Raw genomic sequence first — 57,671 nt, 5'->3', positions numbered from 1 at the left:
AGATCCGATCGCCAATCCAGCACACTGATTTCGCTTTGGAAGCAAATAAAACTCAAGGATTATCAATGAACAAGACTCTCATTGCCGGCATGGTAGCCGGACTGTTTGCCCTTCCCGCCTGGGCTGCCCAGGTGCCTGCCGGTACCAAGCTGCTGCCGGATGCCCAACAAATCTACGTGACCAATATCGGCACCGAACCTACCACCATCGACCCCCAGCTGGTAGAAGAGACCGCCGGTAGTGCCATCGTCAACGATCTGTTTGAAGGGCTCTACGAGCTGGATAATACCGGCAAGATCAAGCCAGCAGGTGCCATCAGCTACGAGGTCGACAAGACAGGTACCGTCTACACCTTCAAACTGAGGCCCGAGGCCAAGTGGTCAAACGGTGAACCGGTCACCGCCGCCGATTATGTCTACGGCTGGCAACGGGCGGCCGATCCCAAGACTGCCTCCAACTACGCCTGGTTTATCGAGTTGACCGGTGTGGTCAATGCAAGGGAGGTGACCCAGGGCAAGAAGAGCCCGTCAGAGCTCGGGATCAAAGCGCTCGATGACCACACCCTGCAGGTCACCCTGAAAAATCCGGTCCCCTTCTTCCTGAAGACGCTGGCCCACTACACCACGTTCCCGGCCCCCAAAGACACCATTGAAAAATTCGGCAAGGATTGGGTCAAACCGGGCAATATCGTCTCCAACGGTGCCTTTGTACTCAAGGAGTGGACTCCCAACGAGCGGCTGAGTGCCGAGCGCAATACCCACTACTGGAACAACCAGCACACCGTCCTGAACAAGGTGATCTATCTGGAGATCGTCTCGGAAACCGCCGCCTACAACCGCTATCGCACCGGTGAACTGCACTACACCACTTATCCGCTGGAGCAGTACAAACAGCTCAAGAGCAAGAGTCCGGAAGAACTGGTCAGCGTCCCCACACTGGCCAGCTATTACTATGTCTTCAATACCCAGCGCAAACCGTTCGATGACCCGAAAGTACGCAAGGCGCTCTCGCTCGCCATCGACCGGGAGACCATCACCGACAAGATCCTGGGACAGGGACAAATTGCCGCATATAGCTTCACGCCCCCCATTGTGGACGGTTTTGAATTGAAAAAACCGGCCAGCCAGCTGCAGAGCAAAGAGGAACGGATCAAGCAAGCCAAAGCCCTGTTGGCCGAAGCGGGATATGGCCCGGACAAGCCACTCACAGTGGACATTCTCTACAACACCAACGAGAGCCACAAAAAGATTGCGCTGGCCGTCTCCTCCATGTGGAAACACAACCTGGGGGTCACTGCCACCCTCAACAACATGGAGTGGAAGACCATGGTCTCGGCACTCAACGAGGGGGATTTCGGGGTTAGCCGCTATGGCTGGAACGGGGATTATAACGATGCCTCCACCTTCCTCGACATCATGACCTCCAGCAGCAGTGCCAACAGCGGCAAGTGGTTCAACAAGGAGTACGACGCCCTGCTGGCCAAGGCCCACGACTCGCTGGATCCCGCTGAACGCAATGCCCTGTATCAGCAGGCAGAGGCTCTCATTGATGCGGATGCCCCCATCGCCCCCATCTATTTCTCGGTCAAATCAAGGTTGCTCAAACCTTTCGTGAAAGGCTATCCCCACCTTAACCCGCAGGATGTGGTCTACAGCAAGGAGCTCTATCTGGTTGCCCAGTAACCGGCTCGGCAAGATGTGACCATAAAAAAGCGCCTGCATTGCTGCAGGCGCTTTTCATTGGCGGCCAAGCGGGCCATTGGGCCCATCTACGCTTTCACGCAAGATTACTCTTCGGGACAAGGAGCCAACACCTCCCGGCGACGACCCATCACCACCGGACGCACCAGCAACTGAGCCAGCAAAACCCCCAGCAGAGTCAGACCGCCCCCGATCAGGTGATAGCTGGTCAGCCGCTCTCCCAGCAGGGTGATGGCAAGGCCAGCCGTCATCACTGGCAGCAGATTCATAAAGATGGCGGTACGATTGGCACCAAGCAGGGTGATCCCCTGCATCCAGAGCCAGGGACAGAGGGCCGACGCGGGGATCCCCGCATAGAAGATCAGCCAGATCGCACGCCCCTCTGGCAGCTGACCATCCACCAGCAGAAAGAAGGGGGTCAGGATCAGCACACTGCAGAGCACCTGACCGTAGAGCAGCGACCAGTTGTCGAGCCCCAAATCCCACTTCTTGAGCAGCACGCTATAAAGGGCATAAGTGCCCGCCGAGAGCAGCATGTAGACAGAGCCGATATGAATACCCTGGGTAAACAGTCGGGTCGGATCCCCCTGCCCCAGCAAGATAGACAAGCCAAAGATGGAGAGCAGCGCCCCCAGCACGGCGCCCCAGGTGGGCCGCTCACGCAGCAGCCAGATGCTGAGTAACACGGTCAACAGTGGCGTCAGCCCCATCATCAATCCCATCTCGGTGGCCCCCATGGTCTGTGCGGCGTAGTACCCAAAGGTCTGATTAAGCACCATGCCCAGCGAGGCCAGCATGGCGATCTGCCAAAGGCCGGCACGAATGCGGGCACGCGCACGCCATACTCGACGGGCCAGAAACGGGCTTAATACCAGCGCAGCCACCACCCAGCGCGACCAGGCCAAGGCTGCCGGGGACAACACACCAACCGCCAGTTTGCTGACGATGCCATTGCCAGCCCAGATGGCAATGCAGGAGAAAGGAAACAGAAAGGCAAAGGGCATGAGAGGATCCAGACCGAAGAGACAACAGCGGGCCAGTATAGGGGGCGATGGAAGATAAACAAAGGTGTGGGCCTGAACAGCCACATAGTGAACGCCAGTCGCCAGAAACAAATATGCCCGCAAAAGTGCGGGCATATCAGTGCAGAAACAGGTTCAGAAGCGCATCACGCGGCATCCATGTGCAGTCTGGAGATCAGCTCGTTGACCTCGGTGACTGTCTGGCGATGGGGAATATCCGCCGGATTCGGCATCAGCAACAAACCGGATTGGAAATCAAACCGCCCCCGACCATGAATGTAAATCCGACCTTTAAAGAAGGTTTTGACATGCTTTGCCACCATCAGTGGCAGGTACTTCTTGAACACTCTCATCGTTTGCAACCTCTTGCAGTTGTATCCGTATGACAGCAGCTTCTGCGAATTAATTCCGTAAAATATTTATAAAAATCCGGAAAACTCGCCCATCTCTTCCCAAAAAATTCAATCTATAACTTTTTATTAACTTTTAGCCTATTGTATGCGGCCCTTCGAGCCAGAGCAAGGCTCCTTTGCCATCGTGCCACTCGATACAGGCGATCCCCGAGGTGGCAAACATGGGTGCTCCTGCGGCCGGACAGAGGCTTTGCACCAGATAACCCACCAGCGGCAGATGGCTGACCATCAGGATCTGGTCATGTTGTTCAGCCAAAGTGGTAAGGTAGCTGGCCACGAAAGCGGGATCACCGTAAGGGGTAATGTCGCCACTCTCTTCAACGGCTGCTGCGTCAGGCAATTCACTGCATATGGCTTGCCAGGTCTGGCGTGCCCGCAGATAGTTGCTGTGGATCACCCGATCCAGCGGGCCAATCAGCTGAGGCGCCAGCCAGCGGGCCATCTGGATAGACTCTTCAATACCCTGCTCGGTCAATGGACGCTGTTCATCTGTTTTCGCATTCATGCCAGCCTGGCCATGACGCATGATATAGATCTTCATTACAACCTCGCCCAACGGGCCTGTTTTGATAGCCGGGGGATCTTACCCCGCCACGGGTGTGGAAACAATTGCGCTACCTCTCAGAAAAGGGTTTGCCTGACGGGATAGCGGGGTCGATAATCATGTTTAAATTCAAATAAATCCAACGTGAGTCACACACCAATGAGCCCATATGCCAGTCCCAATGACCATCGGCAATACCATTTTCTGGAGCTGGCCAACCGGCTCAGGGTCTTGTTGATTTGTGATCCCGACACCGACAAATCCGCCGCTTCTCTGGCGGTCAATACCGGCCATTTTGACGATCCCGCCGACCGGCAGGGAATGGCACATTTTCTGGAGCACATGCTGTTTCTCGGCACCTGCACCTACCCCAAGCCTGGTGAGTACCAGCAATTTATGAGCCGTCATGGCGGCAGCAACAACGCCTGGACTGGCACCGAATTCACCAACTTCTTCTTCGAGATCGACAACGGCTTCTTCGAAGCGGGGCTGGATCGCTTCTCCCAGTTCTTTATCTGCCCCACCTTTGATCCGGAGTGGGTGGACAAGGAGCGCAACGCGGTCGACTCCGAGTATCGCCTCAAACTGCAGGACGACATGCGCCGCAGCTATCAGGTGCATAAAGAGACGGTCAACCCGGCGCACCCCTTCTCCAAGTTCTCGGTGGGCAACCTCGATACCCTGGCCGATCTGCCGGGACGGGATCTGCGCTCCGATCTTATTCGTTTTTACGAAAGCCACTACAGCGCGGATCGCATGGCGTTGGTGATGATCTCGCCGGAATCCATCGATACCCAGTTGCAGTGGTGCTGTCGCTACTTTGCTCCCATTTTGAATCGCAATTTGGGAACCCCGACGCTCACCATGCCGCTTTACCGGCTCGATGATCTCGGCGTGCGCATCCACATCAATCCGGTCAAGGAGACCCGCAAGCTGTCGCTCAGCTTCCCCTTGCCCAATGTGGACGAGTTCTACGACAAAAAGCCCCTCACCTTCCTGAGCCATCTGATCGGTTATGAGGGGGATGGCAGCCTGCTCTCCCTGCTTAAAGCGAAAGGCTGGGTCAACCAGCTCTCGGCGGGCGGTGGCATCAGCGGCGCCAACTTCAAGGATTTTGGCGTCAACTTCGGCCTCACCCCGCTCGGCCTTGAACATGTGGACGACATCCTCGCCGCCCTGTTTGGCTATCTGAAACTGATTGGCCGCGAAGGGCTGCAGAGCTGGCGCTATGACGAAAAACGGACCGTGCTCGAATCGGCATTCCGTTTTCAGGAGCGCGGCCGCCCCCTCGATACGGTGTCGGGGTTGGTGCTCAACCTCTTTAGCTACCAGCCTGAGGATCTGCTCTACGGCGACTACATGATGCGCGAATATGACGAGGGGCTGATCCGCCGCTTCCTCGCCAAGCTCACCCCGCACAACCTGCGTATCACCATCACTGCGCCGGAAGTGGCGACCGATCGGCTGGCCCGCTGGTATCAGACCCCCTACAGCGTGACGACCATTACCGAGGCCGAGAAAATTCGCTGGCAGCAGAGCGAGCCGGATCCGGCGCTGGCGCTACCCAAGCCCAACCCCTTTATCAGCAGTAGGCTCGATCCGCGTACGCCCGAGCTTGCCGCCGACATGCCCGCCTGTCTTATCGATCGCCCCGGTTTTCGCCTCTGGCACCTCCATGAGCACCTGTTCAGCGTGCCCAAGGGCAATCTCTACATCTCCATCGACAGCGAACATGCGGTAAAAAATCCGCGCAATATCGCCATGGCGCGCCTCGCCGTGGAGCTGTTGGCCGACCACCTCAACGCCCTCACCTATCCTGCGGAGCTGGCGGGGCTGGGTTACCAGATCTATGCCCATCAGGGGGGCTTTACCATCAACCTGAGCGGCTTTGCCGACAAGCAGCCGCTGTTGCTCGACATGATCCTCGGCAACCGCACCCTGGGGTATCCGGATCCGGGTCGCTTCGCCGAGATCAAGGAGCAGCTCATTCGCAACTGGGACAACCAGTCCAAGGCGCGCCCCATCTCCCAGCTCTTTAACCAGCTCACCAGCCTGTTGCAACCCAACAACCCGCCGTTCGAGCAGTTGCTGCGTCACCTGCGCACCGTCGAGCTGGAAGAGATGCCCGGCTTCGTGGCCCAGCTGTTTGGCGAGGTGCATGTCGAAGCGCTGGTGCATGGCGACTGGACTGCCGCCGAAGCACTGGAGCTGGCCGCCCTGATGGAGCGCCACCTGAGCGATATCAATGGCACCAGCAGCAAGCCGAGCGGCGAGACCCGTCGTCCGCTCATCTCCATTCAGGACAGGGGCACCCTTATTCGCGAGCAGGGTTGCGATCACGAAGACTCGGCGCTCCTGGTCTACTACCAATCCCGCACCACCCGAGCGCGGGATCTCGCCTGCTTCACTCTGGCGAACCACATCATGTCCTCTACTTTCTTCCACGAGCTGCGCACCCGCCAACAACTGGGGTATGTGGTGGGTGCCGGCAACCTGCCCCTCAATCGCCACCCGGGGCTGATCTTCTATATCCAGTCGCCGGTGGCGGGGCCGCAGATCCTGCTCGATGCGGTGGAGGAGTTTATCGACCTCTTCCCGCTCGCCATGCTCGAATTTACCGAACAGCAGTGGCAGGAGAGCAAGGCGGGGCTGCAAGCCCAGCTGAGCGAGCGGGATGCCAACCTGCGCAGTCGCGGCCAGCGGCTGTGGGTCAGCATCGGCAACAAGGATCTGGGGTTCGATCAGCGGGAGCGGGTCTGCGACGAGGTGGGCAAGTTGAGCCGCGCCGATCTGGTGCGCTTTATCACCCAACTGCGTTCGCGCACCTCCGATCGGCTGATCCTCTGCAGCTATGGTCAGGGGCACGAACATGACGAGCGGATCACCGGCCAGTTTATCGACGATCCACGGGCATTTCGGCTCAATGCCGCCACCTTCGAAGCCTGATCAGGCCTCGACATCCCCCGTTTTTCCTTCCCACGGCAAATCGCAGGCAATAAAAAGCCGACCCATCAGGGTCGGCTGGAAAAACCATAACAATTGCGACCAAAGCCGCCAAAAGTGAACATGAGCGTGAAAATCAGACACTGAGTTGCTGATCAGCAAGCGGGAAAGACCCGACACTCGCTTTGCAATGCCAACAGTGATTGAGAAACAGCCTCATATTAGGCACTCCCCCCGCCAATCACGTTGATCTACGTCAAAGGAGGTAGCGAAGAGCGCGTAGCCCGATGATTTGTCGGCGCAGATCACTCTTTGGCCGCCCGTTAGCTGCCCGTTAACCCCGGCGAACCAGCCGGTAGGCCACCTCATCGAAGTAGGAGAGCTGGCCCGACAACACCCGCGGGTGATCCACCTCGGCAGCGCGCCCCAGCACCTCGATACGAAAATCGCGCTCAAACAGGGCCCGCACCTCCATCTCACCCACCGAGAAGGGGGGCTGACTCTGCTGCTCCGGCTGATATTCGAGGGTTACCAGCAGGATCTGGCCACCGGTCTCGACCAGCGAACTGATCAGGGCAGCATACTGGCGGCGCATCGCGGTCGGCAGGGCGATCAGCGCCGCGCGGTCATAGACCAGCCGGTAACGGCGACCCAGACTGGGGGCAGCGAAAAAATCTCCCTGAAAAATGCGCAGGCTGTCCACCTGATGGCACTGATAAGGGCCCACTTCGCTCACGGTCGCGGCGAGCTGGTTTTCACTGAAGAACTGGCTGACGGCAAGGCTCGATAACTCGAAACCGTCGACCGGATGGCCCTGAGCGCTCAGCCAGAGCATGTCGCGGGACTTGCCGCACAGGGGAACCAGTACCGGCTCGTCCGCTTGCTGGGCTGACCACCAGGATTGCAGCCAGTGGTTGAAGTCCGCCTGATGAAAGCCAATCCGGTTCTCTTCCCAACGCTGATGCCAAAACGCAGCTTCCATCGTTATTACCCTTCTGTACTAAAGATGCCTCAATATCACAACTTAACCGGCACCGCGCAACCCTCTGCTCTCCCCTTTTTGCCGCGCAGCCTCTGCGTATTATCGGGCGAATGGCGGGACGTCACCTTTCCGTGCGCCTCGCTGTCGCAATGATCGCTATTAGGTACGTTTATGACGGGCAGAGGCACACCAACCCCTGCAAAAACGTCATGGGTGTATGGCGATGAAGGAATAAAAGGAATGACGTTGGCAGGCCAACTCGTGCCTGCCAACGCCAGAAAGATCACGACAGCGTGGCGCGAGCAGCCGCCAGCTGGCCCTCGATATAAGCAAAATCGGGGCGCTCGGCGGGGAGTTCCGAGAGGCAGGCCGCTTTGAGCTGATGCAACCCATCAAGCGATGAGTCTTGCGTATCGCAATGGGCCAACAGCTCTTCAAGCAGACAACCAAAGGCGCGCACTTCCAACCGCTCAAGGCCCACGGCCCACTCGCGGTTGCTGCGGTCATATAAGGAAGCCGCACCAAAATCCCCCAGCAGGGCGCGAGCCGGGGCGTCAGGCCCGCGGGCAAACAGGATATTGTGACCGTAGAGATCCCCGTGCATGATGCCCGCGCGGTGCAGATGGCCCGCCACCGAGGCGATGCCGTGGGCCATCGCCAGCGCATCCGGCACACTCAGGTGCAGCCCCTCGGGATAGACATCCCGGGTGCAGGAGTCCAGGCTCGGCGGCCCGGCCAGATTGGCAAAGGCCGGATCGATCAGCTCCATTACCAGCGCCGGAATGCCGGAGGGGTGATCCGCCACCTTGCCTATCACCTTGATAAGGTTGGGATGAGTGCCCGCCGCCAGCGACGCCGCCATCTCGCAGCGGGGCAGCCCGTCGCTGGTCACCGCCCCCTTGAACAGCTTGACCGCCACCTGACAGCCATCACCTCTGTCGCTCGCCTGAGTCACTTCATCAGCAGGATTGCCCACAAGGGTGGCGCGATGGATAACGCCGGATGCTCCCTGCCCCAGCAACTCGCCCAGCGCCAGCGTCTCCCAGGAAAGGGGTTCTACATGGGCATCATCGATGGCCCGCGCCTCCTCCCCTTCACTAAAGGGGTTGCCGGAGTAGGCGAGCCATGAAAGGCGCGGCAGTGAGAGCAGCCACTCGGGGAAACGTTCGATGCGGTTGGCGGCGATGCGCAGGAGCTCCAGATTGCGGCAGTTGGCAAGACTTACGGGCAGCTCGCGCAGGCGGTTGCCCGCCAGCATCAACTTTTGCAGGGCGTCGCACTGACCCAGCTCATCAGGCAACTGTTCCACCGCGTTGTCGGTCAGGATCAGCCAGCGCAAACCGGCGGGCAGCGCCTTGGCCGAGACGGTAGCAATCTGGTTAGCCTTAAAGCCCACCATAGTAAGCGCCGGACAGCGCCCCAGCACCTCGGGCAGCTCGATAAAGCGGTTCTCGGAGCAGAAGATAATGCGCAGTTTGCCAAACCCGGCCAGCTCGCCAGGGAGCGTGCTCAGCTGGTTGCCGGTGAGATCCAGCACCTCCAGCGTCTCTTTCAGGCTCAAAATCTCGGTGGGGAACTCCGTCAGGTTTTCACAAAGCTTCAGATGGCGGGCACCGCACAGTTCACCCGCACGCAGCTGTTCCAGAGTATGCATAACCGTTTCTCAATCCTGATAATCTGCCTGATGACGTAGCCAGCCATCAGCGCGCGCCGAACCGGGGTCCGGCGGTTTTAAAGGGGGGCATTATAAAGAATCAGGGGGGCAGATCACCCCTTGTAGCTTGAAAGTATGCGGCTTATACGATCGCCAAGACAGCGGCATCTATTGCACGTTGGCAGCGCTTTGCTCGCGGCCAGCTTGCAATGCCGCTGTAGCATGACCTGAATGCACAGCGTAATGAATCCTTATTTCCGTCCGCTCCCCAGCGATTGAATAAATGCCAGCGTACGGCGATTAAACTGCTCCGGCTGCTCCACATTGCAGACATGGCCGCACTGTTCAATAACCGCCAGCGAAGAGCTGGCATCGCGGGCCACCTGTTCGCGTACCGGCGCCAGAAACATATGATCCTCCTCCCCCATCACATAAAGGGTGGGAATGGGCAGGGAGCGCTCGCGAAAATAACGCATCAGCGGGTTAACCTCGGTGGCGAGGCGAAACCAGCGTTTGAACTCTTTCTGGCAGAGCTTGCGGGCCTCGCGCACAAAGAGGTTGCGCGACTCCTGATGGTGCTGGCGCGGCATGATGATGAAAGCAAACAGCCGGTAGAGCCACATATAGGGCAGGAAGTGCTGGCCGAGTCGGCCCAGCTGCACCAGCACCCGCGAGCGGATATCGAGCCGCAGGATGGCGCCGCCCAGTACCATGCTCTTGACCCGCTCCGGGCAGAGCTCGGCCAGATGGCGAATAAGGATGGTGCCAAGGGAGATGCCGACAAAGTGGGCGCGGCGGATATCGAGATGATCGAGCAGCCGAACGATATCTTCGGTCACTTCCCGAAAGCTGTAGTGGCCCTTGACCACCTGTTGCAGCTGGTGGGACTGGCCGTGGCCGCGCAAGTCCAGCAGCAGCACGTTGAAGTGCTCGCGATAGGCGCGCAGCTGCTTGAACCAGATGGAGGAGCTGCCACCGGCGCCGTGGACAAACACCACCCAATCCCGCTCGGGACCCAGTTCGAAAGTCTTGTGATACAACATCCAATAGGCTCCCTTGGTGATGGGGGGTATACTCGGCAGCCCGCATATTAACAGAACAGGCCCGCCGATAGATATGCGCCTGACATGACCCGGATCACCCCTTGCGCGAGAACCCACTATGGATTTGACCCGTTTGCGCCACTTTCTGCTGACCCTGCCGGGCGCCACCGAAGATACCCCGTTTGGCCCGGAGATCCTGGTCTACCGCATCGCGGGCAAGATGTTCGCGCTGGTGGATTGGCAGGCCGAGCCGCTCACCATCAACCTCAAATGCGAGCCCGAGCTGGCGTTGCTGCTGCGCGAGATCCACCCCGAGGTCAAACCGGGTTGGCATATGAACAAGCAACACTGGAACACAGTGACCCTGAACAGCACCTTGCCAGATGATCTGTGGCAGGGCTGGGTGCACCACTCCTATGAGCGGGTTGTCGCGGGTCTGCCCAAAGCCAAGCGGCCACAGGCGCCGCGCCCCCTCCCCCCTACTGACGACCCAACCTTATGACGCCAGCACTTAGTTCAGCACTTTGTATTGTCCCCCTTGGTGAGGCACATATCCCCGCCCTCGTGAGCCTGTTTGAGCAGGCGGTGCGACGCAGCGGCCCCGAGCACTACAGCGCCGAACAGGTGGAGCAGTGGGCCCTCGGTTCACAGCATCCGGGCTTTGTCAGCCAGCTGCGTGAACACCACGGCTGGGTAGCGGAGCAGGCAAATGTGCCCCTCGGGTTTGTCACTCTGAGCCCCGATGGCCACCTCAGTCTGCTCTATGTGAGCGCCGACCATCAGCGCCAGGGACTGGGCAATTTGCTGCTCACCACGGCGCTCGCGGGGGCCAGAGGGCTCGGTCTGACCCTCATCACCACCGAGGCCAGCGCCTTCAGTTATGAGCTATTTTTACGACATGGCTTTACGTTGACCGGGCTGGAGTGCGTGGAGCGGGGCGGAGTCAGTTTTACTCGCCATCGCCTGCACTGCTGCTTGCCAAGCTAGGGCAAGCCACTAAAATACGCTTAATTTTCGTATTGTTACTGTATTGAGGCAGCAACCATGGTGGTAGAAAGTGAAGGCTATATCTCGCTGATCGAGTATCTGGTGGAGAGTTTGGGACTGTTTGAATCCCAGCAGCAGAACGATGGTGAAGAGACCATCGAAGATCTGGTCAGTGGCCGTGTTGCCAGTAACCTGATGGCCATTTGCGAGCAAAACCCCCAGCTCGATCCCAAGGTGCGTTTCGCCATCATGCAGGAGGCCGACGCCGTGGTCGCCGATCTGGAAGAGGTGCTCTCCGCCGTCTGGCTGCGCGCCCCGACCCCGGAACAGAAAACCTTCCTCATCGAGTTTATCGATCTCATCAAGAACCTGTTCGACAGCGCCATCGGCTGATCTGCCGTCCGGCTCTCCCACCCAACGCAAGATTTCAAAGCAGCAGATAAGGAAAAGGGCCGCCTTGGTGGGCAGCCCTGCTTGCTATCATTTTCAACCCGCCAGTGCGTTCATTCATCAGGCGGTTATCAAGGCAAGAAATGTGTCTGGACTTTGCATCCGATCCCTGGACGCTACCTAGTTAGTCCCGACTGGTCGCAATAAGTTCCCTCCTCCGACCATTTATTTTCACTTTTATTAAGAAATCGACTACAAACCTGTTCAGCGGTTCAGGCTGGGCGGCAAACAGACTCCAATGCCACCCAATCCACAGTAACCATCCGGGTTTTTCTCCAGATATTGCTGATGGTAATCCTCGGCATAGTAGAAGGGCGCCAGCGGCAGAATGCGGGTGGTGATGGTACGGCTGTCACCGCTCGCCGCCATCGCCTGCTGATAGGCCGCCATGCTCTGCTGGGCAATGATCTGCTGACTCTCGTCGCCATAGAAGATCACCGAGCGATACTGGGTGCCAATGTCCCCGCCCTGACGCATCCCCTGCGCCGGATCGTGCTGCTCCCAGAACAGTCTGAGCAGGTCGCCGTAGCTGATCACCGCCGGATCAAACACCACCTGCACCGTCTCGGCATGACCGGTCAGCCCGCTGCACACCTCTTTGTAGGTGGGATTCTGGGTCACGCCGCCCTGATAACCGGCCGCGGTGGAGTAGACGCCCGGCTGCTGCCAGAACAGGCGCTCCACGCCCCAGAAGCAACCCATGCCAAACCAGGCCACCGCCATCCCTTCCGGCCAGGGGCCCTGAGTGGGGTTGCCATTCACCGCATGCTGCTGACCAATCACCATCGCTTCGCGTCGTCCCGGCAGGGCATCTGCCGGTGAAATAATCTGTTCCATGAATTCTGTCCTTGTATAAAACCCTGTGACATCACACAGCTGACGAAAAGGAGCATCGAAGATAGCAGTTTATCGCGCCGGATCAACCGGCGGGCCCCTCCCCGCTCGCTCCGGCGGCCGTCTGCACCGTCCGTCCCTCTTTCCCGATCCGCACGGCCAAGCCGCCCCTCGTAGACCAGAAACGGCCAAAATCAATATTTAGTCTTGATTTGTGAATTAATTTTCATATATTGAGCCAATCGCTGTTTTTTTATGGAAGAAATATCAAGTGCGTGAACGCGAACCCAGTCTGGTTAATGCCTTCCGGCAATCCACCCCCTATGTCAATGTGCATCGGGGGGCCACCTTTGTGCTGATGATGGGGGGAGAAGCCATCTGCCACCCCAACTTCGCCAATATCGTCAGCGATATCGCTCTGCTGCAGACACTGGGCATACGCCTGGTGCTGGTGTTTGGTTCACGTCCGCAAAACGATGAAGCGCTGGCCCGCGCCGGTATCGAGGCCCAGTATCACAAGCGGATCCGGGTCACCGATGACGAGAGTTTTACCATCATCAAACAGGTGTGTGGCGGCCTGCAATACGACATCACCGCCCAGCTCTCCATGGGGCTCGCCAACACCCCGATGCAGGGGGCGCGGATCAGCGTGGTGAGCGGCAACTTCGTCACCGCCCAGCCGCTCGGTGTGGATGATGGCATCGACTTTTGCCACAGCGGCCGGGTGCGCCGCATCGACGTGGAGGGGATCACCCGCCAGCTCGATCAGAGGAGTCTGGTGCTCATCTCCCCCATCGGCTGCTCGGTCACCGGCGAGAGCTTTAACCTGAGCTCCGAAGAGGTGGCCCGCCGGGTGGCGGTCGACCTCAAGGCAGACAAGCTTATCTGTTTCAGCAGCACCCAGGGGGTAATGGACAGACGCGGCGAAGCCATCTCCGAGCTCTTCCCCGAGCAGGCCGAAGAGCTGCTGGTGGAGCTGGAACAAGCGGGCGAAGAGATGTCCGGCACTGCCCGCTACCTGCGTGCGGCCATTGCCTCCTGCCGTGGCGGGGTGCCCCGCTCCCATCTGGTCAGCTATCAGGATGATGGCGCCATGTTGCAGGAGCTGTTCAGCCGCGACGGCCTCGGCACCCAGATAGTGCGGGAAAGTGCCGAGCAGGCCCGCGCCGCCACCATCGAGGATATCGGTGGCATTCTGGATCTCATTCGCCCGCTGGAGGAGGAAGGCATTCTGGTGCGCCGCTCCCGCGAGCAGCTGGAGATGGAGATCGACAAGTTCACCATCATCGAGCGCGATGGTCTCATCATCGGCTGCGCGGCCCTCTACTGCTTTATGGAAGAGGCGATGGCGGAGATGGCCTGCGTCGCCATTCACCCCGACTATCGCAACTCCAACCGGGGGGATCAGCTGGTGGCCAAGGTGGCCGAGCGGGCCAAGCGGCTTGGCATTCGCCGTCTGTTCGTGCTCACCACACGCTCCATCCACTGGTTCCGGGAGCGGGGCTTCGATCCGCTGGAAGTGGAAGATCTGCCGGTGGCGCGCCAGCGTCTCTACAACTGGCAGCGCCGTTCCAAGGTTTTGTCAAAGACCATTGCCTAAGCCATTGATTCTGTGTTGAGTTAGCCGACAATTTGAACTTTTTCACAAACTCGATTGACAGTGCAATCCAACGCAGGGTATTTCTAAATGCACTCCACCGCCCTGGTGGAGCCAGAAGAGGAGCGCTGCCCAGGCAGCCCAAGGGAGGACGCCAGCGTCCGGTGAACTTGGGTCAGGGGGAGCAGCGCCGAGACGAGTGAGGAGACTGGTAACCTCAACGTCGGCTGCGGGGGCTGAATCCCCCGGGTTGTCATCGGTAGTGATCATCCCACACCGCGCCCTGTCAGGGGCGGTACGGGATGGGCTCTGCAGGTGGAGTGCTTCTGGCCGGGATAGCTTCGTTCATTCCTGCCATTTTCAGCCTCCTCCTCTCTTTTTTGCCCGATGGAACCGGAATCTTAAAATAAGACAGGAGTAAGCAATGAGCCCGATCAATGTCGCCAAGTTTGGCGGAACCAGTGTCGCCAACTTCCCGGCCATGAATAACTGCGCCGATATCGTGCTGGCCAATCCCGCCACCCGGGTGGTGGTGCTGAGCGCCAGCGCCGGTGTCACCAACCTGCTGGTCGCTCTGGCACAAGGGGAGCTGGACGAAGCGGGCCGCGACGAACAGCTGGCCAAACTGGCCGGGATCCAGCAGGCCATTCTGGCCGATCTCGGCAACCCCATTGATGTGAGCGCCCTTATTCATGGTCAGCTGGACGAAATTCGCCTCATGGCCCAGCAAGCCCACCAGCATACCGATGCGGAGCTGGCCGATCGCCTCATCGCCTGCGGCGAGCTGATGTCTACCCGCCTCTTTACCGAACTGCTGCGCCAGCGCGGCGTCAAGGCCCACTGGCAGGATGTGCGCCAGCTGATGCGCACTGACAGCCGCTTTGGCAAGGCCACCGTCGATCTGGCGACCACCCGCACTCTCTGCCAGCAGACGCTGGGCCCGCAGCTTGGCGACAGCCTTATCATCACCCAGGGCTTTATCGGTGCCGATGGCGATGGCCGCACCACCACGCTGGGGCGCGGCGGCTCTGACTACAGCGCAGCCCTCTTGGCCGAAGCGCTCGATGCCGCCAGTATCGAGATTTGGACCGATGTGCCCGGCATCTACACCACGGATCCGCGCCTCGTCACCCGCGCCCGCCCGATCCCCGAAATCAGCTTTGTCGAAGCGGCCGAGATGGCCACCTTCGGCGCCAAGGTGCTGCACCCCGCCACCCTGCAACCGGCGGTACGCCAGAATATTCCGGTGTTTGTCGGCTCCGCCAAGGATCCTGCCGCCGGTGGTACCTGGATCCGCGCCAGCACAGATTCAAGCCCGCTGTTTCGCGCCGTCGCCCTGCGCCGCCAGCAGGTGCTGGTGACCCTGCACAGCCTCAACATGTTCCACGCCTACGGCTTTCTGGCCGAAGTGTTCGGCATTCTGGCCCGTCACCGCATCTCGGTCGATCTCATCACCACCTCGGAAGTGAGCGTGTCATTGACGCTGGATCACACCGGCAGCCAGAGTAACGGCGAACCGATCCTGAGCGACAAGGTACTGGCCGAGCTGGGCCAGCTCTGCAAGGTGGAGGTGGAAACCGGTCTGGCACTGGTGGCGCTCATCGGCAACCGGATGAGCGAAGTGAACGGGGTGGGCAGTCAGGTCTTTGACGCCCTGCGCGAGCACAACATCCGGATGATCTGCTACGGCGCCAGCGCCCACAACCTCTGCTTCCTGGTCAAGGAGAGCGAGGCGGGCAATATCGTCAACCGCCTCCATCAGGAGTTGCTGGACTGACCCTCACCGCGAGGCAATTCCGGCCATGCAACAGGGCGCCAACACGGCGCCCTGTTCATTTGTACTCCGCAAAGGTATTGGCTCAGGCAAGGCTGGTGGCTGGCAACTGACAGGCGACGGCTTCCCGGCGCAGCTGCTGCAAGCGGGCCAGCAGCCCGGTCTGGCCCAGCTCCGTCTCCTGAGGCGAGAGATTGTCCACCAGCAGCGAATAGTGATCCGTCACCGCCTGCATCAGCCAGTCGAGGCGACGCAGGGTGAGCGGGCCGCAGCTCTGGCCGCTCAGATCATCGGCCACATCGAGCCGGTGGCTGCGATACATGTCCCGCCACCAGTTGGCAACCAGCGCCTCGTCGCTCACCAGCGCGGCGCTCCACTCCCCCTGCAGGGCGTGCAGGCGGGCCAGCACGGGCGCGCTGGCCCCTTCGCGGATCAGGTGGTGGATCTCCCGTTTGACCCACTTGAGGCAGAGTTCACGCCAGTAGCGAAATTGCGGCAGAGGATCGGCCTCATCGAGCCAGAGTCCAGAGAGGGTGCGGGTCTCCAATCGCTCCGGTACATGGAACTGCGGATCGACCAAACCGTTGGAGTTGTATTCAAAGCGGGGATCGAAGGTCCACATATAGCCAAAGTCGAACACGCAGATCTGCTCGCCGTCATCGAGCAGGTTGCCCGGACTCGGGTCCCAGTCAAACCAGCCCCAGCGGGCCAGCTCACCCTGCACCTCCAGCATCTGGGCCAGATTGCGTTCGTTGAGCTGATGGACCGGCACACCCCGCAACCAGGGGGAGACCAGTACCCCGGCCCGCGCCGAGCCGAAACTGGTGCAAACCACGTGGGAGAGGACGGTGGGATGCAGCTCGCGCAGCGCCTCGATTTCACGCCGCCTCTCCAGCTCGGTCAGAAAGGCGGTCTTGCCATCGAGGTTGGCCACCAGTGAATCCTGACGTCGCCGCTTGAGGCACCAGTGATGCCCCTCCACCTTGAGGTGAAACACCTCGGCGGTGAGACCGTGGCGATAGACCTTGACCACTGCGGGATGAGTATCCTTCAGCTTGACCAGTTGGGCCAGCGGCAGCGGGCAGTCGCGCTCGCGTCCGATCCGGATCTCTTCCTTGCTCTCCAGCATGCGCAGCAATCTGGCCTGACGTGCCATCACTTTGGGATTCATACATGTACCTCCAGTCGCTATCGAGAGACTAAACAGCAGCTCCCTCCCAAGCCAGTGGCAAAACCCCATGATGACGCTTTCATCACATATTCCGAACAACCCCTCGATCGGGATCACAATTTGCAAGGTTGAGCTGTAACCAAATATTCATTAAGTGGTCATTAAATTGACAAGCTGAAACAAGGCCCGCACCATCGGGTCAAACTCTATGCGGATGAACGATCTCTCCCTTACTCGCTCAAAGGATGAGCTTATATGAATCGCCCCTCCTCAGGCCGCCCCCGTGCCCTGAGTCTGCCCTCTGGGCTACTGGCCCTGCTGGGCGGATTGCTGCTGCTGACTCTGTTATTACCGCTGATCAATCCCGGCAGCTGGCTGGGCCGTGCCCAACCGCTGGTGCTGGGCCCCGCCGACAATCCGCTGGCCACCCTCACCCGCCACGCCCTGCTCTATAAAAGCGACAGCCGCGGCCTCTATCTGGTGGTGCGCAGCCAGTGGCTGTTGCGGGGGCCGCTGCAAGCGGGGGACAAGGTGCGAGTGGAGCTGCTCAACGACAAGGGGGAGCGGATCGACCAGCTCAGTCAAGCGGTGGATAAGCGTCAGGTGTGCCGCAATAACCGCTGCTCGCTGGATCTCAACAGCACCTTGCGCGCACCGGACGATGCACTGGCCAGCCGTTATCAGCTGCGCATCGGTCTGCTGCTCAAGGATCGCCCCGAGAGCGGTGATTTCAGCCAGATCCTGCAAACCCTGCCGGAGCAGGGCTTCAACCTCACCTATCTGGTGGTGAGCCTGACCCTAGTGCTGGCCCTGAGCGCCGCCGTGCTCAAAACGGTGCTGCCAAAGCTGCGCCGCAGCCTGCGCTGGCGGATCATCGGCAGCCTGCTGCTCGGCAACCTCACCTTCGTGCTGCTGCACGGCTTCGTGGTGTTCAAGCTGGGGGAGTTTCTGCTCTGGTCAGGCTTTCGGCCGGAGCACTACTATCTGGCCTGGGGCAGCATGGTGCTGGGCTGGAGCCTCTGCGCACTGGCGGGCTTCAACCTCTATATGGGGCTGGTCTTTACCGCGCTGTCAGGCATAGGTCTGCTGGCCAACTTTATGAAGATCGCCATCTACGGCGTGCCGCTCGGCGGGGACGATTTTGGCAACCTGCTGGCGCTGCTGCGGATCCTGCTCGACCAGCACCCCATCCTGCCCATCTTCACCGTTTTACTGGCACTGTTTCTCTGCTGGCGCTTTGCCCTGTCACGCTGGGTGTTGCGCACAGCCGCGGCCACCGTCGCCTTCTTTGCCCTCTGCGTCTTTGCCACCCAGACCGGCAACAAGCTGCTGGGGGCCAACATTCGCTACGTGGATCGCGCGGTTAACTACCACAGGGACATCATCCGCTCCGGCCCCGGCCTCTATCTGTTCAATCTGGTGGACGAGATGCTGCAAAGCGGCAGCGTGTTTCGCTACCCCTTGCAGATCAACGAGCTGGCCCCGCAGCTGAGCCATCCGCCCCAGGGCATAGCGCCGCGCTGGGATCTGGTGATCGTGCTGCAATATGAATCGCTCTGGCTCGACTGGAAAGGGCGGATCTGCGCCCCGGCCCCCACCATCTCACTGCCAGCCAGCGTGCAGCAGTGGCAAAAGACCATCCACTCCCCCACCACTGGCGGCATGACGGTGCTGGCGGAGTTCGAGATGAACACCGGCCTGCCGGTGGGCTTGCTCAAGCAAGGGGTGGTGCCCTACTACTACCTCTCGCAGCAGGTGCCGGGGCTGGCCCAGAGCGCCAGACAGAGCGGCTACCAGACCCTGTTCGCCCACCCTTATGTGGAAAAATTCTGGGGCCGCGCCAAGGCGATCCCGGCGCTCGGCTATGAGGAGCGCTGGTTCGACACCCGCTTCACCACCCTTGAGCACAAGGGACTCTATATCTCCGATGATGCGCTGATCGACCACCTGCTCAAGCGCAGCGAACAGGATGACAAACCGCTGTTTGCCTATGCGGTCACCATGCAGGGGCACGGCCCCTTCGATGGCCCCCGCTATCAGGGGCAGGAGCGCAGCGGCGCCTGCCCGAACCAGAGCGAGAGTGACACCCAGCTGCTCAACACCTATTACACAGGGGTGGTGGATGCCATGGCCTCGCTGGAGCGGCTGCTCAAGACCCTCGACCAGTCGGGCAAGCGCTATCTGGTGGTGGCCTTTGGCGATCACCAGCCGTTTTTGATGTCCGCCGGCAAGGGTATTCACGGCGACAAACCGGCGCGCGATGCCACCTACCAGATCCCCATGATGGCCTTTGCCCGCAGCGATGATCCTCTTATCCTCGGGGAACAATTTGCTCCGGTGCGCCAGCTCTACCAGATGGGTCAGGCCACCCGCCAGCTGCTGGCGGGGGATATCACCCCCATCGAGGACAAGCCTCTGCTCCATCCGGTGCTGGGTGAAGAGAAGGGATTCGACCCCTCGAGCCTGGTGCCGCAGATCCGCGCCAGCTTCCGGCCCGATGCCCTGCCCTGAGCCTTAAGCCCCGCAACACGAATAGATGAGGCCGCAATAGCGGCCTCTGGTTATCACTTTCTCTTTGTCACTGCGACTGCGAAATCCGGTCTTTAGCAGGCGTTACGGGTTGCAACGGCATCCGCCAGGTTGCGCAGCAGCACTTCGGTATCGGCCCAACCGATGCAGGCATCTGTGATGCTCTGGCCGACGGTGAGTTCACACCCTTCCACCAGATCCTGACGGCCTTCCACCAGATGGCTCTCCACCATCACACCAAACACCGCCTTGCTACCGGCACGCAGTTGGCCGGCCACATCCTCGGCCACCAGCATCTGGTTCTTGAACTGCTTGCTGCTGTTTGCATGACTAAAGTCGATCATCACCTTCTGGGGCAGACCGGCCTTCTCCAGCCCCTTCACAACTTCGCTGACATGGGCTGCGCTGTAGTTCGGCTCACGACCACCACGCAGAATGATGTGACAGTCCGGGTTGCCTCGGGTCGCCACGATGGCGGAGTGACCGTATTTGGTAACCGAAAGGAAGTGGTGCGGCGCACTGGCAGCGCCAATGGCATCGATGGCAACCTTGATGGTGCCGTCAGTGCCATTCTTGAAGCCCACCGGACAGGAGAGACCGGAGGCCAGCTCGCGGTGTACCTGGGATTCGGTGGTACGGGCACCGATCGCGCCCCAGCTCATCAGATCCGCCACATATTGCGGGGTGATCATGTCGAGGAACTCGGAGGCAGTCGGCAGCCCCATGTCGTTGAGATCCAGCAACAGCTTGCGACCAATGCGCAGACCATCGTTGATCTTGCAGCTATTGTCGAGGTACGGATCGTTGATCAGCCCCTTCCAGCCCACTGTGGTACGCGGTTTTTCGAAGTAAACCCGCATCACGATCTCCAGCTGATCTTTCAGCTCGTCGCGCAGCGCCTTGAGGCGCTTGCCGTACTCCAGCGCGGCGACCGGATCATGGATGGAGCAAGGACCAATCACCACCAGCAGACGATCATCTTCGCCGGCCAGGATATTGTGAATGGCCTGACGGGATTCAAAAACGGTGGACGAGGCCACCTCGGTAGCCGGAAACTTCTCAAGCACCGCAACCGGGGGTAATAACTCTTTGATTTCACTGATACGAACGTCGTCGGTTTGATGCTGCATGACAAGGCTTCCTGCTAGATGACTGCGATTAGGAAATCTCAACATAGCCCGCGACAGGGCATGTGTAAATAGGAAATTACAGCAATCACAAAACTATTTTATATGACAATCTTGCAAGTTATTGAAATGATGCTAGACGAAATGACTGTGCGGATGAGGAAGGCAAAAAGGCCCGCTCAGCGCGGGCCCGAAGCGTCGGTGATGACGGGTTTGTCAGTGATCAGCCACGCTGGCTGATACTGGCCAGCTTGTCGAAGTAATCCGGGAAGGTCTTCGAGGTGCACTTGGGATCATTGATGGTGACCGGTGTATCCGACAGCGCCACCAGCGAGAAGCACATGGCGATACGGTGATCGTTGTAGGTATCGATCTCGGCATGCTTGAGCTGGGTCGGCGGGGTCACGGTGATAAAGTCATGCCCCTCCTCCACTTCGACGCCCAGCTTGCGCAACTCGGTCGCCATGGCGTGCAGACGATCGGTCTCCTTCACCCGCCAGTTGTAGATATTGCGAATGGAGGTCGGCCCCTCAGCAAACAGCGCGGCAACCGCGATGGTCATGGCCGCATCGGGAATATGGTTCATGTCCATATCCACCCCGTGCAGCGGCGCCTGCTCCGCCTCGATGAAATCATCACCCCAGGTGATGCGCGCGCCCATCTTCTCCAGCACGTCAGCGAAGTGGATATCGCCCTGAATGCTGTGCTTGCCGATACCGGTGACCCGCACCTTGCCCTTGATGGCGCCCGCCGCGAGGAAGTAGGAGGCGCTGGAGGCATCCCCTTCCACTAGAAAATCACCGGGGCTGATATAGGTCTGGTTGCCCTTGATATAGAACAGCTTGTAGTTGTCGTGCTCGATGACCACCCCGAACTGCTTCATGATGTGCAGGGTGATGTCGATGTAGGGCTTGGAGACCAGCTCCCCCTTGATGTGGATCCGGGTATCACCGGCCGCCATCGGCGCTGCCATCAAAAACGCGGTCAGGAACTGGCTGGAGACGGAGCCGTCGACATGCACATCGCCGCCCCACAGCCCCTTGGCGTCCACCACCAGCGGCGGATAACCATCGTGTTTCAGGTACTGGATATGGGCACCCGCTTCACGCAGGGCATCCACCAGATGGCCAATGGGACGCTCTTCCATGCGCGGCTCGCCGCCCAGAGTATATTCACCGGAGCCCAAGCACAGCGCGGCGCACAGCGGTCGCATGGCGGTACCGGCGTTGCCGAGGAACAGATTGACCGGCTCTTTCACCGCAAAGCTGCGACCCAGGCCCTGCACGGTACACTCGGTCTTGTCGGCGGAGAGCTTGTACTTGACCCCGAGTTGGGTCAGCGCAGCCAGCATATGACGAATGTCATCGCTGTCGAGCAGGTTGGTCAAACGGGTGGTGCCACGAGCCAGCGCCGCCAACAGCAGCGCACGGTTAGAGACACTCTTGGAGCCGGGCAGATTGACCTCACCGGCCACACGAGAAATGGGTTCCAAACGCAACGAATTCATAGACTTCCTGTGCTATCTCAAAAATAAACGCCTGTCCGGACGTTAACAGCCTGCGTCCCGCTCGGCAAGGGCACTTTCAGGGGAAATCGCACGGTAAACGCCAGCGCGCTGGTTCTGTTGAAAAAAAGACGCCGGGGTATCCCCGGCGTCTTGAATCACTGCAATAGCTGGAAGCGGCTCACGAGTTGTCACGAGAGGCCACCAGCAAACACATAGGGGCACTCTTCTCAGCCGTTGCGCTTGGCAAAGTCATCCATAAAGCTCACCAGGGCCTTCACCCCCTCCAGCGGCATGGCGTTGTAGATGCTGGCGCGCATGCCACCGACGATGCGATGCCCTTTGAGGGCCAGCAGGCCAGCGGCTTCCGATTCGGCCAGGAACTGCTTGTCCAGCTCGGCATTTTTCAGCTGGAACGGGATGTTCATCCGCGAACGGCAGCTGACATCCACCTGATTGCCATAGAAGCTCGACTGATCGAGATAGTCATAGAGGAAGTCGGCTTTCTCCTTGTTGCGCGCCTCCATCGCCTCGAGGCCACCCTGTTCTTTCAGCCACTCGAACACCAGACCGGCCAGATACCAGGCGTAGGTGGGCGGCGTGTTGAACATGGAGTCGTTCTTGGCAGTGAGCTTGTAGTCGAAAATCGAGGGCACATCGGCTCTCGCCTGATCCAGCAGGTCATCGCGCACGATGGCGATGGCAAGCCCGGACGGCCCGATATTTTTTTGGGCACCAGCATAGATGATGCCAAAGCGGCTCACGTCGAGAGGACGGGAGAGAATGGTGGAGGAGAGATCTGCTACCAGCGGCACCTCGCCGGTGGCCGGGATGTCGAACATCTCGATGCCGTCGATGGTTTCGTTCGGGCAGTAGTGAACATAGGCCGCATCGGCGCGAAACGCCGGGGTCGGCAGCAGGTGGGAGATCCCCTGCTCGTTCTTGGCAACCCCCTGGAAGGTCTGGATATCGCCATACTTTTTGGCTTCATCCACCGCGCTCTGGGACCAGACACCGGTCAGCAGGAAGTCCGCTTTCTTGTTGGCGCCGCCCAGCAGGTTCATGGGTACGGCGGAGAACTGACCGCGGCCGCCGCCGTGCATGAAGAGCACCTTGTAGTTGTCCGGCACCGCCAGCAGTTCGCGCAGATCCGCTTCGGCCTTCTCGGCAACCGCCATGTAGGGCTTGCCGCGATGGGAAAGCTCCATGACCGAGGCTCCCAGCCCCTGAAAATTACAAAATTCGCGCTGGGCGCGCTCCATGACTTCAACCGGCAGCATGGCGGGGCCGGCGCAGAAGTTGTAAATCTGTTTGCTCATGACGCTTTCCGTGAGTGGATGAGAGTAATCGATGACTTGTCAGGTTTTACACAAGAGCAGCCAGCGGATCAAAGGCTTTTTGGGAGCTGGCTCAACCTTTTACCGTCACTCTGCGTCCCCCTTGCAGTAGAAAAAGCCCTGAACGAGTCAGGGCTTGCAGGGAACATGCACAGAAATGGCGGGCAGAGCGCATAAACGACCACAGCTCAGCCATTTCTGACAAATTTACAGTTTGGCGGTGAGCTCCGGCAGCAGAGTGAAGAGATCCCCCACCAGCCCGTAGTCAGCCACCTGAAAGATGGGGGCTTCACTGTCCTTGTTGATGGCCACGATCACCTTCGACTCCTTCATCCCCGCCAGATGCTGGATGGCGCCCGAGATACCGACCGCGATATAGAGCTCCGGCGCCACCACCTTGCCGGTCTGCCCCACTTGCAGATCGTTGGCGACATATCCTGCATCAACGGCAGCCCGCGACGCCCCCACCGCGCCACCCAGCTTGTCGGCCAGCGCCTCAATCAGGGCAAATTGCGCCTTGGAGCCAAGCGCGCGGCCACCGGAGACCACCACCCTGGCGGCGGTCAGTTCAGGCCTGCTGGAGCGCACCGCGCGGCGCTCGACCAGCCGGGTACGGCCAGCGAATTCGGGCACGGCCAAGGGCTCGATGAGAGCCTGCCCGCCCGTCGCCGCCTTGGCAAACGCGGTGGCCCGCACCGTCATCACTTTGACGGGCGCCGAGCTCATCACTCTGGCAATGGCATTGCCCGCATAGATGGGGCGCAGGAAGGTGTCGCTGCTCTCGATCGCCGTCACCTCGGAGAGCATCTCCACCCCGAGCCGGGCCGCCACCTGTGGCAGCAACGCCTTGCCCATGGCACTCGCCGCCATCAGGCAGTGGCTGTAACCCTGACACCAGGTGGCCAGCAGCTTGTCGACCCCATCCAGCAGCCCGTCGGCCAAGCGGGGATGTTCGGCAAGCAACACCTTGTCGACGCCGCCGAGAGCTGCCGCCTGTTCACTCGCCTCGGTCAGCCCCTGCCCGAGCAACAGCAGGTCAACCTGGCCGCCTATGGAGACGGCAGCGGTGACCAGTTGTGCCACGTTGTCGGCCAGATGGCCCTGATGATGTTCGGCAATGATCAGCACGCTCATGGCAGCACCTTCGCTTCGTGTTTGAGTTTGTCCACCAGCTCGTCCACCGAGCCCACCTTGATCCCGGCGCTACGGGCTGGCGGCGCCATCACCCCGAGCAGGCGGGTCTGGTTGGCCACCTCAACGGCGAGTGTCGAGAACGGGGCGCTATCAAGCGGCTTGCGCTTGGCCTTCATGATGTTGGGCAGCGAGGCAAAGCGCGGTTCATTCAAACGCAGATCGGCGCTCACCACCGCAGGCAACGGCATGCCCAGGGTCTCGAGGCCACCGTCGATTTCGCGGGTCACCAGCAGTTCTCCCGCTTCCACCTTGAGGGCTGACGCGCAGGTCGCCAGCGGCCAATCATTGAGGGCAGCCAGCATCTGGGCCACCTGATTGTTGTCTGAATCGATGGATTGCTTGCCGAGCAGCACCAGATCTGGCTGTTCCTGCTCACACACCTTGTGCAAGGCGCGGGCGACAGTCAGCGGGGCGAGCGTCTCATCGGTGACACTCTCACCGGTTATATAGTGCAGCGCCCGATCCGCCCCCAGCGCCAGCCCATGGCGCAGTTGCTCGGCGGCAGCGTCAGGGCCAAAGGTCACCACCACCAGCTCGCTGGCAACCCCGGCTTCCCGCAGCCTGACCCCCTCCTCCACCGCAATTTCACAAAAGGGGTTGATCCCCATCTTCACATTGGCCAGCTCCACGTCGGAGCCGTCTCCCTTCACCCGGATCTTGACGTTGTAGTCGACTACCCGTTTGATTGCGACCAGCAGCTTCATGGGGTCATGCCTCGTCTCTTTGGATTGAATTCATTAGTGTGCCTCTGCGTTTGTTGCAGTACGCTCTTCCCTGATTTTTTGCTTTTTCTTGCTCAGTTTTGCTTACAACTGCTTTACGTTTACGTAAACTACCAGCATTACCCTAGGCCAACCAGAGCGCAGAGGCAAGATGGAACGGGAAGCAATGGAATTTGATGTCGTCATCGTCGGCGGCGGTCCGGCTGGGCTCAGTGCAGCCATCGCCCTGAAACAGCAGGATGCCACTCTCTCTGTCTGTCTGCTGGAGAAGGGGGCCGAAATTGGCGCCCATCTGCTCTCCGGCGCCCTGTTTGATCCCGTCGCCTTGCAAGAGCTGCTGCCGGATGGCTGGCAGCAAGCGCCGCTCGGCGTGCCGGTCAGCGACGATCAGGTTCATCTGCTGCAAAGCGAGCAACGTTCCCTGCAACTCCCCGCCTGGGCGGTGCCGCCCCGGATGCACAATGAGGGTTGCCATGTGGTCAGTCTGGGCAATCTCTGCCGCTGGCTTGGCCAACAGGCGGAAAAACTGGGAGTCGAAATATACCCGGGATTTACCGCCAGCGAACTTATCATGGAAGCGGGCCGGGTCAAGGGGGTGATCACCGGCGATCTAGGGCTGGATCGGGCGGGCAATCCGAAAGCAGATCATGTGCCCGGCATGGCGCTGCTCGGCCGCTACACCCTCTTTGCCGAGGGGGCCCGCGGTCATCTCGGCAAGCAGCTGATCGCCACATTCAATCTGGCAAGCCCTGCCCAGCCCCAGCACTATGCCATCGGCTTCAAGGAGCTGTGGCAACTGCCAGCAGGTCGGGGCAACCCGGGAAAGGTGCTGCACGGCAGTGGCTGGCCCCTTGGCAAGCAGGGGGGCGGCAATAGTCACGGCGGCTTCTATCTCTATCAGATGGAGGGAGATCAGGTGGCAGTCGGGCTGATCGTCGATCTCAACTACCAGAATCCCTGGCTCAGCCCGTTTGACGAATTCCAGCGTCTCAAGCACCACCCGCTTATCGCCGACCTGCTGCAAGGGGGCGAGCGCATCAGCTATGGTGCTCGCGCCATCACCAAGGGGGGCTGGCACTCCCTGCCCCGCATGCACTTCCCCGGCGGGCTGCTGATCGGCTGTGATGCCGGCACCCTCGACTTTTCCCGCGTCAAGGGGATCCACACAGCCATGAAATCGGGGATGCTGGCGGCAAAAACCGTCGCGATGGCGCTGAAGGGTGGCGATGAAGGGGGCCGGGATCTGGCCCAGTATGGCGACGAGCTGCAACAGAGCTGGCTGGCCCGCGAGCTCAAGGCGGCGCGCAACTTCGGCGCGGCGCTTCACCGCTATGGTCCCTGGTTGGGCGGTGCCTTCAACTGGCTGGAACAACGGCTGTTTGGCGCAAACTCGCCCTTCAAGCTGCTCGATAAGGCTCACGACTACCGTCAGCTGCGCGTGGCCAGTCGCTGCGAGCCCATCCATTACCCCAAACCCGATGGCAGACTGAGCTTTGACAAACTCTCGTCTGTGTATCTGGCCAACACCAGCCACGACGAGGATCAGCCTTGCCACCTCAAACTGCAGGACGAGCGCATTCCGGTCGAGGTCAATCTGCACACCTGGGCAGAACCCGCCCAACGCTACTGCCCGGCCGGGGTGTTTGAAGTGCTGGAAATGGAAGGCGCGGCCAAACTGCAAATCAACGCAGCCAACTGTATTCACTGCAAGACCTGTGACATTAAAGATCCCAGTCAAAATATCATCTGGACACCGCCACAGGGAGGATCCGGGCCCAATTATCCGAATATGTGATGAAGTACGGCGATACCAAGACGCGGTGACATCAAAGATACTCAGTACCAAAACATCGCCTGGACACCGCCACAGGGAGGCTCCGGGCCCAATTATCCCAATATGTGATGGAATACGGCGATGCCAAGATGCGGTGACATCAAAGATGCTCAGCCCCAAAACATCGTCTGGACACCGCCACAAAGAGGATCCGGGCCCAACTATCCCAATATCTGATGAAGCGGGGTAGCGGCAACAAGCAACCCCAGCCATCCCTCCCCCCGCCAAAGGCTGGTTCTACACCGCATGGCTGCTAAGGTGATCCGACCTCGCTGTTTTTTTGGACAAACAAGCTGAATCCCTGATGAATAGCCCCTGACAAGCGGGGCCCACCCCTGTATAGTTCGCCGCATTCAGGTTTTCCATCGGCCCGATCTGCTTATCCACGGGATCGCCTTCTTCAGCGATCTAAGGCCGCATGACCTGTGCAACCATCCCTGATTACCCATGACTTTTTAAGGGGGGACAGATGATCACCGCCTACATTCTCAATAACAAGGTGCTGGACATAGTCACGCTCGGGCCTGACGACATAGTACCTGACAACACGGTCTGGCTGGATGCCTACAAGCCGGACACGGCAGAGCGAGAATGGTTGACGGGCCTGTTCCTGGAAGAGGTTCCCGACAAGGAGGAGCTCGACGACATCGAAGCATCCGCCCGTTTCTACTGGGATACCGATGGTCTGCACATTCACTCCCTGTTTCCCCAGCGGATCGGTCGTGACACCAAGGGTGTCCACGTCTCCTTTACCCTGCGCAACAACCTGCTGATCAGCATTCGTGAAGATGACATCGGGCTGGTGCGCCTGCTGCGCCACTATATGCGCCAGGATCGGCTGGAGGTGGAGGATGCCCTCGATATCCTGCTGGAGGTACAAAACCTCAAGGTGGAGTACCTCTCCGATCTTATCGAAGATGGTTACAAGACGTTGGAAAACACCGCCGATCAGATCTTCGAGCCGGATCAGATCAACCCTATGCTCAAGGAGCTGTTGGCACAGGAAGAGGCCAACGGCCAGATCCGTCTCTCCCTGCACGATACCCGCCGCGCCCTGCGTTTCCTCAAACGCAGCCTGCGCCAGCGCATGAGCCTCGAGCAGAACAAGTGGATCGACGAGATGCTGCACGACGTGGAGTCACTGCTGCCTCACACCCAGTTCCTGTTCGACAAGATCAACTTCCAGCTGGAGGCCTCCATGGGGGTGACCAATCTGGAGCAGAACAAGGTGATCAAGATCTTCTCGGTTGCCGCCGTGATCTTCCTGCCGCCGACCCTGATCGCCAGTATCTACGGCATGAACTTCGGCCGCATGCCTGAACTCGCCTGGGAGTATGGCTATCCCCTCTCGCTGGTGCTGATGGTGATGTCATCGCTGGGCACCGGGCTCTTCTTCAAGCGCAAGGGGTGGCTGTAACGCCAGCCGCTCGGCACAAGACAACTTTTCGCGGATTGGGGGGCATGGCCCCCCGATTAATTCCCGCTCTCTCCCGCGCCTTGCAAAGGGCTCGCCTTCGCCCCATATCCCTTGCATCACTTGCACTCTATGAATGGATATCGGGCAACCATGACCCTCTACCCCGAACACCGATATGACGATCACGGCCAGTTGCGCCCACCCCTCTGGTTCTGGCCCATCGCCCTGTTGTTGACCCGCTCGGTCTGGCTCTTTCTGATGGCGGGAGTGACCCGCGAGAGCGGCAGCGAGATCCTGACCCTCTTTTATCCGGACAAGATCACCCTCTACATCAGCCTGCTGACCGACGTACCCGCCATGCTGGCGTTGCTCGCCTGCGGGGGCACCTATCAGCAGACCCAGAGCATTCGCGCCAGACTCCGGCGCCACAGCCCGCTGCTGCTGCTCTGCTCTGCCGTCAGCGGCCTGCTGATGCAGTTGCACAGCCTCAATCTGCAGAAGTGGTCATTCAGCTGGCCTACCGCACTGGTGCTGGTCGCCAGCCTCTGGTCACTCTGGTATCTGCTGCGCAGTCGCCAGCTACGGGAATATGCTGCTGATGATCCTCATCAGGAGTCGAACATCTAGCCAAGTTTTAGCTGCAATCAATTGAAATAAATATAAAAAGCCTCTTGGTGAGTTGAACGCCCGACGCGCGGCCATAACCCCGAGCCGCAAGCTGCCCCGCTGTCGAGGAGCGGCTGCGCCCGCACTCTCGCCCCATAGGTGGCGGCCAAGCGGATAAGGAATTATCAATCGTCGTGTTAGGTCACCCCGTTCATTCAGGCTTGATTCATTATCAATGGAATTGATAACACTTTTCATTACTCTTACTGCGTTATAAACTTGCTCCCCCCGGGCTGCCCTGCCCGGGTGCTGGAGCCTTTATGACAAGCCTTTCTCTCTCACCCCGACAATTCTGGCAGTGGCTGGCCTACCACCATCAGGCCGCCGAGGGCACCCTCTATCTGATGTTCTTCTCCGGCCTGCTGCTGTGGGAGCCGCTGACCCCGCTCTGGTCGCTGGCACGCTGGAATCTGTTTTTCCATGTGATGCTCTCGCTCACCCTGTTCCCGCTGCTATTTGGCGCCTTCTGGCTCTCCCATCGCAGCTTGTTGCACCGCAGCAACAAACCCTTTTTACGCACCACGGGGCGGATTATTGAAGCCCTGCTGCTGATCTGTCTGGCCAGCGGCCTGCTGCTGGTGCTGCACGGCACTCCGGGCGATGCCATGGGCAACCTCGCCAGCTGGGCCCACTGGTTGAGCGCATTGGCGTTAACTCCTCTGGTGCTGCGCCACGCCTGGCGCTGGACCATCTTGAAATGGCGCAACTGATCCCATGTTGAAGTCATCGTTTTCTGCATATTTGTCACCCCTGCTGGTCCTCCTCCTGCTGCTGGCCAGCCCCTTTGCGTTGGCCCAACAGATGGGCACAGGGATGCTTGCCTATGAGGAGGGAAGCGCCCCGCGCCTCGTCACCGCCAACCTGAGCGCAGGTTCCGTCACCCTGCTTGAGCGCGATAGCGGCAAGCGGCTCAAAGAGGTGCAGCTGGGGGGCGATCTACGCCAGCTTGCCCGCGCCGATGACGGCACCCTGCTGGTCACCGACTACAGCGGTGATCGCCTGCTGCTGCTGGATGATGATCTCGATCTGGAAAAGACGATCCCCATCGGCCATAGACCCTACGGGGTCATCTTCGATGCCAAACGGCAGTGGTTCTGGGTCACGCTGTTCGAATCCGCTCGCCTGCAGGCCTATGACACCGCCGGCAACCTCCAGCTGGATGCAGAAACCGCCGAGACTCCACGTGGACTGGCCCTGACCGACAACGATCGCCTGCTGCTGACCCACGCCATGACCGGCCAGCTCGCCATCTATGATCTCGCCAAACTCGGCAATAGCGCCAAGGGATCTTCGCTTCCCAAGCCCAAGCTCATTACCCTGGCCGAGACCCATAGCGACACGCCGAGCGACTCTCAGGGATTGCCGCGCCTGCTCGATGGCATCGCCCTCTCCCCCGATGGCAGCGAGGCCTGGCTGCCCCATGTGCTGTGGAGCTTCGATCACCCCTTCCAGTTTCAGAGCACCGTCTTTCCGGCCGTCTCCATCATCGATCTCGATGAGGAGAAAGAGCGGGTCGATGAAAGAAAACAGCTCTTTTTGCAGATCAATCTGCCAAGCGTCGGCAACCGCAGCCAGATCGTCTCCAACCCTTTCGCAGCGCGCTTTGCCGCCGACGGCAAGCGGGTCTATCTGACCCTTGCGGGCTCGGAAGATCTGCTGGTGTTTGATCTCTCCCGCAGCGGCAAGCAGAACAGCAACCGCCACCGCCGCAAGAAGTTTCAGGGGGGCGCCAAGGCGACCCAGCTCTTGCGTCACCTGCCGGGCCAGAATCCGCGGGATCTACTGATCGATGGTGACCACATTCTGGTGCACAACGCCATGGGGCAGGATCTCACCCGCCTCAATAGCGGCGGCAGCGGCCCGTTTGCCCGGGTCACGGTCGATGTACCCCACTTCGCCAAACTGGTAGAGACGGATCCCCGCCCCGAGCCGCTTCAGCGCGGCGAGCGGCTATTCAACCTTGGTAACACAGCGTCCAACTCACGCTTCCCCATGGCGGGGGACAACTGGATGAGCTGCAACTCCTGCCATCTGGACGGGTTCAACTTCACCAACCGCTATCTGATGGCGGCTCATCGCCAGAAGAGCGGCGACAACGCCATCAACGGCCACGCCAACCTCACCAACATGGTGGCGGGGGATTTTGTCGGAGAATACCTGCGCATGACCCAGCAGACCCAGGGCGGCATGGGGCACGACACCCGCGATGGGGCCGAGGCGGTTGACCCCGCCCAGCCTCAGCCCGAGGTGAAGGCGATGATGGAAGATCTGCACGCCTTCGTCACCGCCGATGGCAACCTCCCATACCTCGCCAACTGGCTGCGGCTCGATGCCCCGCGCACGGATCCCGCCAAGGCACCGACCACTCACCCGAAAGAGTGGCTCAACTCCGCCTCCTGCCAGAACTGCCACCAACAGGCGTTCCAGGATTGGAGCGAGAGCAACCACCGGCTGATGGGCAACTCCCACCCCTACTACAAGGTGGTACAGGCGCTGGCACGCGAAACCGAAGGGGAAGCGTTCGGCCAGTGGTGTCAGGGCTGCCATATGCCCCAGCAAGTGATGACAGGCCAGCTGGATCTGCCCAAGGGCTCCCACATGTTCGAGCAGGGCGGCGCCTCGCTGATTGCTGCCCACAAGGCGGGCGAACCTGTGGTTGAGGAAGGGACCGGCTGCGTGCTCTGTCATCGCATCACCAAGGTAGAAGATGCGGGCGGCAACAGCGCCTTTACAGTGAATTTGAAAGACCGCGAGAGCTATGTGTTCGAGGATGCCGCGGGCGGCAGCCTCCAGCACTGGCTGGCCGAGCGGCAGATCAACGCCCGTCCGGCGGCCCACAAAGCCTCCTATCAGAAGGATTTCTACCGCGATGCGGCCCTGTGCAAATCGTGCCACAACGAGTTTGCCCCGGGCACAGGCGCCAATATCGTCAACACCTGGGACGAGTGGGAAAAATCCAGCTTCGCCAAGGCCGAGGATCCCGCCAAACGGCGCACCTGCATCGACTGCCATATGAACCCGGAGCCGGGCAATGGCGGCGCGCCGGTGGCGGGCCAGTCCACCGAAAACGGCACCATGAAAGCGCGGCTCTATCGCCACAACTTTACCGGCGCCCAGCACCAGCTGGTGGGGCTGCGCAATCCTGCACTTGAACAGGAGAGTCTGGCGCTCTTGCGCTCCAGCGCTACCCTCTCCGCCCGTATTGAACAGGCTGCCGATAGTCAGCAGCTGGTGGTGCGGGTCGCCAATACCGGCGCAGGCCATGCCCTGCCCACCGGGGTGGCCGATTTTCGTGAATTCTGGCTGGAGCTGACCGTCACCGACGCCAACGGCAAGCTGGTGCTTGCCAGCGGCCAGCCGGTGGATGGCGCTGTCCCAGACGATGCGCGACTGTTTCGCAAAGTGTTCGGTGATGCCGAGGGCAAGCCGGTGGGGCTCAAGTTCTGGCGCTACGCCAAGCTCTTGGAAGATACCCGCATTCCGGCCGATGGCTGGCGCGATGAAGCCTGGCCGCTGCCCGCAGAAGCCCAAGGGCCCTTCAAGGCCGATATCAAACTCAATTTCCGCACCTACCCCAAGTGGGTCAATGATGCGGTGCGCGCCGCCGAGCCCAGCTTGCCGGAGCCACCCATAGTGCAGCTAAATCGGTTGCAACTTACCTTGCAGCCTCTCCCCGTCACGCCCGCTACGGAGCCTCAATCCTGATGTTTGCAAGTTTTCTCATTAGCCTGCGCGAGGGGCTGGAAGCCTTCCTGCTGGTCGGCATCTGCCTCTCCTACCTCGCCAAGCTGGGGGCGAGTCGCTACAACAAGTTCATCTATCTGGGGGTGGGGCTTGGCCTTATCGCCTCACTTGTCGTCGCCTTCCTGTTCCAGGTGGTGGTGAGCCAGTTCGAGAGCGAGCGCTACAACCACCTGTTGATGGCGGGGATCCTGATGTTTGCCACTCTGGTGCTCACCTATATGGCGATCTGGATGCAAAAACAGGCCAAATCCCAGGTGGGGGCCATGACGGCGCGCATCGATGCGGCCATCGACGGCGGCAACCTGTTTGGGCTGGTGCTGCTTGCCTTCCTGGCGGTGATGCGCGAAGGGTTTGAAACCGTGCTGTTCTTCTCCGCCCTGCTCTATTCGGGCCAAGGGGTCGATCTGCAATCCGGCCTGATGGGCGCGCTGGCGGGGTTGCTGGTCTCCATCGCGCTGGTGTGGGGACTGCTGCGCTCCACCCGCAAGGTGGCGCTGGCTCCTTTCTTCCGCTGGACTGGGCTGCTTATCATCATCATCGCCGCAGGTCTGCTATCGTCCGCCGTCAACATGTTGCAAGCGGCAGAGATCATCACCTTCTGGACCACGCCGGTGTTCGACATCAGCCACATTCTCGACGATCAGGGGGTATTTGGTACCTTCCTGCGCGCCCTGTTTGGCTACAATGCCTCACCCGCTGGCTTGCAGCTGCTGACCTGGGCCCTCTATCTGGCAATCTTCGTTACCCTCTGGCAGCGCAGCTATCGCCCGAAGGTGAACGTCGCGACTGGCAAAGGCTGAGCCCGCACGCCCTGTGGCAACAAGGCCACGGGGTGGCAACACTATTCGGGGGCCGCGCCTTGGCGCGGTTTCCTGATCTATCAAGTAGTTTTGGAATAGGTCATGAGCGATAACAACAAGAAAAGCATTGCAGTGCTGGGCGCTGGCCCCGCCGGTTTGATGGCGGCCTGGCGCCTGCGCTGCGCCGGTTTTGCAGTCACCCTGTTCGAGCAGGAGCCGGTGGTCGGCGGCATGTGCGCCACCCAGACCTTCAAGGGGCGCGACGGCGAGTATCGCTTCGACTACGGCGGGCACCGCTTTATCACCAAGAACCCCGAGCTGCTCGCCTTTATCGACGAGCTGATGGGTGACGACCTGCTCCACGCCGAGCGCAAGAGCGTTATCCGCTTTGGCGGGCGCACCTATGACTACCCATTGAACCTGCCCAACCTGCTCAAGACGGCGCCGCTCGCCCTGATGGCCGGGGCGGTAAAAGACTTGCTGCTGTTGCCCTTTAGCAAGAAGCCGGATGATTTTGCCAAGGCGAGCTTTGCCGAGTGGATCCAGAGTCACTTCGGCCGCACCCTCTATCGCCAGTTCTTCGAGGGCTACACCGGCAAGCTGTGGGGTATCAACCCGGACAAGCTCTCCGCCGACTGGGCCGGCCAGCGCATCAGCCTGATCGATCTCAAAGACGTGGCCCGCCGCCTGCTGCCAAGACGCAACGGCAGTATCTCGGTGCGCACCTATGCCCGCAAATACCGCTACCCGAAATATGGCTTCGGCCAGATCTTCACCACTCTGGGGGAGCGGCTGGTTGCCGAGGGAGTCGAGCTCAAAACCGGCGCCACCATCACCCGCCTTGAGCAGGCTGATGGCCGCATTGAACGGGTGTATTGGAAACAAGATGACGTTGAACAGAGCGAGCGCTTTGATCAGGTGATCTCCACCCTGCCGCTGCCGCTCACCTGCCAGCATCTGGGCTTGCCGTGCGATCTCCAATACCGGTCGCTTCGCTTCGTCAATATGCCCCTCAAACAGGAAAACCTGTCGGACAACACCTGGCAGTACCTCTCCGACCCCCATATTCTGGCCACCCGTCTGCAGGAGCCGCGCCGCCGCAGCCCCTTTATGGCGCCCCAGGGCCAGACCTCGGTGATGCTGGAGATCCCCTGCAATCCGGGGGATGCCACCTGGCAGGCGCCGCTCTCTGATCTGCGCGGTCGGGTCACCGCCGATCTGGCGAGCCTCGGCGTCGATACCGCCAAGCTTGGCGATGAGACCTTCGAAGCCCGCAGCGAGTACGCCTATCCGCTGATGGATTTGGGCTATCAGGCGCGCCGCAACGAAGCCATCAAGGCGCTGATGCCCATCACCAACCTCATCATGACCGGCCGTCAGGGGACATTCCGCTACATCTTCACCGACACCGCCATGGAGATGGGTATGATGGCCGCCGACATGGTGATCGACGGGGTGGACAGACGTCACGCCATCTTTAACCATCGCAACGAAAATACCGTGATCGAAACCCAGAGCGTGGCCTGAGTGCCGCGCCATTGGCATAAGTAAGGAGAACAGGATGACCATCCGCCCGGGTTTACTCGCCCTCACCCTGCTGCTGACACTCAGCGGGCAGGCGCAGGCTTACTCCTACGCCGCCGCCGGCAAGGAGCCACTGATCGACGCCCGCGAAGCGCTGCTGGGCGCCGCCACTGACGGCAAGGATGCCAGCGCTACCTTGAGCGAGATTGCCGAGGAGCTGACCTATCTGGAACAGCACCACAAGGTGGAATTGCAAGCACCGCTGGCCGCCGCCATCAAGGCCAAAGACGCCGCGGCTACCGCGGCCCTGCTCAACCGGGCCTACAAGGCGGAGATCGAGCGCCGCCTCGAAGGGGCCAGCCAGAATCTTGGCGACTACCAGACCGCCAAGGTGCTGGTGGTCAAGAGCAAGCGCTTCCTCGATCTGATCCTCCCCTCCCTTAGCGAGGGGGATCGCAAGGCGGCCGAACAGGCGTTGGCCAAGGTGCTGGATGCCATCGGCAACCCGGGGGTATTCGGGGTGGGCGCCAAGCCCGCCGACGCCGCCGCCTTTGCCGCAGCGGAAAAAGCGCTGATGGCCGTGCTGGCGCCGCTTTGATGGCCTCTCATCGATGATGACAGCCCCCCTCATCCCCAACCCTTCTCCCGCAAGGGGAGAAGGGGGGCGTCACCACTGCCGATTACGCTTCGCTAATCGACCCTACTTGCTGATCCTGCTGCAACTGGCCTGGCTCGGCTGGCTGCTAGCCTTCCCTGTGGCACTCGATTCCGATGATGCCCTCAATTTCGCCCACGGGGTGACGCGCTTTAGCGTGCTGGAGTTCTCCCCCCACTTTCCGGGCTACCCCGCCTTTATCTGGCTGGCGCGGCTGATCAATCTGGCGGTAGACGATCCAGCCCGTGCGGTGCAGTGGGCAAGTCTGCTCGGTAGCAGTTTGCTGGCGCCGCTCGCCGCCTTGCTGGCGGTCAGATTGTGGCAACGGCCAAGCCTGCTCGCCCCCGTCTGGCTGCTGGTGCTGGCCCTGCCGCTCACCCCGACGCTGGCGCTCTCCGGCCTTTCTGACGGGTCCGCGCTCGCCGCCTGGCTTGGGGCGCTGCTGGCCTTGCAGCAGCGCAGATTCGCACTGGCAGGCCTATTGTTGGGCCTTATGCTGGCCCTGCGCCCCTCCTATTTTGTACTGGCGTTGCTGCCGCTGTGGCTCGGGATGGCGCAAAAGGGAACACGCGTCAGATTTGTGCTCCCCATCGCACTGGTTGGGCTTATCAGCCTACTCTTTGTCTGGCAGGCCGATGGCTGGGCCTATTTCAGCGAGGGACGCCGCTTTACCGACGGCCACTTTACCCTGTGGGGCAACACGGCGGCGGCCCACGGCGATCGGCTGCTGAGCTGGGCGCGCACCTTCAACGATCAGCTCACCCCGCTTTGGCCCTTGGCTGTTGGGGCGCTGCTGGTACTGCCGCTTTGGCAACGGTCAAAGGATCACAATGCGACCCCCTCCGTGCTCTGGACGCTCTACTGGCTCGCCCTGCTGCTCTGGACCCTGTTTGGCCAGAATCCCGACAATCCCCGCCATCTGGCCCCCGTCACCCTGCTCGGTATCGTGCTGCTGGCAGGTTGGCTGCCGCGCCGTGGCGAGGGGGTGGTCGCGGTGGCCGGATTGCTGCTGCTCGGCGTAACCTTTACCCTGCCCCGTCCACCCGCCATGGTGCAGGCAGCAAGGCTGGCAGAGAAAGCGTGCCCTGCGCTGGTGACCCAGTGGGGGGTAAGATTGCTGCGGGAAACCACGGCACTGCCGGTAACGGACGGCTGGTACAAGGGGGATGCGGCGCTGGCACTCTCTCAGGGAGCCTGCCGCCTCAGTCGCCGCCCCATCGCCGCGAACGAAATGCCCAGCGCGGTGCGCCAGCACTGGTTTGCCCCGCGCTTTGCCGCCGAGCCCGGACTCTGGCTCGCCATTCCCTCGCTGCAGACAACCCATGGGTAAAGTGACAAGAAACATATAAAGAGCACAAAAATCCGCCAAGGCAACTAAAAAAGAGGGGAACAACTCGGGTACACTCACAGCGCATCCATAACAGACGAGTCTCCTTATGCGTGTAACCAGAGAGTGGCTGTGGGTTTTGTCGGTGCTGACCGGGGCCTGTGCCCTCCTGTTGCTACCATTCTGGCTGCGCGGCGGCAGTCAGGGCCATGATCTGTTTCATCACCTGCTCTCCGGTCACTTCTTTGCCGTGCAACTGTGGCAAGGTGAACTCTATCCGCGCTGGTTGATGGAGATGAACGGCGCCTTCGGCAGCCCGGTCTTTTTCTTCTATCCCCCCCTGCCCTACTATGTGAGCGCCCTGTTCGCCGGCCCCACCCCACTGGCCCACGAGGCGATGACGCCGCTGCTCTGGAGCAGCAGCGTGGCACTCTGGCTCTCCGGCCTGTTTGCCTATCTCTGGTTGCGTCCCTTTGCCGGCCACGGACGGGCGCTGGCGGCCAGTCTGCTCTATATGGCGCTGCCCTATCATCTGGCCATCGATATCTACGCCCGCTTTGCCCTGGCGGAGAGCTGGGCCTTCGTCTGGGCGCCGCTGGCTCTGCTGGCGCAGGATCGCCTCTGCCGCGGCGCCCCCTTTGCACTACTGCAGCTCGCACTGGCCGTCTCCATGCTGACGCTTTCCCATCTACCAAGCACCCTGCTCATTCTGGGCTTGCTCACCCTGCGCAGCCTGCTACTGGTCTGGCGCTACAAGGGGAGCACAGCGCTTGTCAGTGTCCCTGTCACCGCCTCCCCGCTCATTGGCACCCTGCTGGGCCAGCTCTGGGGGTTGGCGATGGCCAGCCTGTTGCTGCTGCCCGCTCTGCTGGATCAGGGGGGGATCTCCATGGAGCAGATGCGCACCGGCATGTTCGAATTTCAGCGCAACTTTCTCGATCGTTTGCCCCAAAGCCGTGATGACTGGCGCTTTCGCGGCCATCTCGCCTGGCTGACGCTGCTCACCCTGGCTCTGCTGCTGGTAGCTTGGGCTGCCGCCCGCGAGCCGCGCCATCCCGAGTTGCTGCTCTGGGGGGTCATTGGCACCCTGAGCTTTCTGATGATGCTGCCTCCAAGCGAGCCCCTGTGGCGCCTGCTCACTCCGTTGCAACTGGTGCAATTTCCCTGGCGCCTCAATCTGCTGCTGGTCATCGCTACCGTCGCCGTGGTGGCGCTGGGTACCCCCACCTATCGCCCGTGGCAGTGGGTCTGGTGGTTACTGCTTGCCCTCACCCTGCTCTCGCAGGGACTCTATGTACGCGAGGCGCCGCTCACCCAGGCTCCCGTAAAGAGTCAGCTCGACGGGGAGTTCGACAGCAAGCGCAGCGCCCGCGAATACCGACCAAAGCAGGTGCCACGCGGCATGTTTGCCCCCACCCTGCTGGCCTGGAAAGAGGAATTCCAGCCCGCCATCACCAGCGACCATCAGGGGGTGAACTGGCAGATCCAGCGCTGGCAGCCTCGTCATATCGAATTGACGGTGGATGCCCCGGCACCCGCCAAGCTGGTCCTGCACCAGTTTGATTACCCGGGCTGGCAGGCAAGGCTCGACCAGCGCCTGCCGCTGAGCGTCAGCAGCACCCGCAACGGGCTGGTGCAGGTCTGGGTGCCCGCCGGACAACACAGCCTCACCTTCACCCTCACCGCCCGCTGGCCGGAGCGGCTCGGTTACGCCATCTCGTTGCTGGCCTGGCTGCTCTGGCTGGGGGGAGTGATCCGCGCAGCGCGCCGACATGACCGAAAGCTTGATCCCCAAGGTGCCTGAGCGATCGGACACCTCCCCCTTTTGAGGGGGTAGGAACGTCATGCCGAGCGGGGGCAAACCTGATAGACTCGCCCTTCTCCCTTTTTCAACCAAGGTTCACCAGCGGATACCCTATGCCCCACGCACAGCCCCCCCAGGCCACCATGCTCTCTCCCCGTTTCCTGTTTATCCTGCTCGGCGCTCTGGCGGGTCTGACCCCGCTGGCGGTGGATATGTATCTGCCCGCCATTCCGGCCATCGCTCGGGATCTAGCCACCAGCATCGACGGTGCCCAGCTCACCATCAGCGCCTTTCTGGGCGGTTTTGCCATCGGCCAACTCTTCTACGGCCCGCTGGCCGACAGCTATGGCCGCAAGCCGGTGATCCTGGCGGGGCTGGTGATGTTTGCCATCGCCTCGGTGGGCTGCGCCATGGCGGACTCCCTGCCCGAATTGCTGGCCTATCGGATGTTGCAGGCAGCGGGCGGTGCGGCGGGCTCGGTGGTGGTCAATGCCCTGCTGCGCGATCTGTTCGAGAAGGATGCGTTTTCTCGCGCCATGTCGTTCGTCATTCTGGTGATGACCTTGGCGCCGCTGGTGGCCCCTGTGGTGGGCGGCTATATCAGCGCCCACGCCGACTGGCGGGTGATCTTCTGGCTGCTGGTGGGGATCAGCCTGCTGATCTGTCTGGTGATGCAGTGGAAAATTCAGGAGACCCTGAAACCCGAGCACCGTCAGCCCCTTAATCTGGGCCAGATCCTCAAGAACTACTGGGGGGTACTCTCCCATCGCGGCGCCATGGGCTACGTGCTGTGCGGCTCCCTCTCCAGCTCCGGCATGTTCGCCTTCCTGAGTGGCTCCCCTTATGTCTATATCGAGTATTTCAAGGTGCAGACCGAGCACTACGGCTGGCTGTTTGGTCTCAATATTTTGCTGATGATGGTGGTCACTTTCGTCAATAGCCGACTGGTAAAAGGGGTGGGTGCCGAGCGGATGCTGCAATACGGCCTGCTGGTGCTGCCCTGCGCTGGCGCCCTGCTGATCTACAACGCCTGGAGCCAGACCGGCGGTCTGTGGGGCATCGTCATTCCGGTGGTACTCTTTATCGGCCATATCAGTCTGGTGGGGGCCAACGCCATGACCGGCCTGATGGGCCACTTCCCGCAATCTGCGGGCACCGCCTCGGCACTGGCGGGCACCCTGCGCTTTGGCATCGGCGCCCTGGTCGGCATTCTGGTCAACCTCAATCCGCCCCACTCGCCGCTGCCCATGGCCATTGCCATCGCCTGCTGCGGCGTGGGTTCGACTATGAGTTACTGGCTGCTGACCGGCAAGCGAGGCGATTGATCCCCCTCCTTCCTGTCAGGAAAACGAAAGAGGCTTCCATCAACGGAAGCCTCTTTTCGTACTGGCGGGCAGACGTTCAGAACTGGGCACTGTTGAGCCAGAGGTGCGCCCCTATGCTCACCAGATAGCCGAGCAAGATAGCCGGCGACCATTTCAGGTGGCCAAAGAAGGTATACATGCCATGGGCCTGCCCCATCAGGGCAACACCGGCGGCAGAGCCGATGGAGAGCAGGCTGCCGCCCACCCCGGCGGTCAGGGTCACCAGCAGCCACTGCCCCAGCGCCATGTCTGGGCTCATCGAGATCACGGCAAACATCACGGGAATGTTGTCGATGACAGAGGACAAGACCCCTATGAAGACGTTGGCCATGGTGGGATCCCCAGCGTCATACAACCAGTGTGACACCAGCTCCAGATAGCCCATAAAGCCCAGCCCACCGACACACATCACCACCCCGTAGAAGAACAGCAGGGTATCCCACTCCGCCTTGGCCACCTTGTTGAACACGTCAAATGGCACCACAGAACCCAGACTGCGCAACCGCACCTCATCACCATTGCGTTCGTAGAGCGCACGCTTGCGGGCAAGGGATCGCGGCAGCGACTTTCGCAGATAAAACCCGAAAAACTGCAGATAACCGAGCCCCAGCATCATGCCTAGCACGGGTGGCAGATGGAGGAAACTGTGGCATAGCACCGCCGTGATGATGGTCAGCAAGAACAGCGCGACGATGCGACGGGCACCCCGCTTGAGATCGACCACCTCGTTATCAGCCTCCGGCACATGACGCGGCACCATCAGGCTCATCAGGATGGCCGGGACCAGAAAATTGAGCAGAGAGGGAATAAGCAGGGTGAAGAACTGGCCAAATTGCACCTTGCCCGCCTGCCACACCATCAGGGTGGTGATATCGCCAAAGGGACTGAACGCCCCTCCGGCGTTGGCGGCGATCACTATGTTGATGCAGGCAAGATTGACAAAACGCCGATCACCGTTGGCCACCTTCAACACCACGGCGCACATCAAGAGCGCAGTGGTCAGGTTGTCTGCCACCGGCGAAATACAAAAAGCAAGCCCACCGGTCAACCAGAACAGGGTGCGCAAGTGAAAGCCGGATCGCACCAGCCAGGCGCGCAGGGCATCGAACAGCCGCCGGTCCTCCATGGCGTTGATATAGGTCATCGCCACCAGCAGGAACAGCATCAGCTCGGCATATTCCAGCAGGGTATGGCGGAAAGCCTGCTCGGCGACAGGGCTCATCCCCTGCTGTGCATAGGCGATACCGATCAGGATCCAGATCACCCCGGCGGCCACCAGCACGGGTTTGGACTTGCGCAGTTGCAGATACTCTTCAGCCATCACCAGGGCGTAGGCCAACACAAACAATCCGACACAAAAAAGTCCGATTGAGGAGGATGTCAACAGAACTGGGCCACTACTGGCATGGGCGGGAGGGATAAACAGGGACAGCAGCAAAATAACAGGGGTGAGCGCAGACATGGTCTCTTCCTTTTAGAACCGTCTGGCAACGATGCTAGCACCTGGATGAAAAGAAAAATTCATCCAGGTCAATTAACGCTTAATTGGTTTGCTGTCGAAACGCGGGATTATTTCTTGCCAAAACCGGACTGTTTCAGGGTATAGCCTGCGCTGTTTTGCCAGGCATCCAAACCGCTGCGGTTATTGCCCGCCACCAGACTGGCGGCCAGACTCGGGCTGTTGAACAGCTGATCGGCGGTAAAGACAAAGCCGCCCTGACTGCGGGGCACTATGACCCCCTTCTCCAGCAGTTCGTGGCGCAGCTCGATCACCGCTTCACGCAGGGAGGCAGCATCCTCGCCATTGGCGGTGGAACCGGCCAGCACCATAAAGCCCGGATTTTGCCGCTTGCCCACCGGATAACCGTGGGCCTCGGCCCCCTTGCCGTTGAAGTGGTAGAGCTCGCGCTCCCCCGGCCGGTTGTCGGAGAGTGCCTTTTGCAGGGTCATCAGCTCGTTGTAGATCTCGATGGGGACGACGGCAGCCTGCTTGTTGCCCTTGCTATCGATGATAAAACTGACTTGCTTGTGTAACATCCTTGCTCATCCTGTGACCCATGGAAGCCCCTATTCTAACCACCTCGGGCAAGCGGGATCCAGCGAGGATCCACTGCTCTTTTGCCGCCTTGATCACTAACTGGCACTCTTGATCAACCGTAAGGGGTGTTGATCAATGCTGGCCGTGCTAGCGTACCAAGCATGATGAAAGCCATTGACCATCAAACGGTTATCCCATGCTGACCCTGCGCAACCTCTGCAAGAGCTTCGATAACGGCAGTGAACGACTGCCGCTGTTCCACCATCTCGATCTCGCCCTCCCCGCAGGCGAGATCACCCTGCTGCTGGGCCAAAGCGGCTGCGGCAAGTCCACCCTGCTCAATCTGATCGCCGGGCTGATTGCACCGGATGAAGGGGAGATCTGGCTGGGGGAGACCCGGATCGACACCCGCTCCCCCGACGAGCGGGCGCGCCTGCGGGGCCGCCATTTCGGTATCGTCTATCAGGATTTCAACCTGCTGCCGACCCTGAACGTGGCCGAGAATCTGGCCCTGCCGCTGGCCATCAACGCTCTGCCACCGGATGAGACAAAGATTGACCAGTTGCTGCAGCGGCTCGATATGAGCCACAAGCGCCATGCCTGGCCGGAGCTGCTCTCCGGCGGTCAGCGTCAGCGGGTGGCGCTGGCCCGCGCCCTTATCCATCAACCCAGTTGGCTGCTCGCCGACGAACCCACCGGCAGCCTCGATGAGCACAATGCCGAACAGGTGATGGCGCTAATGGTGGCGACGGTGCGGGACACAGGCGCAGGCTTGCTGCTGGTGAGCCACAACCCGGCCTACGCCGCGCTGGCCGACAGGGTGCTGCGCCTTGAAGGGGGGCAACTTATCGAGCTCAAGGGGCCACGTCATGACTAAGCGGCAACTGCGCCAACCGGAGACACGCTGATGCTGCCACTCAAAGCGCTGCTGCGCCTCTATCGCAGTCACCCCTGGTTGCTACTGATGAGTCTGGCCGGGCTGGTATTGGGGGTATCGCTGGTGGTGGCCATCGAGCTGCTCAATCACAGTGCCCGCACCAACTTCGTCGCCGCCCGCAGCCAGCTGGCAGGGGAAGCCAACTACCGGCTGGCCCCCGCTGGCGGGCTGGATGAGCAGCTTTACGTGCAACTGGTGACCAGCCAGCCCGCCCTCGATGCCATGCCCCAGCTCCATGGCTGGCTCAAGGATGAAGAGGGGCGCAGCTTTCAACTGCTGGGAATGGATCTCTTCAACCCCGGCCCCCTGCGCCAGCTGTTTGGCGCCCAACCCGCGAACGAGCCCGCCTTTTCCCTCAACCGCGCCGACAGCATCTGGCTGGCGACCCCCGAGGCAGATCGCCTTGGCTGGCAAGCGGGCCAGAGCCGCCGTTTTGTCTTGGGCGGCAGCGATGGCGCCAGCGCCCGCCCCCTGACCCTGACGCTGGCGGGCACCTTCGAGCCGGGCGCCGTGCCCATGGAGCGACTGCTGATAACCGATATTGGCCTCGCCCAACCGCTGCTGGGCAAAGCGGGTCGGCTCGATCGCATCGTCTTCAAGCTAAGCGAACCAGAGGCTCGCACCCTGCAGGCCACCCTGCACACCCGTTACCCTAACCAGCCTTTGTGGCTTGAACCCATCAGCCCGGCGCTCGATGCCAGCCAGCTTGGCGATGCGCTGGCCCTTAACCTGACGGCGCTGTCACTGCTCGCTATGGCGGTGGGATTGTTTCTGGTGTTCAACGCCCAGCGATTTGTGCAGAGCGTGCGCCGCCCCCAGCTGGCCCAGTTGATCATTCTGGGGATGGGGCCGAGTCGGGTGCTGCGCTGGCTCATTCTGGAGCTGCTTATTCTTGCCACCATCGGCACCCTGCTCGGGGTGCTGCTCGGCAGCCTGTTGGCGCTCGCCTTGATGGGGCAACTGACCCAGGCGCTGGCCGATCTCTATGGGCCCAACCCCATTGATCTGTTGCGCCTCTCCCCTGTCAGCCTGCTCAAGGCGCTGTTGATCGGGCTGTTCGGCACGCTGGCCGCCAACCTGCCCGGCTGGTGGCAACTGCTGCGCCAATCCCCCCTCGAACTGCGAGCGGGAAGCAGCCGTCCCCCCGCTCACCGGTGGCGACGGCGCGTGCTGGCCATCGCCATCTTGCTGCTGTGCGCTCTGTGCCTGTGGTTGCCGCAAACAGGTCTGACCGGCGCCCTTTTTATCGCCGGCGGCTGGCTGCTGGCCATGGCACTCTGGCTGCCCGATGCCCTGCGCGGCCTGCTTGGCTGGCTGCGACGGCGCGCGGGCGGCCCCCTCACCGCCCGGCTCGGGGTGGCCGAGACCCTCTATCACCTCGACCGCACCGCCATCGCGGTGATGGCGTTGCAGCTCGCCATCGCGGCGGCCATCGGCATCGGGGTCATGGTGTCGAGCTTTCGCTCCAGCGTGGAGATCTGGCTCGGCCAGCGTCTGGCCGCCGATCTCTATGTCACCGCCCCCAAAGGGGTGGCGGGCAACAAGGGCACTTTGAGCGACGCCACCCTCGAGACCCTGCTCGTCAACCCGCTGGTAAGCGCCGCCTCGCGCCGCTCGGTGCACCCTGCCCGCTGGCGGGGGCAGCCCATCGAGTGGGCGCAGATGGACTTTATCCCCCAGCTTAAAGCGGCCTATCCGCTGCTGGCCGGACGCTGGCCAACCCGCCCTGACGAGGTGCTGGCGAGCGAACCGTTGACGGTGCGCCTCGGGGTCAAGGTGGGCCAGACCCTTGAGGTGAGCGGCGAGCAGGGGCCAAGGCAGTTCACCGTCACCGGCGTCTATCAGGACTACGGCAGCGACAAGGGGCAGATCCTGCACGCCTTCGAGGCCGGGGCGGTGCAATCCCTCGCCCTCTTTAGCAACGACCCCGAACAGCTGGCCGACCGCCTGCGCGAGCGCTATGGCGAGCAGCTCAATCTGCTCTCCGCCCCTGCTATTCACAGCGCGGCGCTCAAGGTGTTTGACCAGACCTTTGTGGTGACCGAGCTATTGAAACTGCTGATCCTTGGCATCGCCTTTGTCGGCATTGGTTCGGCCTTTATGGTGCTGGGGCTGGCGCGCCGTGGCGAGCTGCAGACCTTGCAGAGTCTGGGTTTGAGCCCCCGCCACTGCCGCCAGCTGCTGGTGTGGCAAGGGGCTGGATTGGGGCTGCTCACTGCCCTACTGGCCCTGCCGGTGGGATATGGCCTTGCCTGGGTGCTGATCGAGGTGGTTAACACCCGCGCCTTTGGCTGGCGCCTCGCCTTCGAGGCCGCCCCCCTCCATGCCGTCACCGCCCTGTTGCTGGCACCGGTATGTGGGGCATTGGCATCCTGGTATGCGGCAAGGAGAGTGGTATGACATATCGGTTAGCGCACTGGCTCAGCCATAGCTTGAAGCTCCCATTAACCACGTCCCTCTCTCCGCCCCTTCTTCAGCGCAAAGAAGATCACAGTGCGGCATTGAACCATCCCCTCTCCCTTCGGGAGAGGGCCAGGGTGAGGGGAAGCTTGTCCTCTTTACGGTTCCTGTGGCTCGCCACCCTCTTGCTCCCGCTGATTGCCATGATTGGCAACGCGCAGGCCAGCGATCTGGGCGCCCTGCTCGGCGGTGGCAACGACAGCTTTAAAAAGGTGCTGCCGGGGCAAACCATCAAACTGCCGGAGGATCACGCCGCCCACCCCGATTACCGCTCCGAGTGGTGGTATCTCACCGGCAACCTCAAGGATGAACAGGGGCGTGAATATGGCATGCAGTGGACCCTGTTTCGCCAAGGGATCGAGCAAGATCTTCGCATCGGCAACCCCTGGCTCACCCCCCAGCTCTGGCTGGCCCAATTTGCCATCACGGATCTCGACCGTGGCAGCCACCAGCAAGATGAACGGGCCAGTCGGCAGGGGCCAGGACTGGCGGGGGCCAGCGGCGGCCAATATTGGCTCAGGGAGTGGCGGCTTGCCTCGCAAGGGGCTGCGCTCTTCCCCGCCACCCTCAAGGTGCAGAGCAAGATTGGTGAACTGAACCTCACCGTCACTGCCGCCAAGCCGCTGGTGCTGCAAGGCAAGGCCGGTTACAGCGAGAAGAGCCCGGGCAACGCCTCCTTTTACTACTCCTACCCGCGCCTCACTCTTCGCGGCACCCTGACTCGCGATGGCGAGACCCGCACCGTCACCGGACAAGGCTGGTTTGATCACGAGTGGAGCAGCTCGGTATTGGCCGAGTGGCAATCGGGCTGGGACTGGTTTTCACTGCAACTGGCCGATGGCCGCGAGCTGATGCTGTTTCGCCTGCGCACCAAATCGGGACGCACCGAGCCGGAGAACCGCTACGGCATCTTGATTGAGCGCGACGGCAGCAGTCAGGTGCTGAACCCGGAGCAGATCCGCTTTATGCCGGGCAAGAGCTGGCGCGGTCCCAAAGGCCAACCCTACCCCGTCGAGTGGCAGCTAAACGCCGCCGGTATGAGCCTCACCATCAAAGCCCGTCAGCCCAATCAGGCCATGACAGGTCGCTTTGACTACTGGGAGGGAGCTGTCTCTGTCTCGGGAGATGCTCAAGGTGTCGGCTATCTGGAGATGACGGGCTATTGATCCAGGAGCGTGTCTGTTGATTGCAATCGCCGTCAATGCCCTGCCAGGCAGGCTTGATGATGCACGCAGCCACCATGGCGCCGGGGCTCTCGCCCCTCACTGCAGCACACAGGGCGCGCCGCACCTGGATCCGGCGATTTTAAAGGGGGCATGATAAAGAATTCGGGGCTCAGTTCGCCCCTTTTGTTGCCGCAAAGGCCTGTATCGACATGTAGCAAAACGACTTGGAGAGAAAGAGAGCAAGATTCGGGTCGTCCCGGCAAGGAGTGGTTGCCATAGTGGGGGCCAAACCCAAGTCGGTTGGAACCTATTGGGGTTCCAACCCACAGCCAACCCTGTGCCCCACTGATTTGGCGCACAACACACCAGCGAGGGAACTGCCATGTCATTACTGTCCAACAAGGTCGCCATTATCACCGGCGCCAGCTCCGGCATCGGTCGCGCCAGCGCCATCCTGTTTGCCTGGGAGGGAGCCAGCGTCGTCGTCGGTGCCCGCCGCCAGCCCGAGCTGGACCTGCTGGTGGAGGAGATCCGCCATGAGGGGGGCCAGGCGGTAAGTCTGGCGGGAGATGTGAAAAGCGAGACTTACGCCCGCGCTCTTGTTGATCTCGCGTTAACCCGTTTCGGCGGGCTCGATATCGCCTTCAACAACGCCGGTACCACTGGCACGCCGGGCAGCGTAGAGCAGCTTGAGCTGACGCAGTGGCAAGAAACGCTGGATACCAATCTCACCAGCGCCTTTGTGGGGGCCAAGTACCAGGTCCCCGCCATGCTGGCACGTGGCGGCGGCTCGCTTATCTTTACCTCCACCTTTGTCGGCCATACCCTGGGGTTGCCCGGCATGGCGGCCTATGCGGCGAGCAAGGCGGGCCTCATCGGCCTGACCCGGGTGCTGGCCGCCGAGTATGGGGCACAGGGGGTGCGGGTCAACGCCCTGCTGCCGGGGGGCACCGACACCCCCATGGGGCGGGCTTTTGCCAATACGCCAGAGAGTCTCGCCTTTGTGCAGAATATGCATGCCCTCAAACGGCTGGCCCAACCGGAGGAGATCGCCCGCTCGGCCCTCTATCTCGCGTCCGATGCATCCAGTTTTACCACCGGCATTGCCCTGCTGGCAGATGGTGGGGTATCAATTTGTCGCACATGACCTTGTCGCCCCCAACACCCTGCGACCGCAAACTTATCGTGAGAGCGCCTTATGTCTGATTACGCCCGCATCGCCGATGCCATCCGTTTTATCGCAAGTCAGGTGGAACGCCAGCCCACTCTGGACGAGATAGCGGCGCACGTTCACTTAAGTCCCTTTCACTTTCAGCGGCTGTTCAGCCGTTGGGCCGGAGTGACGCCCAAACGCTATCTGCAGGTGCTGACCCTGGAGCGGGCCAAGGCGCTGCTGCTGGAGTCGCGCCCGCTGCTTGAGGTGGCCGATACCCTGGGCCTTAGCAGCGGCTCGCGGCTCTACGATCACTTCGTGCAACTCGAAGCGGTGACGCCGGGCGAGTACAAACAGCGCGGGGCCGGGCTGGTTATCGATCACGGGGTGCACGACACCCCCTTCGGCCAGGCGTTCGTCGCCCTGACCCCGCGGGGGGTGTGCAACTTCTCGTTTCTCGATGAAAAGGCCCCAGAGGCGCCGCTGGCCACCCTCGCCCAGCACTGGCCTGCGGCAAGGCTGCAAGAAGCGCCATCACGTACCCAAGGGGTCATCCACACCATGTTCGATGGCAGCAAGGCGCCGGATCGCCCCATCTCCTTGCACGTGAGCGGCACCAACTTTCAGATCAGCGTCTGGCGGGCGCTGCTGCAGATCCCGCCCGCCAAGGTGGTGAGCTACGCCCAGGTGGCAAGCGCCGTCGGCAATCCCAAAGCCGCCCGCGCCGTGGGACTGGCGGTGGGCGCCAACCCCGTCGCCTTGATGATCCCCTGCCACCGGGTCATCCAGCAAAATGGCAAACTCGGCGGCTATCACTGGGGCGAGACCCGCAAACAGGCGATACACGCCTGGGAAGCGGCGAGGTATGAGTGAAGGTGGGCTTTTTCTGCCCGCCTGATGAGGAAAACAGGAATCTTGGTAATGAGTCAGCAGACAATCAGGCAGCGCCAGACAAGCGTGCGGCGGTATAAAGCAGGGAGATCAGAAGAATCGGGGCGCAGATCGCCCCTTTTGTTGCTTTGGCCAAGCTCGGGGCTCAGCCACCTCACCCCTGCGGATTAACGAAACACGTAGAATGCAAATTCATTGCCCCTACGGTACTGTAACGAGTAATCAATCATGACACAGAACATTCCGCAGCCAGTTCATCAAGCACTGCGAATACTCCATCAAGATCATCACGATAGAAGGCTGTATAATTTGATGTAAAAACACATCTCTCTCTAGTATTTAGCTGAAGTCCTCGGATTAGCTCGCGATATTTAGCCCAATATTTACCCATAGCAACTGGATTTAAACCACCTGGAAGTTTTTCTCTGGTTGCAATGTAGGCGTCGTCATCACTCCCAGAAAAGAATGTACTGCTAAGTTGTGACAAACAATAATCAAGGAAGAAAAATATGTTTTCTCTATCGGTCTCGGGATTGAAGCAAACATCAAATACGTAGTTATTCATCAACTTGGCAATCCCACCATTATCACCACTCTCACGCTCATCATAATATCCACAACCTACGCCTGAGCCATTGGGGGGATTCGTGTTACTAAGTTGATAGATAACAAATACTTTGATTATATTACGTGTAATAGCAACTCTTCGAGATAATGAGTTTTCTTCTGATAATAGAGGTTCTTGTAATGCGTCTTCGATTTTTTCCATAAAAGCAACACCAAGAAACACCTCTACAGATACATCATCGACCTCAGCAAAAAAGTTACGCTGCTTGTCAATATAAGTTCGCTTGAATATGGAAAATATATTCTGTGAGAGTTTCCTCATCTCTATCAAAGCTAGATCGCTGACTAATCCTGAAGTGGACGCACTATTATTCTGATGTATAATAAGTGCTCTCTGTAAATTGTAAAGCTGCCCACCACGATCAGCCGAGCACTCAAGTCTGAATATCATGAGGTCATACCAACCAAGGACACCACGCTCAGAACTTATAAGTTTTTCCAGTATACCATTACCTTTATAGGTATATTCTCCAAATAGCCGCCACGCTATCTCTATAATATTTTCATTAATGTTTGATAAACGCCGACCAGACCCTCTTCCCCAACCAACATTATCCAATAATCGCAATAAAGAGTAAATGGCTCGCTGACGTAACCCCTGATCGCCATTATTAAATGATGAGTAGTATGGTATATACTCAATAAGCGCATCTATAGCGCCTTCTGCTTGTATATTAGTGAGTTCATGAGATTGATTGACTAAAACCCGCCAAAACTGATCATGAGAATACTCACCACACGCCAACTCAAAATATGGTGTTGTTAGTATTAAAGCAATCTCCTCCCCATTTTTGACCCGTGCCACTGCATTTTGGTACAGGATAAATGTCTGTTGTGGTTCTGGCGTAGCAAACCGAACAATGAGTTTGAGGTATGCCTCTAAATTCCTAAAGCCACCACTATTAAAGCACGCCCTAGTTCGACGCTCTGCCTCATCTACATTACTACCGAAGCCGTTATCCAAAATATTTTTGTCAAATAACTGGGATAACAAGAACCAAGCAGGAGGCGGTACTTCATCCTTTAATAGAGCAAACGTCTCGGCGTTTTTGAACTCTTTATCTCCGTATTCTCGTCGTAATGAGAAAGAACCGCTTCGTCCTTCTGTTTCTTCTGCATATATACGTCGAAACAGCCCGGGGTAATTCAAATGCAATAACATCAGGTTGATAAGATCACGCTTATGAAAGTCTGTTCTACCCAAGTCAGTTTTCTCTATCTGCATCAAGAGCATCGCATTAACAAATCGTTTTAGTTTACGCAAATTTCCAACTAACGGTTGATAATTTGCCGCCAAGTTACTCCCTAGAATATCCGCTAATTCGTTGAGGACGACACCTAGTTTTATCATAGTGTCAGAGGGTACCGAACCAAGCTTGTTTTCATCGCGCGCCCAATCACGTCGCAAAAAATCGCAAAGACTAGAGCTATCAACGAATAGGCTTAGCTTGACTGTTACAAATTTCTCCAAAAACTCGCGTGCTCTTTCCCCTTCCTCATTTTTCCCAGTAAGAACTTCCGTATCATAGCAAAGAACATATGTTGCCTGAGATAACTTGAACGTCCTCCGCGTTGCGAATAAAACATTATTTATCGTTTTCGTGTCCAAACGGTCTAGATCATCAATTACGATTATTACACGTCGATCGATGCGGCGCAAAACATCATCAATGTCATCGAGAAGTTCATCGATCGTTTCCTGAGAAGGCTCTAGCGAAAGCTTGAACCCGAAGAATGAAACATCTGCTTTTCCTTTTATGAGACGGGAATATCTAGAAGCTGCCGGTCTAAATTCTGGCGAAAATACCTTGTCTTGAATCACCGCGGATAGATCGCGAATTAGGCGGTCAGCAAGATCAGGTTCAGAGGCATAGCGTAACGGCTCGAATCGACAAACAAGAACCTTGTCACCAGCATCTTCCCAATAACGCTCAACCAGATTAATAAAACTTGTTTTACCTACACCCCATGGACCATCAACCCCAAAGACCAACCCTGGATGGGAGTCACATGCAAGCACAGTCTCAGCAAAAGACTTAGCCTGAAGTTCGTTTGTCAGGAGATCGTCCCTTTTATCATCAATTTCCTCATCTGCTATGAAATAGAGCTGAGACGTCTGTTTTCCAGCGCGTGTTCTACTTTGCAAAATTGGTGAGAGAAACATAACGCAGAAAAAAATAAGAATAGCAGGAGCCCAATGTGGGTCAGCGGATTTGAACGCTGCATGTAGCTTTGCAAGCCAAGGTGAGGCTAAATTGCTTGACCAAGCGCCAATAACTACACCTGCAAGTAAATCAATACGATAACTACGAACTATACGCATAGTTGTCAAATGAGTATTTCGCTTGACAGCGTAAAGCAGACAGATACCTAAACCAGTTATTATTCCAATTGCCTTTAGGTATAGAGAAACGTCTACAATTTGCAGTGCGAAGCTATTTCCCAAGAGGAAAAAGATACGTGCAACTTCAGCTCCAACAAAGCCAATAAAGAGCATCCTCGCGAAAACCAATAACTCGGGCATCTTCATCGCCGAAGGTTTACTCGCCATCGACTTCTCCTTTCTATGTGACTTGCTGTCTTAGGAAAGACACTTTACCACACGAACAATTGGAAAAAGAAAAGACGCCCTAAGGCGTCTTTTCTTTTATCTGGAGTCTGGAGCAAACCGGTTAGGAGATCTCTCCCCCTCCCCGCCTTGCCCCGCAACGCAATCAGATCGGGGTGATGGAGGTGATATGGGCATCCCCGTCCAGTGATTTGAAGATCTGCACCACGGCTTCGCCATGGATTGGTTTGGCAAGTGGCACAGTGCTCTTGCACTTGAAGCGGTAGTTGGTGCCAGCCACCACCTGGGTGGAGACTTCAAAGGGTACATACTGCACCCCGACAAATCCTTTCAGCGCCTGATCAAATACCGCCTGATCCTCGGCGGTCAGCTTGTGATATGCGGTCCATCCACCCACCAACACTGCTTGTTCTGACATATCAAACTCTCCGTGCTCTATGATCCCGACTCGTTTGGCCGTTCGGGCTGCGCCCCGTTGATTCAAGTGGTTTCCGGTCTCCACCGGGGTGTCATCACTGCCGGTTGGCGCGATAACGATGGGCCCGTTTGCGCAGCTATCTGCAACTGGCTCAGCCCTCCCCCCAGCCACGAGCTGCTGTTGATAGCAGGCTCAATTGGCATGAGAGAGCCTAGTGCGGGATGGCAAAAATGCCCCTGTCACATATGACAGGGGCAAGGTGGCAAAAAAGCTGCTCGAAAAAAGAAGATGTGTGGCGCAAACGATTGAGAAAAGAAAAGACGCCTCAAGGGCGTCTTTTTGCATTTTTATGCTCGAAGGGTAGAAGGGCGCGAGCCGCTTATTCCCATTCGATGGTTGCGGGCGGCTTGCCGGAGACGTCGTACACCACGCGGGAGATACCGTTGATCTCGTTGATGATGCGGTTCGATACGTGACCGAGGAAGTCGTACGGCAGGTGAGCCCAGTGGGCGGTCATAAAGTCGATGGTCTCGACGGCGCGAAGCGCAATGACCCAGTCATATTTGCGACCATCGCCCATCACACCAACGGAGCGCACCGGCAGGAAGACGGCGAACGCCTGGCTGACCTGGTTGTAGAGGTCGGCTTTGCGCAGCTCTTCGATAAAGACCGCATCGGCGCGGCGCAGAATATCACAGTACTCTTTCTTCACTTCGCCAAGGACGCGCACGCCCAGACCCGGACCCGGGAACGGGTGACGGTAGAGCATGTCGTAGGGCAGACCCAGCTCGAGACCAACGCGGCGCACTTCGTCTTTGAACAGCTCGCGCAGCGGCTCGACCAGACCCATCTTCATCTCTTCCGGCAGGCCGCCGACGTTGTGGTGAGACTTGATGACGTGGGCCTTGCCGGTCTTGCTGGCAGCAGATTCGATAACGTCCGGATAGATGGTGCCTTGTGCCAGCCACTTGGCGTTTTTCAGCTTTTTCGCTTCGTCGTCGAACACTTCAACGAAGACGCGGCCGATGATCTTGCGCTTGGCTTCCGGCTCGTCAACACCGGCCAGGGCAGAGAGGAAGCGCTCTTCCGCTTCAACCTTGATGATGTTCAGACCAAAGTGGTCACCAAACATCTCCATCACCTGGGTGCCTTCGTTCAGGCGCAGCAGACCGTTGTCAACGAAGACGCAGGTCAGGCGATCGCCGATGGCACGGTGCACCAGCATGGCGACCACGGAGGAGTCGACACCGCCGGAGAGGCCGAGGATCACTTCATCGTCACCCACCTGCTCGCGGATGCGGGCAACAGCGTCGTCGATGATGGTGGCCGGGGTCCAGAGGCATTCGCAACCGCAGATGTCTTTGACGAAGTGCTCCAGCATGCGGGCACCCTGACGGGTGTGGGTCACTTCCGGGTGGAACTGCACGCCGTAGAAACGCTTGGCTTCGTTGGCCATGGCTGCGTGCGGGCAGGTCGGGGTTTGGGCGATGGTGGTGAAGTCGGCCGGAATGGTGGTGACCTTGTCACCGTGGCTCATCCAGACATCCAGCAGGGCATTGCCGTTGTCGGCGATGGCATCTTCGATGTTGCGCAAGAGAGCGCTGCTCTTGCCAGCTTCGCCCAGCACTTCCACCTTGGCGTAACCGAATTCACGCTCGGTGGAGGATTGCACCTTGCCACCCAGCTGCTCGGCCATGGTCTGCATGCCGTAGCAGATACCGAACACAGGGACACCGGCGTTGAACACATACTCGGGGGCGCGCGGGCTGCCGGCTTCGGTGACGGACTCGGGGCCGCCGGAGAGGATGATGCCGCTCGGATTGAATTCGCGGATCTGCTCTTCGGTTACGTCCCAGGCCCACAGTTCGCAGTAAACGCCGATTTCGCGCACGCGGCGGGCGATCAGCTGGGTGTACTGGGAACCGAAGTCGAGGATAAGGATACGGTGCTGGTGAATGTCTTTAGTCATTTTATTCCTGCATCAGGCTGATGTTGTCACAAAGGGCACGGGATAAAAAAAGGGTGGAAAAACGGGGCGCAGGGCCCCGTTTTATCAGCCCATCCGATAGTTGGGGGCTTCTTTGGTAATGGTCACATCGTGGACGTGGGACTCTTTCATCCCGGCGCCGGAGATGCGCACAAATTCAGCTTTAGTGCGCATGTCGTCGATGGTGGCGCTGCCGGTCAGGCCCATGGAGGAGCGCAGGCCGCCCATCTGCTGGTGGATGATCTCTTTGAGGCGACCCTTGTACGGCACGCGACCTTCGATGCCTTCCGGCACCAGCTTGTCGGCGGCGTTGTCGGTCTGGAAGTAGCGGTCGCTGGAGCCTTTGGACATGGCGCCCAGGGAACCCATACCACGGTAGGATTTGAAGGAGCGACCCTGATAGAGCTCGATCTCGCCCGGCGCTTCTTCAGTACCGGCGAACATGGAACCTACCATGACGCAGCTGGCGCCCGCGGCAATGGCCTTGGCAATGTCGCCGGAGAAGCGGATACCGCCATCGGCAATCACCGGAATACCGGTGCCTTCCAGCGCGTCAACGGCGTCGGAGATGGCGGTGATCTGGGGCACGCCCACGCCGGTCACGATACGGGTAGTACAGATGGAGCCCGGGCCGATACCGACCTTGACGGCGTTGACACCGGCAGCAGCCAGCGCCTTGGCGCCCGCGGCGGTCGCCACGTTGCCACCGATGATCTGCAGATCCGGATAGGCGTCGCGAGTGGCCTTGATGCGATCCAACACGCCCTGGGAGTGGCCGTGGGAGGAGTCGATCAGCAGCACGTCTACACCGGCTTCTACCAGCGCAGCGACGCGCTCTTCGTTGCCAGCACCGGCACCGACCGCAGCCCCGACCCGCAGACGACCCTTGTCATCTTTACAGGCGTGCGGCTTGCGCTCGGCTTTCTGGAAATCTTTAACGGTGATCATGCCCTTGAGTTTGAAGTCGCCGTTCACCACCAGCACTTTTTCGATACGGTGCTTTTGCATCAGGGCTACCACCTCTTCGCGAGGGGCACCTTCACGCACGGTGACCAGACGATCTTTCTGGGTCATGATCTGTTCAACGGTCTGGGAGAGGTCAATCACGAAGCGCACGTCACGGCCGGTGATGATACCGACCAGCTGATTGCCGTCAGTCACCACGGGGTAACCGGCGAAGCCATTCTTGTGGCTCAGCTCCTTGATTTGGGCGATGGTCATGTCAGGGCGCACGGTGACGGGGTCAGTGACAACACCGCTCTCGTACTTCTTGACCTTGCGCACTTCGGCAGCCTGCTGCTCGATGGACATGTTCTTGTGGATAAAGCCGATACCGCCTTCCTGGGCCAGTGCGATAGCCAGACGGGCTTCGGTCACTGTGTCCATGGCAGCGGAGATCATCGGGATGTTCAAGCTGATGGCGGAGGTCAGCTTGGTACGCAGATCGGCAGTATTGGGAAGAACTTCGGAGTGGGCGGGAACCAACAGTACATCGTCGAAGGTTAACGCTTCTTTGGCAATCCTGAGCATGGCAATATCTCACCGTTGAGGAAGTGGGGGTGTAAAATATTGCCGACGAAGTTTACTCACGCATTGGTCACTGGTAAAGAAGTTTTTTGAATTTTTTATGGCATAGCCCTCTTTTAGGCGGCCAACGGCGCAAAAAACTAATAAATTCAGCTGTAATCATGCCTTTTTTCACGACAAGATGATCTTTTTTGTCGTTGAGCCCCTTTCTCCCTCCAACCTCCCGGAACAGCATTTTCAATGATCCAATTATGTGCAGCCGGGTGTTCAGTTTCCCTGATAGCGACCTGGCTTGTGCCAATTCATCAGCATGGCGTTCATCGCCAGCGCACTCAGGGTGGACCAGAGCAGCAAGGGCAGTGGCAAGGTGAGCAGGGAGAGTGCAAACACCAGCACATCAAGCACCATCTGGCTCTTTCCCGCGTTGATGCCAACGCGCCGTTGCAGCCAGAGCGTTACCACCCCGGTGCCACCTACGGAGGCATTGTGGCGCGCCAGAGACAACACCCCCATGCCGAGAAAGGTCCCCCCTACCAAGGCGGCAAACAGTGGGTGGACATAGCTCACCGTCAGCAGCAGCGGTACCGCCTGGGTGGCCGCCGAGAGGGTAACGTTGACGATCAGCGTCTTGATGGTGAAGGCGCGCCCCATGGTGAAGTAACAAAACACCATGAAGGGCATGTTGACCATGAAGAACAGAACCCCGATGGGCAAACTGCTGACATGGGCGAGCAGCAGGGCGATGCCCGCGATGCCACCGGTGATCATGCCGGAACACTTGAGCAGGTTGAGACCGACCGCGATAAACATGACCCCGAGCACCATGCCGTAAACATCGTCCTTGAGGGTGTGGGCCAGGGCTTTGGTCGCCGGCACGGGCGACATGGTCATTTCACTTTCCATATGACTCCTTTCCATGTTTGCTGTGACATCAGGGCACCAGTCACTGGGCCGAAGGGGTCGGCATACTCGGGCGCCCTGGCCATTTCCCCTGCCGGTCCCCCTGCCGACATCACAAGACTCAGCAAAAAAAGCGCCAATCAACACAAGCATCCAGGATAAGCTGAAAAATCAAATTTAAATTCCGACATTCTGCCTATGACAGGAGCAACACACCCATTCATGGGACAAACATCAGGCTGCATCAGCATGTTTGACCATGTCTAGTCCTGAAATAGGTTTACACATTTTCAACTAGCATTTTTCTACTCAGAACCCTCTATGTACCGCATCGGG

General features: G+C 59.6%; 45 protein-coding genes and 1 riboswitch. Of the genes, 25 read left to right on the top strand and 20 right to left on the bottom strand.

All coding sequences use genetic code 11. The annotated features are described in order from the left end of the window. The first annotated feature begins 65 nt into the window (after positions 1-65). On the top strand, positions 66-1,682 hold the full coding sequence (locus tag G5179_RS00225; protein ID WP_216953790.1) for a peptide ABC transporter substrate-binding protein: 1,617 nt from the start codon (positions 66-68) through the stop codon (positions 1,680-1,682). A gap of 104 nt (positions 1,683-1,786) precedes the next feature. Here G5179_RS00225 and G5179_RS00220 read toward each other — a convergent pair whose 3' ends face one another. The 3 genes from G5179_RS00220 to sixA form a co-directional block, all read right to left on the bottom strand. Continuing rightward, positions 1,787-2,704 (bottom strand): DMT family transporter, encoded by a 918-nt coding sequence (locus tag G5179_RS00220; protein ID WP_266133916.1) that lies wholly within the window; start codon positions 2,702-2,704, stop codon positions 1,787-1,789. 164 nt (positions 2,705-2,868) lie between these two features. Beyond that, the gene (locus G5179_RS00215) at positions 2,869-3,075 is read right to left on the bottom strand and encodes a DUF1107 domain-containing protein (protein ID WP_005336998.1); all 207 of its coding nucleotides are present in this window, start codon (positions 3,073-3,075) and stop codon (positions 2,869-2,871) included. A 133-nt stretch (positions 3,076-3,208) separates the two neighbouring features. Beyond that, positions 3,209-3,676 carry a phosphohistidine phosphatase SixA gene (sixA, locus tag G5179_RS00210; protein ID WP_021230584.1) on the bottom strand — a complete coding sequence of 156 codons (468 nt, stop codon included), beginning with the start codon at positions 3,674-3,676 and terminating at the stop codon, positions 3,209-3,211. Positions 3,677-3,838: 162 nt separating this feature from the next. Between sixA and G5179_RS00205 the strand changes: the two genes are divergently transcribed. Then, positions 3,839-6,625 carry an insulinase family protein gene (locus G5179_RS00205; protein WP_266133915.1) on the top strand — a complete coding sequence of 929 codons (2,787 nt, stop codon included), beginning with the start codon at positions 3,839-3,841 and terminating at the stop codon, positions 6,623-6,625. 331 nt (positions 6,626-6,956) lie between these two features. On the opposite strand, the gene G5179_RS00200 is transcribed toward G5179_RS00205, so the two are convergent. The 3 genes from G5179_RS00200 to G5179_RS00190 form a co-directional block, all read right to left on the bottom strand. Further along, complete coding sequence (locus G5179_RS00200) at positions 6,957-7,604, bottom strand: thiopurine S-methyltransferase (protein ID WP_005337003.1); 648 nt, start codon at positions 7,602-7,604, stop codon at positions 6,957-6,959. 283 nt (positions 7,605-7,887) lie between these two features. Further along, positions 7,888-9,258: a leucine-rich repeat-containing protein kinase family protein gene (locus G5179_RS00195; RefSeq protein WP_421257609.1), complete on the bottom strand. Its 1,371-nt coding sequence runs from the start codon at positions 9,256-9,258 to the stop codon at positions 7,888-7,890. Between the two features lie 251 nt (positions 9,259-9,509). Continuing rightward, positions 9,510-10,301 (bottom strand): alpha/beta fold hydrolase, encoded by a 792-nt coding sequence (locus G5179_RS00190; protein WP_040066426.1) that lies wholly within the window; start codon positions 10,299-10,301, stop codon positions 9,510-9,512. Between the two features lie 118 nt (positions 10,302-10,419). Between G5179_RS00190 and G5179_RS00185 the strand changes: the two genes are divergently transcribed. From G5179_RS00185 to G5179_RS00175, 3 genes are read left to right on the top strand one after another with little or no spacing between them, the layout of a single operon-like run. Further along, a complete protein-coding gene (locus tag G5179_RS00185) occupies positions 10,420-10,803 on the top strand; it encodes an MmcQ/YjbR family DNA-binding protein (RefSeq protein WP_201902484.1) in 384 nt (127 codons plus the stop codon). Beyond that, positions 10,800-11,288, top strand: a complete 489-nt coding sequence (locus tag G5179_RS00180) for a GNAT family N-acetyltransferase (protein WP_421257608.1) — start codon at positions 10,800-10,802, stop codon at positions 11,286-11,288. The genes G5179_RS00185 and G5179_RS00180 overlap by 4 nt, the downstream gene beginning before the upstream one ends. 57 nt (positions 11,289-11,345) lie before the next feature. Beyond that, on the top strand, positions 11,346-11,681 hold the full coding sequence (locus G5179_RS00175) for a DUF3802 family protein (RefSeq protein ID WP_005333735.1): 336 nt from the start codon (positions 11,346-11,348) through the stop codon (positions 11,679-11,681). Positions 11,682-11,942: 261 nt separating this feature from the next. On the opposite strand, the gene msrA is transcribed toward G5179_RS00175, so the two are convergent. Further along, on the bottom strand, positions 11,943-12,575 hold the full coding sequence (gene msrA, locus G5179_RS00170) for a peptide-methionine (S)-S-oxide reductase MsrA (protein WP_323924525.1): 633 nt from the start codon (positions 12,573-12,575) through the stop codon (positions 11,943-11,945). Between the two features lie 268 nt (positions 12,576-12,843). Here msrA and argA point away from each other — a divergent pair, with 268 nt between their 5' ends. Both argA and lysC read left to right on the top strand, forming a co-directional pair. Continuing rightward, positions 12,844-14,172, top strand: coding sequence for an amino-acid N-acetyltransferase (argA, locus tag G5179_RS00165; RefSeq protein WP_421257607.1), 1,329 nt, complete (start codon positions 12,844-12,846; stop codon positions 14,170-14,172). Between the two features lie 107 nt (positions 14,173-14,279). Next, a riboswitch (Lysine riboswitch) is annotated at positions 14,280-14,503 on the top strand. A 90-nt stretch (positions 14,504-14,593) separates the two neighbouring features. Continuing rightward, positions 14,594-15,946: a lysine-sensitive aspartokinase 3 gene (gene lysC / locus G5179_RS00160; protein WP_421257606.1), complete on the top strand. Its 1,353-nt coding sequence runs from the start codon at positions 14,594-14,596 to the stop codon at positions 15,944-15,946. An 82-nt stretch (positions 15,947-16,028) separates the two neighbouring features. On the opposite strand, the gene G5179_RS00155 is transcribed toward lysC, so the two are convergent. Beyond that, positions 16,029-17,114, bottom strand: a complete 1,086-nt coding sequence (locus G5179_RS00155) for a hypothetical protein (RefSeq protein WP_266133911.1) — start codon at positions 17,112-17,114, stop codon at positions 16,029-16,031. Positions 17,115-17,369: 255 nt separating this feature from the next. On the opposite strand from G5179_RS00155, the gene G5179_RS00150 reads away from it, so the two are divergent. Then, entirely contained in the window at positions 17,370-19,625 is a 2,256-nt protein-coding gene (locus tag G5179_RS00150) for an LTA synthase family protein (RefSeq protein WP_421257605.1), read from the top strand. A 92-nt stretch (positions 19,626-19,717) separates the two neighbouring features. Here G5179_RS00150 and aroG read toward each other — a convergent pair whose 3' ends face one another. The 5 genes from aroG to G5179_RS00125 form a co-directional block, all read right to left on the bottom strand. Then, positions 19,718-20,773, bottom strand: coding sequence for a 3-deoxy-7-phosphoheptulonate synthase AroG (gene aroG / locus G5179_RS00145; protein WP_421257604.1), 1,056 nt, complete (start codon positions 20,771-20,773; stop codon positions 19,718-19,720). A gap of 220 nt (positions 20,774-20,993) precedes the next feature. Beyond that, positions 20,994-22,277 carry a 3-phosphoshikimate 1-carboxyvinyltransferase gene (gene aroA / locus G5179_RS00140; RefSeq protein WP_005351267.1) on the bottom strand — a complete coding sequence of 428 codons (1,284 nt, stop codon included), beginning with the start codon at positions 22,275-22,277 and terminating at the stop codon, positions 20,994-20,996. A gap of 227 nt (positions 22,278-22,504) precedes the next feature. Next, on the bottom strand, positions 22,505-23,593 hold the full coding sequence (serC, locus tag G5179_RS00135) for a 3-phosphoserine/phosphohydroxythreonine transaminase (RefSeq protein WP_139405421.1): 1,089 nt from the start codon (positions 23,591-23,593) through the stop codon (positions 22,505-22,507). 225 nt (positions 23,594-23,818) lie between these two features. Continuing rightward, on the bottom strand, positions 23,819-24,745 hold the full coding sequence (locus tag G5179_RS00130) for an electron transfer flavoprotein subunit alpha/FixB family protein (protein ID WP_421257603.1): 927 nt from the start codon (positions 24,743-24,745) through the stop codon (positions 23,819-23,821). Beyond that, a complete protein-coding gene (locus G5179_RS00125) occupies positions 24,742-25,509 on the bottom strand; it encodes an electron transfer flavoprotein subunit beta/FixA family protein (protein WP_279458707.1) in 768 nt (255 codons plus the stop codon). Before G5179_RS00125 ends, G5179_RS00130 begins: the two co-directional genes overlap by 4 nt. Before the next feature lie 169 nt (positions 25,510-25,678). Here G5179_RS00125 and G5179_RS00120 point away from each other — a divergent pair, with 169 nt between their 5' ends. The 12 genes from G5179_RS00120 (at position 25,679) to G5179_RS00065 (ending at position 40,623) form a co-directional block, all read left to right on the top strand. Further along, the gene (locus G5179_RS00120; protein WP_421257602.1) at positions 25,679-27,322 is read left to right on the top strand and encodes an electron transfer flavoprotein-ubiquinone oxidoreductase; all 1,644 of its coding nucleotides are present in this window, start codon (positions 25,679-25,681) and stop codon (positions 27,320-27,322) included. A 12-nt stretch (positions 27,323-27,334) separates the two neighbouring features. Further along, complete coding sequence (locus tag G5179_RS00115; RefSeq protein ID WP_421257757.1) at positions 27,335-27,430, top strand: 4Fe-4S dicluster domain-containing protein; 96 nt, start codon at positions 27,335-27,337, stop codon at positions 27,428-27,430. 400 nt (positions 27,431-27,830) lie between these two features. Then, entirely contained in the window at positions 27,831-28,778 is a 948-nt protein-coding gene (corA, locus tag G5179_RS00110) for a magnesium/cobalt transporter CorA (protein ID WP_266133904.1), read from the top strand. Between the two features lie 150 nt (positions 28,779-28,928). Beyond that, a complete protein-coding gene (locus G5179_RS00105; protein WP_216953818.1) occupies positions 28,929-29,405 on the top strand; it encodes a DUF2919 domain-containing protein in 477 nt (158 codons plus the stop codon). Positions 29,406-29,704: 299 nt separating this feature from the next. Next, positions 29,705-30,154 carry a hypothetical protein gene (locus tag G5179_RS00100; RefSeq protein WP_279487892.1) on the top strand — a complete coding sequence of 150 codons (450 nt, stop codon included), beginning with the start codon at positions 29,705-29,707 and terminating at the stop codon, positions 30,152-30,154. Between the two features lie 4 nt (positions 30,155-30,158). Beyond that, complete coding sequence (locus tag G5179_RS00095; RefSeq protein WP_421257601.1) at positions 30,159-33,149, top strand: YncE family protein; 2,991 nt, start codon at positions 30,159-30,161, stop codon at positions 33,147-33,149. Beyond that, complete coding sequence (locus tag G5179_RS00090) at positions 33,149-33,988, top strand: FTR1 family iron permease (RefSeq protein WP_421257600.1); 840 nt, start codon at positions 33,149-33,151, stop codon at positions 33,986-33,988. Before G5179_RS00095 ends, G5179_RS00090 begins: the two co-directional genes overlap by 1 nt. A 102-nt stretch (positions 33,989-34,090) precedes the next feature. Continuing rightward, positions 34,091-35,515, top strand: coding sequence for an NAD(P)/FAD-dependent oxidoreductase (locus G5179_RS00085; protein ID WP_421257599.1), 1,425 nt, complete (start codon positions 34,091-34,093; stop codon positions 35,513-35,515). Positions 35,516-35,549: 34 nt separating this feature from the next. After that, positions 35,550-36,110, top strand: a complete 561-nt coding sequence (locus G5179_RS00080) for a hypothetical protein (protein WP_421204777.1) — start codon at positions 35,550-35,552, stop codon at positions 36,108-36,110. Between the two features lie 106 nt (positions 36,111-36,216). After that, positions 36,217-37,497, top strand: coding sequence for a hypothetical protein (locus tag G5179_RS00075; protein ID WP_421257756.1), 1,281 nt, complete (start codon positions 36,217-36,219; stop codon positions 37,495-37,497). Positions 37,498-37,603: 106 nt separating this feature from the next. Further along, positions 37,604-39,298, top strand: a complete 1,695-nt coding sequence (locus tag G5179_RS00070; RefSeq protein WP_421257598.1) for a hypothetical protein — start codon at positions 37,604-37,606, stop codon at positions 39,296-39,298. Positions 39,299-39,411: 113 nt separating this feature from the next. Then, a complete protein-coding gene (locus G5179_RS00065) occupies positions 39,412-40,623 on the top strand; it encodes a Bcr/CflA family multidrug efflux MFS transporter (RefSeq protein WP_421257597.1) in 1,212 nt (403 codons plus the stop codon). Positions 40,624-40,699: 76 nt separating this feature from the next. Here G5179_RS00065 and nhaD read toward each other — a convergent pair whose 3' ends face one another. Both nhaD and G5179_RS00055 read right to left on the bottom strand, forming a co-directional pair. After that, complete coding sequence (gene nhaD, locus G5179_RS00060; protein ID WP_421257596.1) at positions 40,700-42,124, bottom strand: sodium:proton antiporter NhaD; 1,425 nt, start codon at positions 42,122-42,124, stop codon at positions 40,700-40,702. A 107-nt stretch (positions 42,125-42,231) separates the two neighbouring features. Continuing rightward, a complete protein-coding gene (locus tag G5179_RS00055) occupies positions 42,232-42,699 on the bottom strand; it encodes a DUF4357 domain-containing protein (protein WP_005333716.1) in 468 nt (155 codons plus the stop codon). A gap of 197 nt (positions 42,700-42,896) precedes the next feature. On the opposite strand from G5179_RS00055, the gene G5179_RS00050 reads away from it, so the two are divergent. The 5 genes from G5179_RS00050 to G5179_RS00030 all read left to right on the top strand — a co-directional run bounded on the left by G5179_RS00050 (position 42,897) and on the right by G5179_RS00030 (position 49,289). Beyond that, positions 42,897-43,577 carry an ABC transporter ATP-binding protein gene (locus tag G5179_RS00050; protein ID WP_421257595.1) on the top strand — a complete coding sequence of 227 codons (681 nt, stop codon included), beginning with the start codon at positions 42,897-42,899 and terminating at the stop codon, positions 43,575-43,577. A 30-nt stretch (positions 43,578-43,607) separates the two neighbouring features. After that, positions 43,608-46,037, top strand: a complete 2,430-nt coding sequence (locus G5179_RS00045; RefSeq protein ID WP_421257594.1) for an FtsX-like permease family protein — start codon at positions 43,608-43,610, stop codon at positions 46,035-46,037. Between the two features lie 185 nt (positions 46,038-46,222). Then, the gene (locus G5179_RS00040; RefSeq protein ID WP_421257755.1) at positions 46,223-47,263 is read left to right on the top strand and encodes a lipocalin-like domain-containing protein; all 1,041 of its coding nucleotides are present in this window, start codon (positions 46,223-46,225) and stop codon (positions 47,261-47,263) included. Between the two features lie 382 nt (positions 47,264-47,645). Then, on the top strand, positions 47,646-48,410 hold the full coding sequence (locus G5179_RS00035) for an SDR family oxidoreductase (RefSeq protein WP_421257593.1): 765 nt from the start codon (positions 47,646-47,648) through the stop codon (positions 48,408-48,410). A gap of 51 nt (positions 48,411-48,461) precedes the next feature. Continuing rightward, a complete protein-coding gene (locus G5179_RS00030; protein WP_421257592.1) occupies positions 48,462-49,289 on the top strand; it encodes a bifunctional transcriptional activator/DNA repair enzyme AdaA in 828 nt (275 codons plus the stop codon). 244 nt (positions 49,290-49,533) lie between these two features. Here G5179_RS00030 and G5179_RS00025 read toward each other — a convergent pair whose 3' ends face one another. The 5 genes from G5179_RS00025 to G5179_RS00005 form a co-directional block, all read right to left on the bottom strand. Beyond that, a complete protein-coding gene (locus tag G5179_RS00025; protein ID WP_421257591.1) occupies positions 49,534-52,485 on the bottom strand; it encodes a KAP family NTPase in 2,952 nt (983 codons plus the stop codon). Between the two features lie 163 nt (positions 52,486-52,648). Next, the gene (locus tag G5179_RS00020; protein ID WP_005337011.1) at positions 52,649-52,921 is read right to left on the bottom strand and encodes a hypothetical protein; all 273 of its coding nucleotides are present in this window, start codon (positions 52,919-52,921) and stop codon (positions 52,649-52,651) included. Between the two features lie 379 nt (positions 52,922-53,300). Then, positions 53,301-54,890 carry a glutamine-hydrolyzing GMP synthase gene (gene guaA / locus G5179_RS00015; RefSeq protein WP_149153088.1) on the bottom strand — a complete coding sequence of 530 codons (1,590 nt, stop codon included), beginning with the start codon at positions 54,888-54,890 and terminating at the stop codon, positions 53,301-53,303. 84 nt (positions 54,891-54,974) lie between these two features. Next, positions 54,975-56,438, bottom strand: coding sequence for an IMP dehydrogenase (gene guaB, locus G5179_RS00010; RefSeq protein ID WP_005345006.1), 1,464 nt, complete (start codon positions 56,436-56,438; stop codon positions 54,975-54,977). Between the two features lie 264 nt (positions 56,439-56,702). Beyond that, positions 56,703-57,338 carry a YitT family protein gene (locus G5179_RS00005; RefSeq protein WP_234933221.1) on the bottom strand — a complete coding sequence of 212 codons (636 nt, stop codon included), beginning with the start codon at positions 57,336-57,338 and terminating at the stop codon, positions 56,703-56,705. Between the last annotated feature and the right edge of the window lie 333 nt (positions 57,339-57,671).

This window comes from Aeromonas sp. 600886, assembly GCF_049174935.1.
GTDB lineage: Bacteria > Pseudomonadota > Gammaproteobacteria > Enterobacterales > Aeromonadaceae > Aeromonas > Aeromonas veronii_A.
Note: the sequence above shows the minus strand (reverse complement) of the source record. Positions and strands in the feature narration are given on the sequence as shown.

Excerpts from the sequence above, each read along its gene's own strand:
- G5179_RS00225 (WP_216953790.1), top strand. The coding sequence starts at position 66 with ATGAACAAGACTCTCATTGCCGGCATGGTAGCCGGACTGTTTGCCCTT.
- G5179_RS00220 (WP_266133916.1), bottom strand. The coding sequence starts at position 2,704 with ATGCCCTTTGCCTTTCTGTTTCCTTTCTCCTGCATTGCCATCTGGGCT.
- G5179_RS00215 (WP_005336998.1), bottom strand. The coding sequence starts at position 3,075 with ATGAGAGTGTTCAAGAAGTACCTGCCACTGATGGTGGCAAAGCATGTC.
- sixA (WP_021230584.1), bottom strand. The coding sequence starts at position 3,676 with ATGAAGATCTATATCATGCGTCATGGCCAGGCTGGCATGAATGCGAAA.
- G5179_RS00205 (WP_266133915.1), top strand. The coding sequence starts at position 3,839 with ATGAGCCCATATGCCAGTCCCAATGACCATCGGCAATACCATTTTCTG.
- G5179_RS00200 (WP_005337003.1), bottom strand. The coding sequence starts at position 7,604 with ATGGAAGCTGCGTTTTGGCATCAGCGTTGGGAAGAGAACCGGATTGGC.
- G5179_RS00195 (WP_421257609.1), bottom strand. The coding sequence starts at position 9,258 with ATGCATACTCTGGAACAGCTGCGTGCGGGTGAACTGTGCGGTGCCCGC.
- G5179_RS00190 (WP_040066426.1), bottom strand. The coding sequence starts at position 10,301 with ATGTTGTATCACAAGACTTTCGAACTGGGTCCCGAGCGGGATTGGGTG.
- G5179_RS00185 (WP_201902484.1), top strand. The coding sequence starts at position 10,420 with ATGGATTTGACCCGTTTGCGCCACTTTCTGCTGACCCTGCCGGGCGCC.
- G5179_RS00180 (WP_421257608.1), top strand. The coding sequence starts at position 10,800 with ATGACGCCAGCACTTAGTTCAGCACTTTGTATTGTCCCCCTTGGTGAG.
- G5179_RS00175 (WP_005333735.1), top strand. The coding sequence starts at position 11,346 with ATGGTGGTAGAAAGTGAAGGCTATATCTCGCTGATCGAGTATCTGGTG.
- msrA (WP_323924525.1), bottom strand. The coding sequence starts at position 12,575 with ATGGAACAGATTATTTCACCGGCAGATGCCCTGCCGGGACGACGCGAA.
- lysC (WP_421257606.1), top strand. The coding sequence starts at position 14,594 with ATGAGCCCGATCAATGTCGCCAAGTTTGGCGGAACCAGTGTCGCCAAC.
- G5179_RS00155 (WP_266133911.1), bottom strand. The coding sequence starts at position 17,114 with ATGAATCCCAAAGTGATGGCACGTCAGGCCAGATTGCTGCGCATGCTG.
- G5179_RS00150 (WP_421257605.1), top strand. The coding sequence starts at position 17,370 with ATGAATCGCCCCTCCTCAGGCCGCCCCCGTGCCCTGAGTCTGCCCTCT.
- aroG (WP_421257604.1), bottom strand. The coding sequence starts at position 20,773 with ATGCAGCATCAAACCGACGACGTTCGTATCAGTGAAATCAAAGAGTTA.
- aroA (WP_005351267.1), bottom strand. The coding sequence starts at position 22,277 with ATGAATTCGTTGCGTTTGGAACCCATTTCTCGTGTGGCCGGTGAGGTC.
- serC (WP_139405421.1), bottom strand. The coding sequence starts at position 23,593 with ATGAGCAAACAGATTTACAACTTCTGCGCCGGCCCCGCCATGCTGCCG.
- G5179_RS00130 (WP_421257603.1), bottom strand. The coding sequence starts at position 24,745 with ATGAGCGTGCTGATCATTGCCGAACATCATCAGGGCCATCTGGCCGAC.
- G5179_RS00125 (WP_279458707.1), bottom strand. The coding sequence starts at position 25,509 with ATGAAGCTGCTGGTCGCAATCAAACGGGTAGTCGACTACAACGTCAAG.
- G5179_RS00120 (WP_421257602.1), top strand. The coding sequence starts at position 25,679 with ATGGAACGGGAAGCAATGGAATTTGATGTCGTCATCGTCGGCGGCGGT.
- corA (WP_266133904.1), top strand. The coding sequence starts at position 27,831 with ATGATCACCGCCTACATTCTCAATAACAAGGTGCTGGACATAGTCACG.
- G5179_RS00105 (WP_216953818.1), top strand. The coding sequence starts at position 28,929 with ATGACCCTCTACCCCGAACACCGATATGACGATCACGGCCAGTTGCGC.
- G5179_RS00100 (WP_279487892.1), top strand. The coding sequence starts at position 29,705 with ATGACAAGCCTTTCTCTCTCACCCCGACAATTCTGGCAGTGGCTGGCC.
- G5179_RS00095 (WP_421257601.1), top strand. The coding sequence starts at position 30,159 with ATGTTGAAGTCATCGTTTTCTGCATATTTGTCACCCCTGCTGGTCCTC.
- G5179_RS00090 (WP_421257600.1), top strand. The coding sequence starts at position 33,149 with ATGTTTGCAAGTTTTCTCATTAGCCTGCGCGAGGGGCTGGAAGCCTTC.
- G5179_RS00085 (WP_421257599.1), top strand. The coding sequence starts at position 34,091 with ATGAGCGATAACAACAAGAAAAGCATTGCAGTGCTGGGCGCTGGCCCC.
- G5179_RS00080 (WP_421204777.1), top strand. The coding sequence starts at position 35,550 with ATGACCATCCGCCCGGGTTTACTCGCCCTCACCCTGCTGCTGACACTC.
- G5179_RS00070 (WP_421257598.1), top strand. The coding sequence starts at position 37,604 with ATGCGTGTAACCAGAGAGTGGCTGTGGGTTTTGTCGGTGCTGACCGGG.
- G5179_RS00065 (WP_421257597.1), top strand. The coding sequence starts at position 39,412 with ATGCCCCACGCACAGCCCCCCCAGGCCACCATGCTCTCTCCCCGTTTC.
- nhaD (WP_421257596.1), bottom strand. The coding sequence starts at position 42,124 with ATGTCTGCGCTCACCCCTGTTATTTTGCTGCTGTCCCTGTTTATCCCT.
- G5179_RS00055 (WP_005333716.1), bottom strand. The coding sequence starts at position 42,699 with ATGTTACACAAGCAAGTCAGTTTTATCATCGATAGCAAGGGCAACAAG.
- G5179_RS00050 (WP_421257595.1), top strand. The coding sequence starts at position 42,897 with ATGCTGACCCTGCGCAACCTCTGCAAGAGCTTCGATAACGGCAGTGAA.
- G5179_RS00045 (WP_421257594.1), top strand. The coding sequence starts at position 43,608 with ATGCTGCCACTCAAAGCGCTGCTGCGCCTCTATCGCAGTCACCCCTGG.
- G5179_RS00035 (WP_421257593.1), top strand. The coding sequence starts at position 47,646 with ATGTCATTACTGTCCAACAAGGTCGCCATTATCACCGGCGCCAGCTCC.
- G5179_RS00030 (WP_421257592.1), top strand. The coding sequence starts at position 48,462 with ATGTCTGATTACGCCCGCATCGCCGATGCCATCCGTTTTATCGCAAGT.
- G5179_RS00025 (WP_421257591.1), bottom strand. The coding sequence starts at position 52,485 with ATGGCGAGTAAACCTTCGGCGATGAAGATGCCCGAGTTATTGGTTTTC.
- G5179_RS00020 (WP_005337011.1), bottom strand. The coding sequence starts at position 52,921 with ATGTCAGAACAAGCAGTGTTGGTGGGTGGATGGACCGCATATCACAAG.
- guaA (WP_149153088.1), bottom strand. The coding sequence starts at position 54,890 with ATGACTAAAGACATTCACCAGCACCGTATCCTTATCCTCGACTTCGGT.
- guaB (WP_005345006.1), bottom strand. The coding sequence starts at position 56,438 with ATGCTCAGGATTGCCAAAGAAGCGTTAACCTTCGACGATGTACTGTTG.
- G5179_RS00005 (WP_234933221.1), bottom strand. The coding sequence starts at position 57,338 with ATGGAAAGTGAAATGACCATGTCGCCCGTGCCGGCGACCAAAGCCCTG.